Consider the following 57,147-nt stretch of genomic DNA (forward strand, 5'->3'; position numbering starts at 1 on the left):
CCGGCTCGCACACTCCGCTCTGGCGCTCGAAACCCAGCGACTGCAGATCTGCCCGCAGCACCGCCAGCGGCAGCTCCATCAGGGAGCCAGTGAGATACCAGGAGGCAAACGGCACTATCTCCCCGCGCCCCAGCCCGATAAAGAGATCCTGATACTCCTCGGCAAGCTCGTTTTCGTGGTGGCTACTGGCCGCCAGCTGCACCAGCCCCAGCCCTCTGGCAAAGGGGCCCGGCATAGCCTGCAACCCTTGCAGCCAGGCGAGCTGTTCACCACGGGGGGCGGCGCGCCAGAGGCTTGCCAGCAGGGCGTAGAGATCGGCGCTGCTCTGTTCCAGTTCGGTCATGGTCAGTTCGCCAGCCTTTTCGTTATGTTGTTCACTCATCACTGGCCCTCACACCTTGAGCTGGGAGACGGGATCCGCCGCCAGCACAGCAAACACATCCTTGACCCGACAGTCCTCACACATCAGCAGCCGCTGGGCGGCCTCGTTCTGGAAGTGGGAGTGACCGGCCAGTTTTTGCTGGATGCGGCGGATCATCGAGGCGGGCGCAAACGGCTTGCCGCAACGAATGCAGCAGGCGGCCTCTTCGGCTTTCAGGCTCTGCACGGCGCGGCGCGCCTCGGGCACGGGTTGCAGGCGGGGCACCAGTACGATGGCCTGCTCGGGGCACGCCTTTTCGCACATGCCGCACTGGATGCAATCCTGCTCGATAAAGTTGAGACCCGGAGTGTGCCCCACCGCATGCAGGGCACGGCTCGGGCAGACCGCCACGCAACCCATGCAGAGGGTGCAGTCAGACTCTTTGAGTTCCACACTGCCGTAAGGGGCACCGTGGGGCACCGCCAGCGGCTCACGGCTCCCTTCGTTGGCCTGCCAGAGGGCGTCGAAGGCGGCAAACAGGTTTTCCCGTTTGTCCCCTTTGAGCGGCTTGTCCAGCAGGGCAAGGGCTGTCTGGCCGGAAACAGGCTCACCAGCATCTGCGTCAAACAGAGCAATGCGATCGGCAGCAAGCCCAGCGCCCGCCAAGAGCACGGCGGCGCTCGCCAGTTCCCGCTCAACCAGTGCACGGACGCTGGCGGGGGCATCGTCACCCAGCGCAATGCGCACCGCGCTAGCGCCATAGGCAAGGGCGGCGAACCAGCTCTCGATGCCTAAACTCGCGCTCTCCTCCACCCAGACCGGCAGCCAGTTGGCGGGCAGACGGGTGAGTTCGGCTTCCACCCATTCGCGCTCGCTTTCACCGGCGATCAGCAGCTGGGGCGCGTCGCCCCCCGCCTCGCGGTAGTGCTTGAGCAGGCGCAGCAGGTAGTCGCCGCTGGTGTTGGCATCGGGCTGATGATAGGCAATCGCCCCGGTCGGACAGGCAGAGGCACAGCTGCCAAAGCCCTGACAGAGATGGGGATCGATCTGAATGCGACCATTGATGGGCTTGAGGGCATCGGTCGGGCAGACATCGAGACAGCGGCTGCAACCGGGCACGCCGCGGGCGGTAAAGGCGCAGGCTTCGGGGTCGAGGCGAAAATAGCGCGGCTTGTCGAAAATACCGGTCAGTGCACAGAGCTCGGCGAGCCGTTCAGCCAGCCCATCGTCATCAGCCAGATGCAGATAACCGACCGGCGGGCGTTCCAGCGCAAAGAGCGGGACGCGGCCCAGATCGGCCACCAGATCGAAGCGTGGTTCGCGTGACTGTTCACTGACAGCAGCCACTTGGTGTGGAAAGCCTTGTTGTGGGAAGCAAAGCCCCGCCAGATTAACCCGCTCCCCCTGCCCATTGAGGCCGGTGAGCTGGAACTGGCCGAGATACCCTGTCAGGCTCGGTTCGCGCAGGGTCAGGGCTGCGAGGGATGCGGTGGCATCGAAAATGGTTTCGAGATCTGCCGCCTCGGCATCAAAAACGGATTCGGTCACCAGCAGGGTGGGTTTAACCCCGGCGGGCAGCAGGCTGGCGGCGCGGCGAATCCGATCCTCCGGGCCAACCAGCAGCAGGCGACCCTGACTCTGGTAAGAGACAGTGGCCGGGATCAGGTTGTCGGTCTTGACCGTATGCTGCAGGGCATAGGCGCGCGCGTTATGCGCGGCCGCCCCCGCCTCGCGGGCTAGATTTGGGGCCAGATTTGGCAATGTTTGTTCAGTGCTCACATACGCTCCTGTGCGCACCACCTCATGGGATGGGCGCTTGTTGGTAAGCCGAGAGAGCAAGAGGCGAGCCAACTCCCCCGGAAAAAAAGTGACTGACAGGGAGTCAGGATCCTGAGGGTTCCATTCCCCCACCTTTGGTTGGGACATTTTGTCCACCAGAGGAAACCAAAATGTCCCGATCGTCGGTGTGGGTTTGAGAATGGTTATCAGCCAGCTCGTCGGCGGCAGGTGCGCTGACAACCGCCACCGGTTCAGCAGACCCGCTGGCCGGGTTGGCCGATTCGCTCTCCGGGGCGATCACCTGATCCACCAGCCAGTTGCGCAGCCCGGCGGTCAGGGCTGCAGGCAGCAATTCGGGCTGGCTGAAATCCTGGGTGTAGTCGTCGAGCCCATCCGGCTTATGGCTGCGAAACATGGCCCGCAGCGCCTCCTTGTCGGGGAGTTTGGCCTTGCCAGGCTGAGCCGTTTTCAGCTGCGGTTCGCCACTCTCGGCCCCCTCAATGGCAAGGGGTTCACAGCTCCCCTTGTCAGTGCTGACTACGGGGCTATCAAGCGCAGTATCTGGAGTTTTAGCTTCATCACTGCCTTCGATGGGGGCAGCAACAGCCTCGGGGCTAACCTCTTCCCTCGGCTGCAATGCCTGATGCTTGCGCGCCTCACTCTTGCGCGACGACCAGCGCTTGAGGAACTCACTCATGGGCGCGATTTCCGCTGTCACTGCCACGCTCACGGCCATCGGGGCCAGTGGCTTTAACGGCGCCACAGCTGGCTTGATCTACCGTATCGACACCCAACTGATCCTGCGCCCGCCCCTTGCCCTTCTTGCCCTTGCGACGGGCCTCCAGCAGCTCGCCGTGGCGGCCGATAAAGGCCTCCACCCAGGCTTGCAGCGCCTCGGGCAGCGGGCAGGAGAGCACCTGCCGCTCGCCATCCATATAGGCGGCGGCCACGGTCTGGCTCAAGGTCAGGCCATCGGCCACAAAGCCATTGTCCACGCGGCTTCCGGTCACAAAGAGGCGGGGCGAGCCGGAGCTCAGATTGAAGCGATAATCCCCTCGCTCATCGCGAAACAGGGTAAGGGCCAAGGCACCGGCAGCCTCAGGCTCGGCGGGATGGAGCGCCGCAATCTCGAAACGGCGGCTCTGCCAGCGGCCAACCTGGCTGTCGATGGCCTTTAACTCCAGTTGCAGCCAGCGCTGCGGGGGCAAGGTATTGGTTGTCTCTTGCACTGTCACGGCTCCCATCAGAAGGTCTCTGCCGGGCCGCCCTCCCCCGTGATCCACCCTGTTCGGGGCGGATCACGGCAGGAGATTTATGGCGGCCACGACCATCAATGGGATAAGACTTAGCAAGAGTGGGGCCAAGGCCGGTTTGATGGCTGATGGGGGCTTTGATACGGGTTGGCGTGTCGTGCGGAGTATGGGTTGGCGCGGGCGTAGGTTGGCGCTAAGCGCAGCGAAGCCCAACATGCGAGATGAAACTTTAAGGGCTCAGCAAAAAATGTTCTTTCGCCGGGTTGAAACCCTACTCAACTGACCCCAGTTAGTTATGGCCGTGACTACCCGCGGCAAACAGGTAATTCAGGCGTCCCTCATATCTGAGAGTTTGAGATATGACGAGACGCAAGAGAACAAATCCCAAATTAAATGAAAGTAAGCATTCAAAATCTAAGTCTGAGAAAAATAATCACGGAAAAAATGACGGCAGAAACAATGTTTCATGGCCGCAAATCGTGAAATATGAACTCAAACGATGGGCTGTCCGTGAGGTCATTAGCTATCTCTGGCAGCAAATCAGAGACTCTTTATGAATGCTTAGGCTTTGCAGCCTGGCCGGTTACGAAGTCTCAACCAGAGGAGCGTTTATTGAATAAACAGTGACGCAAATGCTCAAATGCGCGAGCACACCGAACTGAAAATGAACAAGTGATTAACTACTTCAATTCAATGCAGTATCACGCTTGGTAACTAACGTCATGACAAATGTAATGTCGAATAATTGGTTAATAGCTGAGTTCTGATATCTGTTTAACTGGAGGAGACGCCAAATCTTCCAGTTGAGGTTAAGTCGACTGAAGCAGCGGTGGACTTATACGTAGGGTAGATTTTTACCAAAGAGACATGAGACTGGGATGGTAAATGGAACTAGTGGTCACCGACCGCTCTGGTAATCGAACTCCACTGAATCTCGATGAACTACATCGAGTTATGGATTTGATTATTCTAGACCTAGGGATTCCAAGTCCTTGGGGACTACAACATCAACATCCTGCGAAACCGCTGGGATGGTGGTTAGCCTATTTCCGAATTGTCAGTCTTGAAGGGAAGTTACGCCATGAAACGATACATGAGCCGCCTTTTCTCTTTGGTTTAGCAAAACTGCTTGAGGTATCGTCTGGGCAGGTTCGGCCACCTTAAAACATATTTGGATACTCACCTTTTTTGTATGTCACTTAGCTCTTCTTTTTCCCACCTCGTTCAAAAATAATCTGGAACAAAACTTGCTGTATCCCTCCCCTTAGATCCCGGCAACCGGTCGCGAGGGGCCCATGACACCGACCTTTATCAAAAGCAATGCTGCCGCCCAGCTCACCATGGCCGTCGAGGTGATGGATGAACAGGGCACAATGAACACCCGCCAAATCGCCTGTGAGCGACCACTGACTGTCTACCTCAACTGGAAGGAGATAGTAACCCTGATGACGCTGGGGGCCCGCCCCGAGGCGCTGGTGCTGGGTTATCTGAAAAATCAGGGCTTTATCGAGGATATCTCGGCCATCGAGTCGGTGATCGTCGACTGGGAGAGCGAGGCCGCCGCCGTGGTGAGCAGCCAGCAGGCCGCCGATCTCGACAAGTCGCTGGAGAAGAAGACGGTCACCTCCGGCTGCGGTCAGGGCACCATGTATGGCAGCGTGATGAAGAAGCTCGAAGGGGTGGTCTTGCCGGCGCCCGAGCTTAAACAGAGCACCCTCTACGCCCTGCTCAAGGCGCTGTCGGCCCATAACGAAACCTACAAGATGGCCGGTGCCGTCCATGGCTGCGCCATCTGTCGCGGCAGTGAAATCCTCTCCTTTGTCGAAGATGTGGGACGCCACAATGCGGTGGATACCCTGGCGGGCGAGCTCTGGATGCGCGGCGAGAGTGGCCACGACAAGATCTTCTACACCACCGGGCGGCTCACCTCGGAGATGGTGATCAAGGTGGCGCAGATGGGCATTCCGGTGCTGCTGTCGCGCTCCGGCGTCACCCAGATGGGGCTGGATCTGGCCCGCCAGCTCGGTATCACCATGATTGCCCGCGCCAAGGGGCGCCATTTCGAGGTATTCAGCGGTCACGACCATATGGTGCTGGACGAGAAGCCGCCGGTGCTGGCGCCCGGTTCAGCCAGTCGAGGGATGCGGGACTAGGCAATGAACGAATTTATGAGTGCCGAACAGATCGCTCTGTATCTCGACCACGCCACCACAGGGGTCAGGAACAAGTCATGAACGAGTTTATGAACGTCAAGCAGGTGGCGGAATACCTCGATCTCAACGAGAAGAAGGTCTACCAGCTCGCCAACGAGGCGCGCATCCCCGCCACCAAGGCGACCGGCAAGTGGCTGTTTCCCCGCTCCCTGCTCGACCGCTGGCTGCTCGGCAGTTGCCACGAGGGAGTGATGAACGACCGGCTGCTGCTGGCAGGCTCGGACGACGTGCTGCTCCACTACGCCAGCAGCCGCTTGGCCCAGCAGCTCGGCACCCAGGCACTGGTGGGCTACACCCCGTGCGGCACCCGACAGGGGCTGGCGATGCTGGCGCGCGGCCATGTGGATCTCTGCGCCATCCACTGGGGGCAGGCCGAGGAGGCGCACCTGCGCCACCCGGCGCTGGTGCAGCAGTATCAGGGCCACCGGCAATGGGTGATCGTTCATGGATTCAGGCGGGTGCAGGGGCTGGTGCTGCGGCAAGGGCTGCAACCCAAGGAGGCGAAAGAGGCGCTCGACTGGCGCTGGGCCATGCGTCAGGAAGGCGCTGGCAGCCAGCGCGCCCTGCAGGAGTGGCTGCAAACCCAGGGGGAGTTGCTGACCCGGCTGGAGCGCACCCTCGAGGTCAATAGCGAGCGGGAGCTGGCTGCCGCCATCAGCCGCGGCGATGCGGATGTCGGGCCCGGCGCCCAGAGCACCGCCACCGAGTTTGGCCTCGGCTTTATGCCGCTGTCGCAGGAGTGCTTCGATCTGGTGATGCCGCAGGGGGTCTTCTTTCGCACCCTGCTGCAACAGCTGATCGGCTGGCTGCAATCCCCCGAGGGGCGCGAGCTGGCGGCACGCCTCGGCGGCTATGACCTGACCCAAAGCGGCAAGCTGGTGTGGAGTCCGCAGTAAATAACCACTCACCCACCGACAAAACAGCCCGTCAACCATGTTGACGGGCTGTTTTTATCACGGGCCTTTTTATAACAGCATCAATCGCTTGTCTCACGCCCCTCGGCATTGAGGGCGATGCGCCACCCTTCCAGTTTCGCAGGCTCGCTACCGCTGGGCAGCAGGGCGTGGCTGCACAGCCGCACGGTAAAGCAGCTCCCCTGCCCCGGGGTGGAGTCCACCAAGAGCTCCCCGCCCCAGCGGCTGATGATGCGGTGGCTCAGGGCCAGCCCCAGCCCGGTGCCGGTGGCGCGGGTGGTGAAGAAGGGGTCGAAGATCTTGTCGATAATGGCCGCCTCGATGCCGCTGCCGTTGTCGATGACCCGCACCTCGGCCCCGCGCAACTGACCCAGTTCATCGACCCAGTCGCGGCTCTCGACCCGGATCTCCCCCTGCTCTCCCAGCGCGTGGCTGGCGTTGACCAAGAGGTTTATCAGCACCTGCAGCAGCTGCTGACGATCCGCCTCGATGGGCTGCTGGGCCCTGAGATCGGCCACCAGCTCCACCTGCTGCTGACGCAGGGCGGAGCGCACCAGCGTCAGGCTCTCCTCGATGATGGGATTGAGGTGCTGCCACACAGGTGCGGTCTCGTAATCGCCGGGGCGCGAATATTGCAGCAGGCTGCGGGTGATGGCGCGAATGCGCTCGATCTGTGCCAGCACCAGCGCCAGCTCCTCGCTGACCGGCTCGGCCGCCTCCCCCAGCTCCAGCTTCATCAGCTCCACATTGCCGAGGATCACCGCCAAGGGGTTGTTGATCTCGTGGGCCACCCCGGCAGAGAGCTCGCCGAGGGCCGCCAGCTTCTCGCTGATCAGCAGCTGCTGGCGCGCCTCGGTCAGCATATGAATATGATCTTCCAGCTCGGCAGTCTTGAGCTCGAGACTTTGGGTGCGCTCGGCCACCTTCTGCTCCAGCTCATCGGCACTGCGAGCCATCTGCTGCTGATGCGCTTCTTGCCTGTCCAGCATGGCGTCGAACTGGCGACCGAGCTGGGCCAGCTCGTGGTCAGGGTCGAGGGCCAGCGGGCCGATGCGAGCCGACTCCCCGGCCTGCACCTGCCGCACCACCTTGTGCATCCGCTCGATGGGGGAGAAGAGATCCCGCGCGCCGCGATAGACCAGCAGGCCGGAGAGCAGCAACAGCAGCACTACGCCGGAGCCCAGCTCCACCAGATTGGTGAGGTAGGTGCGGATGATGGGCCACTCGAGAAAGCCCACATAGAGCATGCCGAGCCGCTCGCCCCTGGCTCCCAAGAGCGGCTCGTAGCCCGAGACATACCAGGCGTCGTGGACGAAGGCGCGGTCAACCCACATCTCCCCCCGTCCCAGCACCTGATCGCGCACTGGCGGCGAGACCCGGGTGCCCACCGCCCGACCCACCTGACGGCTACTGCTGACCGGTACGTTGGTGCTCACCCGCAGATCGTCGAGAAACAGGGTGACGGTGCCAACGCTGCCATCCGGCAGGGTGTTTTTGGCAAACACCTGCCCCTTGAGCTCATCCACCAGCCGGGTGCTGCCGTTGACAAGCTCGCCCCCCTCCAGCACGGCCCAAAGGGAGCCGTCGCGGCCCATCACCGGCGTCAGTGAGAGGCTGATCAGCCCCCTGTTCTCCACCACCCTGGTGCCATCCCGCTGCCACAGCACGGCCCGCTTGGCCAGTTGCGGGGAGAGGGCGAGCATCTCCTGCTGCGACCAGACCACAAAGTGGCTGACGCTGCGTCCGGCCGTGAGGGCGGCGCGCTCCTGCGCCGTCAGCTGATCAAGCTCGGGGCCACGGCGCAAGCGTAGAAAATCGAGACCATAGTTGGCCGCCAGCGGCATCACCCAGTCATGCAGCTGATCCGGCGATTCCCGCAGCCGCAGCTGAAAAGCCCAGGCATCGCGCAGATGCTCGAGATGCTCGGTCTGGCGCTGCTGCTGCACCGTGATGGCGTGATGGGCCACCCCGAGATCGCTGCGCACCGTGGTGAGCAGGTTCTGCCAGCTGTAGGTGAGGGTCCAATAGAGGGTGAGCGCGATCATGCCCACCAGGGTGAGCATGATGGGTACCGAGGTGAGCAGCAGCAGGCGCCAGCGCACCTTGGTGCGCACGCAACGGGGCAACAGGGCGCGCATGCAGCGGGAGAGCAGGGTCAGTTTCATCGCCACCCCATCCGATCAGCCTTCCTCATTCGATGGCCCACTCCTTGAATTTGCGATCCAGCGTCTTGCGCGCCACCCCGAGCACCCGGGAGGCAGCCGACTTGTTGCCATCATGGCTGGCCACCACTTGCAGGATGTGGGCTTTTTCTACCTCCGCCAGCGGCCACGCCAGCGGGTAGCCCTCCTCGCTCGCGCCCTGTTCGGCAGGCTTGCTGCTCTGCCAGTAATCCGCCGGGGGCTTGCCCAGCAGCAGGCAGCGCTCGATGAGGTTGCGCAGCTCCCGCACGTTGCCGGGCCAGGGATAGGCCTGCATCGCCACCACATCCTCGTGGGTCCAGCTCAAGGAGCCCATCCCCATCTCGGCGGTGAGCTGGCGGGTAAAGTGGTGCACCAGCGCGGGGATATCGTCGATCCGCTCCCGCAGCGGGGCGACCGGCAGCGCCACCACGTTGAGGCGATAGAAGAGATCTTCGCGAAAGCGGCCCGCCTCCACCTCGGCCTTGAGGTTGCGGTTGGTGGCGGCGACGATGCGCACATCCACCGCCAATTCGCGCTCGGCCCCCACCGGGCGGATGGCCTTCTGCTCCAGCGCTCGCAGCAGGGAGGCCTGCATGGCGAGCGGCATCTCACCGATCTCGTCGAGAAACAGGGTGCCCTGATGGGCGACCCGAAACAGGCCGTCGCGCCCCTTGCGGGCGCCGGTAAAGGCCCCCTGCACGTGGCCAAACAGCTCGCTTTCCAGCAGCTCCGGCGCGATGGAGGCGCAGTTGAGGGGCACAAAGGCCCCCATCCGGCCGGAGAGTTGATGCAGGGCGCGGGCCACCAGCTCCTTGCCGGTGCCGGACTCCCCCTCCACCAATACGGCGGCATTGGAGGGGGCTACTCTGGCGATGAGCGTCTTGAGCTCGCGGGTCTTGGCACTGTCGCCAATCAGGGTGGGTGGGAACAGCTTGCTCACCTCCCGGCGCAGCAGCAGGTTCTCCCGCTCCATCTGACGGCGCTCGATGACTCTGTCCACCGCCTGCACCATCTGATCGAGGTTGAAGGGCTTGAGGATAAAGTCGCTGGCGCCGAGGCGCAGCGCCTTGAGGGCGGTCTCCATATCGCCAAAACCGGTCATGAAGATGATGTCGCTGCGGCGGGTGGCCGGGTCGATGGCCTCGTGCCACTCGATGCCGGAGCGCCCCGGCAGCCGGATGTCGGCGATGATAAGGTCAAAGTGAAGGCGGCAGCGCAGGGCTTCCGCCTCCTCCACGCTGGCGGCAGTCTCAATCTGGGCAAAACGCTTGGCCAGCGCCTTGGCCAGAAAGCTGCGCATGCCGGGCTCATCGTCAACGATAAGCAGGGAGAGGGCAGACCAGCGGCTGGGAGGGAGTGTCATGGAAAAAAGTACCTCGGATGCACGTACGGTCGGTGAATGTCCCGATAACCGGAACCTTAGTGGGACATTTTGTCCTTACCGTATCAAAAGCACCAACACCAATTATTAAAAGCGATAACAAGCTCACCTAATTGATTCTAATAAGCTTATGTTTTTAAACGGCAAACCGTGAATGCAGCGGCAAAGGAACAGTTTGGCACCCTGCTTGCTTACTCTTGCCCTCTCCTCAGCCACCCTGAAAAAAGTTGCATCACGATGACGATAAAAACCAGCCTCAAACGTTTTGCCCTCTCCCTCGCTACCAGCCTGCTGATCGCCGGTGCGGCCCACGCCGAAGCGGATACTAATGCCACAAAAGCGCCGATCCGCCTCGCCACCACCACCAGCACCGAGCAGTCCGGTCTGCTGGGCTGGTTGCTGCCCCAGTTCACCAAGGAGACCGGTTATCCGGTGCAGGTGATGGCGGCCGGTACCGGCCAGAGCCTGAAGATGGGCGAGAACGGCGACGCGGATCTGGTGATGACCCACGCCCCCTCTGCCGAGAAGAAGTTCGTCGATGCGGGCTTTGGCATCGAGCCGGTGCACCTGATGTACAACGACTTTGTTATCGTCGGCCCGGCGAAAGACCCGGCGGGTCTGGCCAAGCTGCACGACGCGGCCAAGGGGCTGCAAGCCATCAAGGAGCAGGGCCAGACCTTTATCTCCCGCGGTGACGAGTCCGGTACCCACATCAAGGAGAAGACCCTGTGGCAAGCCGCTGACGTCAAACCCGAGTTTGCCGGTTACAAATCCATCGGCCAGGGGATGGGCCCGACCCTGACCATGGCCTCGGAGCTGGGTGCCTACACCCTGACCGACCGCGGCACCTGGCTCGCCTACCAGAGCAAGCTGGATCTCGCCGTACTGCTGGAGGGTGACAAGCGCCTGTTCAACCCCTATCAGGTGATCCTGGTCAACCCCAAGCGCTACACGGATCTCAACACCGAAGGGGCCCGCACCCTCAAGAACTGGCTGATCTCCGAGCATGGCCAGAAGCTGATCGGCGACTTCAAGGTGGCGGGTCAGGCGCTGTTTGTAGCGGATGCCAACGGGAAATAATGGCAACCCTGACCCCTGCGATGAGGTTGATGGCCCTCCCCCGGTTCGCTGAGGGAGTCGCCTGATGCAGACTCTGATCGACACGACCGTATTGACGGCCCTCGCCCTGCACGATGAGAGAGAGGCGTCATGCCTACCTTGATCGATACCACGCTGGCTGCCCTCGCCCTGCTGTTCAGTGGTGACACTGAACTGTGGCAGGTGGTGGGGGTCTCCTTCTCCGTCTCCTGCATCGCCCTGCTGCTGGTGCTGCTGCCCGCCTTGCTGCTGGGCTTTGCCCTGGCCTATCTGCCGCTGCCCGGCCGCTGGCTCTGGCTCTCCTGCATCAATACCCTGCAATCGGTGCCGACCGTGGTGATTGGCCTCTTGCTCTACATGCTGCTGTCGCGGGCTGGCCCCTTTGGCGACTGGAAGCTGCTCTTTACCCAGCAGGCGATGGTGGTGGGGCAGATGCTGATCGCCTTCCCGGTGATCGCCACCATGGCTCACGCGGCGTTTGTCCAGAGTGACCGGCGCGCCTGGGAGACCGCCCTGACCCTGGGGGTCTCCTGGCCCAAGGCGCTGATCGGCCTGATGCACGAGTGCCGCTTTGGCCTGCTGGCCGCCATCATCGGCGCCTTCAGCCGCATCGTCACCGAGGTGGGCTGCTCCATGATGGTGGGGGGCAATATCCTGCACTTCACCCGCAATATCCCCACCGCCATCGCGCTGGAGACCCAGAAAGGGGCCTTCACCCAGGGGGTGGCCCTCGGCATAGTGCTGCTCACCCTCGCCCTGTTGCTCAACCTGCTGCTGACCGCCTGTCGCGGCCACAGCTATCTGAAGAACTGACCATGCCCCCACTGTGTATCAACAGGAGTACCCCATGGCCCTGACCGCCCACCAGCTAACGATGCGCTTTGGCGAGCGCCAGCTGTTCGAGATTGACCGGCTCGCCATCGCACCGGGGGATGCCATCTGGCTGCACGGAGCCAACGGGGTGGGCAAGACCACCTTGCTCAAGATCCTGGCGGGGCTGCTGGCCCCCACCCGCGGCCACACCAATCTGCCGGGGCGCTGGCAACAACGGCTCAACCGGCTGCTCAAGCGGGATCTGGGGCCGGGCAGGGTTACCTATCTGCACCAGACCCCCTATCTGTTCGATCGCACGGTGCACGACAACGTGGCTTGGGCGCTCGATAAACAGCTCGGCAGCGAGATCCGGGTGTTCGAGGCGCTGCGCCGGGTCGAGCTGGAGGGGCTGGCACGGGAGCACATCAGCATTCTCTCGGGTGGCGAACGGCAACGGCTGGCGATGGCACGCGCCTGGGCGCTGCAACCTGCCTTTCTGCTGATGGATGAGCCCACCGCCAATCTCGACACACATTCGGTTGCCCTGATGGCCGCATTGGCGCAAGATCTGCGGGAACATGGCAGCGGCCTGGTCGTCATCAGCCACCAGAGCAACGCATTGACCTCCCTGTGCGAGCGGCAATGGACCCTCGCCCGTGGCCAGCTGCAAGAGACGACCCCTTTAAAAATCATCGAGCGACATGACTTCAAAAAGCGACAGCCACTCTGATCCCGTTGCCGTATCAGCAGTGATCCTGGCAGGAGGCCGCGCCACCCGCATGGGGGGCGAAGACAAGGGATGGGTAGCACTGGCGGGACGCCCTCTTATCGACCATGTTTTGGCGCGCCTGCGCCCCCAGGTGGATGAGGTGCTGATCAACGCCAACCGCAGTCAGGCCCGCTATCAGGCGCTGGCCCCGGTCATCAGCGATGACAACAACGACTATCTCGGCCCGCTGGCGGGCATGCAGGCAGGTCTTGCCGCCGCCCGTCATGACTGGGTGCTGTTTGTCCCCTGCGACGGCCCCGCCCTGCCGCTGGATCTGATGAGCCGCTTTCGCGCCGCCCTGACCCCACAGACCGAGCTGGTAGTGGCCCACGACGGCGACTGGTTGCAACCCGTGGTCGCCCTGCTGCACAAATCCCTGCTCCCCTCCCTCACCGCCGCACTGGCAGAGGGAGAGCGCAAAATCGATATCTGGTTTGCCCGCCACAACATGGTGGTGGTGAGCTTTGCCGATCAGCCGGATGCCTTTATCAATCTCAACAGCCCTGCCGAGCTGGCCGCCTACGAGGCCCGTCTGCTTGCCCCGGCTATCGACCCCCAACAAGGAGTCACCTCATGACCCCGGCCCCCACTCTTCCCCTGCTCGGCTTCGCCGCCTGGAGCGGCACCGGCAAGACCACCTTGCTGGAGCAGTTGATCCCCCTGCTGGTGGATCGTGGCCTGCGCATCGGGGTGCTCAAACATGCCCACCACGACTTTGATATCGACCAGCCGGGCAAAGACAGCTATCGCCTGCGCAAGGCGGGTGCCCAGCAGATGATGGTTGCCTCCCGCCGTCGTCATGCTCGCATTACTGAAACAACGCACGGCGAAACGGAACTGGCCGAAGCCGATTTTCGCCAGCTGCTGGCCAGCTTCGATCAGACAGAGCTCGATTTGCTCTTGGTCGAGGGGTTCAAGCACGAACACTTCCCGAAAATCGAGCTGCACCGCGCCGAGATTGGCAAGCCGCTGCTCTTCCCCGAAGACAGCGACATCATAGCGCTGGCCAGCGATCAGCCCCCACAGAGTGGCGAACAACAGCAGACAAGCCTGCCCCGACTCGATATCAACGATCTGGCGGCTATCGCCGACTTCGTCTGCCGCTGGCTTGACGGCTGCCAGAGCAAGGAGCCGGAGGCGGGCAAGGGCTTTCTCTCGGTCGAGGCGGCCCGCAATGCCATTCTGGCGGCCCTCACCCCGAGCACGGCCTGCAGCGACAAACCGCTGGCCCAGTGCCACGGCGCCGTGCTGGCCGCCGATCTGATAAGCCCCATCAATGTGCCGCCCCACGCCAACTCGGCGATGGACGGCATTGGCCTGCGCAGCGACGATCTCGCCACCGGTCGCTGGCAACTGGTGGGTGAAGTGCTGGCGGGCCAGCAGCGCCATGAGCCGGTGCTGGCCGGTCAGGCGGTGCAGATCATGACCGGCGCCCCGCTCCCCCCCGGTGTCGATACCGTGGTGATGCGGGAAGAGACCCATATTGAGGGTGAGTGGGTCACGGTCACCGCCCCCGTTCGCGCAGGGCAGAACGTGCGTCAGGCCGGTGAAGATCTGGCCAAAGGTGCGGTCGCCATCCCGGCTGGTACCCGACTCGCAGCCCCCCAGCTGGGGCTGGCGGCATCACTCGGTCAAGCCAGTCTCACGGTGCGCACCCCGCTGAAAGTGGCGCTGTTCAGTACTGGCGACGAGGTGCAGGCGCCGGGCGAGCAGCTCGCCCCCGGCCACATCTTCGACAGCAATCGCTTCACCCTGATGGCCCTTATCCGCGCCGCCGGTTGCGAGGTGATGGACCTTGACATCATTCCCGATGACAAGACCATTCTGCGCCAGCAGCTGGAGCAGGCCGCCGCCAGCGCCGATCTGGTGCTGAGCTCCGGCGGGGTCTCGGTAGGCAACGCCGACTTTATCAAGCTGGTGCTGGCAGAGCTCGGCCAGCTCGATTTCTGGCGCATCCAGATGCGGCCGGGTCGCCCGCTCGCCTTTGGCAAGCTGGGGCAGACCCCCTTCTTCGGCCTGCCGGGGAATCCGGTGGCTGCCATGGTCTGCTTCCTGCAATTTGTCGAGCCAGCCATCGCCCGCTTGCAAGGCAAGCGGTGGCAGCCGCTGCGCCTCTCGGCACTGGCAGACGAGAAGATGAAGAGCCGCCCGGGGCGCACCGAGTTTCTGCGCGGTATCTTCCATCAGGACCGTAACGGCCAGCTGCGGGTACGCACCACGGGGCCACAGGGCTCGGGTATTCTGAGCTCTATGGCCGATGCCAACTGCCTGATTGAAATCGTACCGGATCAACCCGGGATCGCCGTTGGCGAGCGGGTCTGGATCCACCCCCTGCAGGGACGACTGGCCTAAATCCCGACGGGGCGTCGGCCGGATGCACGGCACCCCGTCACCCACCTGACAGGAGGCAGACCGTGCGTCTTGATGCCCCCCTCTCCCGACTCGATCTGCTGGTCTATGGCCGCTACCGAATCGTCCATGGCCTGCGCATTGCGCTCGCTTTTATGCTCACCTTTCTGCTGACCCGCGAGCTGAAACTGCCGGAGAGCACCTGGCCGCTGATAACCTTGGTGGTGGTGATGGGCCCCATCTCGTTCTGGGGCAATGTACTCTCCCGTGCCCTGCAGCGGGTGGTGGGCACCATCTTCGGCGCCAGTTGCGGGGTCGTGGCGCTCTATCTCGAGATCTACTCGCTACCGCTTACCCTGATCTGGTGCGGCTGCATAATGTTCCTCTGCGGCTATCTGGCCCTCGGCAAGCGCCCCTATGTGGGGCTGCTGATCGGTATCACCCTGGGGGTTACCATGGGGGCCATGCCGGGGGATATAGAGACGGCGCTGTGGCGCAGTGCCGACGTGATACTGGGCTCCCTGCTGGCGCTGCTCTTTTGCAGCATCTATCCCCAGCGGGCCTACAGCCACTGGCGGCTGCAACTGCACCAGATCCTGCAGCAGTCGGGGCGGCTCTATCACACTCACCTCTCCCCCAATGTGCTGGAGCGCCCGCGCCTCAAGCACAATCTCTCCCAGCTGTTGGCACAGACCGGCAAACTGCGGGCCCTGCTGGCACCGGCGGCCAAGGAGACGCGCCACAGCGTCGCCCTGTTTGATGCGGTGCAGGTCACCATGCGCAACACCCTCTGCACTCTTGAGATGCTGGCCAACACCTACTGGAACGATCGGGAGAGCCACTTCCTAATGCAGAGCACGGCTGCGCTGCAAGCCTGCCATCTGGCCACCGAGGAGGCGATCAACCAGCTTGCCCTGATGATGCAAACCGGTGACGGGCGTGGCGCGGATGCCGCCATCGCCCGCCTGCACGAGGTAGCAACCCAGGTATCGCTGCCGCCCAACGCAGAGGCAGCCATCAATGGTTACCTCTGGCTCAACGTCCAGCTGACCGAGCAGCTCACCCACCTGCGCCGCCTGCTGGGGCTGATCCTCACCCCGCCCCATCGCAAGCAGCCGGACTAGACCCAATGCAAAACGCCCCGCAGTTGCGGGGCGTTTTGCTGTCTGACTGGCCATTTGGGCCATGAAGGCAGCAAATCTTAACTGGCATTGGCCAGCGGCTGCTCGGTGGTGAGGTAGAGGGAGAAATCCTGAATACCCGCCTGCTGGGCGGCAAAACAGTCGGGGTCTATCGCGGTGTCCAGATTCTCCGCCATCATCTCCAACGCCTGCGGCACAGGGATGGCGCCGCGATAGGGGCGCTTGGCGGTGATGGCATCGAAGATGTCGGCTGTGGTGATGATGCGCGTCTCAAGGGTAATCTCGTTCCCTTTCAGCCCCTTTGGGTAGCCCTTGCCATCGAGCCGCTCATGGTGGGCGCCCGCCACTTGTGCCAGTTCCTCGAAGGCGCCGATACGGCTCAGGATCTCCTCGGTGTAGGCGGCATGCATCTGCACCGCCGCCCACTCCTGCGCATCGAGCTTGCCCGGCTTGTCGAGAATGGCGTTGCTCACCCCGAGCTTGCCCACATCATGGAGCAGGGCACCCCGCTTGAGCCAGCGTCGACGCGGCTCGGACAACCCCATCTGGGTGGCAAGAATGTCGGTATAGAGCGCCACCCTGCCGCTGTGACCCGCGGTGTAGGGACTTTTGGAGTCCACCACCTGCCCGAAGGCCGCCGCGATTTCGTCCAGATAATCCTCATCCAGCGCCACCTCCCCCTGCCCGGCCGGGTGGACCAGCACCCACTCGGTCAGTCGGGGATCGGCCAGCCCTTGCCAGAACTCCTCGTCGGCCAGCGCTTCAAATTCGCGAACCAGCGCCGGATCAAACCAGCTGCCGCTGCGCTCGCGCAGCTCCTTGAGCGCCGCATCTGGGCCTGCGGCTGCGTGAAACACATCCACCACCTGACAGAGCAGGGCAATGCGGGAGAAGAGCGGGATCGCCTCGCCAGCCAGTTGCAGGGGCCGACCTTTGCCATTCCAGTGTTCATCGAGGGAGAGAATGCCATCAGCCACCTCGTCACTGAAACGCAACTGGCGAGCGATATCCGCCCCCCGATGACAGCGGGTCTGGATCAGTTCGTTGGCAATCTGGTCGCCGTTGCGAAAGATATGAAACAGGCTGCGAAAACGTCCCAGCAGATCCGCCTGCAAGCCGGTGTGGCCCAGCACAAAGTTGACTACCTCGGAGAGGGAGCCATCCACCAGTTTGAAATCGCGTTTGAAGTGAAGATCGTCGGTAAGATAGAGCTCGCAGATGCGGGCGGCATTGCTGCTGCACCCAAGATCCTTAAGCAGGAGTGTGTAGTAGAGATCATGGCGCAGCCGGGCGTCCAGTCCCAGCCGCTCCCCCAGACGGGAACCTATCCAGCAGCAGCGAATGCAGTGTCCTCTTGGTTGCCCCTCGGTCATATCGAGCGCATGACTGAGGGAACCAATCAACTCCGCCAATCGCAATCCATTCACCGTCATAGTCTACTCCCTTAGACATCATGGCGATTTTGCCAGCAGATTAGGTATACCCCATCTGAAGCTGGATCGATCTGGATTCAGTTGAATTTAGGCAGCAGCCTTGCCCTGATTCGCCCGCTCTTCCAGCTCCGGACGGCTCAGAGTAGAGACAAAGCGGCCATCGAAGTAGATATCCATCAACTCGCCACGCTTCTCGCCACGCATCATGCTGCGGCGGCCATCCAGATAGTGCACCTCCATCTGGGCGGTATGCTCGTCCGGGTAGCTGATCTCCACCTCGCGCACCCCTTGTGGCAGCATAGCCAACGGCACCGTCTTGAGGGCCGGATCCAGATGCTGGTTCACCTTGATTACCGGATCGGCTTTCATGTCCACCACTGCCGGAGATTTGCCGGTGATGGGGTTTTTGCCAGACCAGAACTCGATGGTATTGAACACAAACAGGTCAGCGGTCGCGGCCAGACCGTAGACAGGGGAGAGCAGCATAAAGACCCCGGCACGAGCGTAGCGATTATCCACCACGCTCAGGTTGCCCTTGGTGACCATGCCGGAAAGCCCCATCTGCCCCATACAGCCGCCCAGACCCATGCTCGCGACCATAACCAGCAGGGCCATTGCCCGCCCCTTCTGTTGTAATGCCATCGTGTTCTGTTCCTGCTCTGAAATAAATGAGGCGGCAAGCCTAATCAAGGGGCCAGAAGAGGACAATTCACAATGGCGGGACGATACAGGAGGGGTTCAGATTGGGGCACTGACTGCTCAAATATGAGTCAATGCCCCGGCATGACAGGAAGTCAGGGGGTTCAAATGGCCAGATCAGAGACGGTGCTGGAGACGTTGTTCGCCTCCCGGCGGATGTCGCTCATCACCTCATTCACCTCGCCCACCTGCTGCTTGCCCAGCTCAGCGCTGCTGGCGACGTCGGACATCTCGGAGGTGACCTTGGCGGTCAGCTCCCGGTTGTTCTGTACCACCTTGGCGATCTCGTCGGTAGAGAGGGAAGTTCGGGCCGCCAGCTGGCGAACCTCGTCGGCCACCACCGCAAACCCACGACCCTGATCCCCGGCCCGGGCTGCTTCGATGGCCGCGTTGAGGGCCAGCAGATTGGTCTGGTCGGCGATGCTGCTGATAGTGGAGACGATCGCCTCGATACTGCGCGACTGCTCGTTGAGCTGATTGATAAGGCCGATGCTGTGAGTCAGCTGGCTGGCAATCAGGCTGGATGTATCGACCACCGAGGATAGCAGACCCGCGCCACGCTCGGCGCAGTTCAGGGTCTCCCGGGCCGCATCGTGGGCCAACATGGCCGCTTCCCGCACCGCATCGCTCTTGTTGATCCGCTCGGTGATGTCGCTAGCGAACTTGATCACCTTCACCACCTTGCGATGCTCATCAAGGATCGGGTTGTAGGTCGCCTCCAGCCACACCTTGCTACCGTGACTGTTCTGACGACAGAAGAGACCGGACTTGAACTGACCACGGCCCAGCTCATCCCAGAAGTGAGGCTGGTCTCGATAGAACTGAGCGTCGCAGAAGATACGGTGATGCTTGCCCTGCACCTGAGCCAGGGTATAGCCCATGGTATGGAGGAAATTGCCATTGGCAGCAATCACCTCCCCGCCGGGGGTGAACTCGATGACCGCCAGCGACCGATCCAGCGCCGTCACCACCGCCTGCTGGCTGAGCAGTTGCAGGTGGTGCTCGGTAATATCGGCCGCGATCTTGATCACCTTGGTCACCACGCCCCGCAACTTGACCGGAAAATAGGTCGCTTCCAGCCAGATCGCCTCGCCCCGTTTGTTGAAGCGCTGGAACACCCCGGTACGGGAGCGCCCCTGCTTCAGGTCCGCCCAAAACTGCTGATAGTCGCTGCTCTGGGCATAGAGCTTGTCGCAAAAGATACGGTGATGCTGGCCGATAACCTCGGGCGCACTGAAGCCCACCACGTTGAGAAAGAGATCATTGGCGGCCAGCACAGTGCCATCCGGCGTAAAGGTGATGGTCGCCACGCTGCCGTGCACTGCGTCAAAAAATCCCTGCTGTTCCAGAAGTTGATCCTGGCACTGCTGCAACTCGGCTTTCAGTTTGCTATTGAACATCGAAACGTATCCTCCAGACTGGCACCCACCATAGCCAAACCACGCAGTGGATCAATAAGATAATGGTGGCGTGCTCCATCAGCATAGTTGGCGGCGTTGCCGCGATCCCATCTGACGCCATATTTATTGCTGTAAATCAAATTCACCGACCAAACGCCACTCATGCAGAGCTGAAACCCTTATTCCACCGCCGGTTGCCACTCCAGATAGGCCGGATTGGCGACAAAGCCGATCCGCTCATAGAGAGGGCGCCCCTGCTCGCTGGCATGGAGCCACACCTTGCCCAGCTGACGCGATCTGGCGAAGGCCGTTATGGCATCGAGCAGCGCCGTGGCGATCCCCTGCTGGCGCCATTGTGGCCGCGTATACATGTTGAGCAGGTACCCCTCCACTCCCGCCAGATTGCCGGGATAGGGCGGCCGTTCAAATAATGCCAGCGTCCCTGCCGCCACGATCTGTTTGCCGCCCTCCTGCGTATCGGCCTCAGCCAGCCAGGATAAAGCACTCTCTTCACTCATCGCCCGGGTAAAGTAGTCAAGGGTGGCCTGCCACAAGGCCGGGTCTGCCTGCGGCGTCACCAGCTCACCGACCTCACAAAACAGCTCCATGCGCAGCGCCACCAGTGCGGGAATATCTGCGGTCCTTGCCTGACGAATAATCATTGGCTGCTCCTTTTCTCTCATGGGAAATTTCGCCGGACGTCATTATGACAAAGAGCGCCTTGTGGCGCTCTTTGTCATTGGGAAAATCACTGATAAATCAATGGTTGCGACGTGTCAGCCAGTGATCCAGGCTCAGCACACCGCCGCCCCAGATGGTCAGGGTCAGCAGCATCCAGCCCCACAGCTGGTGATCGTAAAAGCCACCCGCCCAGAGGGTCGGGTAGGAGATCACCGCCATGATATTGAAGCCAAACAGCAGCAAGGCGGCCGGGCGAGTAAAAAGCCCCGCCAGCAGGAAGAGCGGCAACAGCAGCTCGGTCGCCGTACCCAGATAAGCAGCCCACAACCAGGGCAGCAGGGGCACCTGATACTCGGATTCAAACAGATAGAGGGTGGAATCCCACGCCGTCAGCTTGAGCCAGCCTGAAGTGATAAAAACCGAGGCGACCCACAGCCGCGCCAGCAACAGCACACCTGCGCTGCTCCAGCGCGGCAAATCACCACTTGAGCTGGCCAGCGCCAGCCATTTGTTTGCCATCATGGCATTATCTCCATATCCACCAGCAGACCAAGGGTTATCAGGCGAGTGAGATGTTCACTGGCCGCAGGGTCGGCCGCAAGCAGATCGACCAGCGCCGTACCAGCGAGACATCCCTGTAGCAGCGCCCACTCACCAGCCGTCAGGGGCAAGGGGGCAACCCGGCAATCCGGCTGTTTCTTCAATGCCAACCAGACGGGGGCATCAAGCACCTCCACCGCTTCTCCACCGTGCAGCGCCATCTGCCACAGGGCCAGCACCGGATAATCGCTGGCAACCAGCAGCAGATCAGTGGCTGGCAAGAGTCGCAGCCGCTCCCATTGTTGCGGCGATAATGCGGCCAGACGCTCGGCTGGCCAGCAGCGTGATTCCAGCGGCAGCAGACTGGCACGCTCAAGCTGCCATTCGAACTGAGCCAGCGCCTCCAGCCAGGGCAGTCCGGTTGTAGTTGGCAAGCGGGCCAGCCATTGGCCAAATCCGACGCCATAGTGCATGACGCTCCCTTCCCTGAGCGGCTCGGCCAATACGAAGCCACGGGCCGCCGCTGCAAAAAAGTCATCCCCGACCATAGCCTTAACGGCGGGATAACTGATCGCCAGCACCTCTCCAAGGCTCAGGATGAAGTGGTTGCGATAGACCTGCAGCACAGACTCGGCAGAAAAGAGCCGGGAGCTGATGTGAGGGGAAATGGCGTCAGGCGCCCCCAGCAGACCCTCGGCAAAGTGCTGTTGCAACTGTGCCAGTTCAGCCATGGGCCACCTCCCGTGGTGCACTCATGGCGCACGCCTCATCCAGAATGGCGCTGGCCTGCGCCGCCTCTGCCAGCAAGACCGGCAGCGGCGGGATCTCGAGATCCCACTCAATCAGGGTGGGAATGGCCTGCTTGCGGCAGATCTGGCGATAGAGTTCCCAGACCGGCTCCACCACAGGGGCGCTGTGGGTATCGATATAGAGGGAACCTTCCGACAGCAGCTTCTCGGTATAACCGGCCAGATGGATCTCCCCGACGGTGGCGAGATCGATCGCCGCCAGATACTCATCGCAAGAGAAACCGTGATTGAAGGCACTGACATAGAGATTGTTGAGGTCGAGCAGGATGCCGCACCCGCTGCGCTGCTGCAGCTCGGCCAGAAATTCCCACTCGCTCATCTCTCCGGCCAGTTGCAGATAAGAGGAGGGATTTTCAATCAGCATGCGGCAACCCAGAGTCTGTTGTACCTGCTGGATCTTGTCGCTCATGTTGCGCAGGGAGGCTCGGGTATAGGGCACCGGCAGCAGATCGTTGAAGTAACGCCCGCCAATGCTGCCCCAGCTGAGATGTTCGGAGATCCGTACCGGTTTGATCGCCGCGGCCAGTGTCGACAACTGCTGCAGATGGTGCGGATCGAGCGGGTCGGCAGAACCAAGGGACATGCCAACGCCGTGAAGACTGACGGGGTAGTGTTGCGCCAGTTCGGCGAGCACCTGAAAACCCTGGCTGTGCCGTTCGAAGTAATTTTCACTATGCACCTCCAGCCAACCGGCTGCCGGCAGGGTTTGCCGGATCTCGTCGTAATGGGGAGTGCGTAATCCGATACCAATCAAAGGGTTCATCGCAAGACTCGCTTTCGCCAACCAGAGAAGATGCAGGGGGCGACCCATTGGCCATCCCCTGCCCGATGTCTCTTACTTGGGTTGCAGCGAACCGCCGACCAGCTTCTCGCACAGCCCTTTGGGCATCACCACAAAGGCATCACCCTGAGCATCTTCCTTGGCAGTACCGGCGCAGGAGCTGCTCTTGGTCGCACAGTCATTTTTGCTGGCCTTGACCACGCCGTAGCACTTCTCCTTTTCATCAGCAGCCATTGCTGGTGCCGCGATAAATTGGGCGCCCAGCGCCAGCAGACCGGTCATGGCGGAGGCGATAGCAGTGCTTTTTTTAACATTCATGTTCATGTTCCTTTTGATGTCGTTGGATGTTGCTGATATCCCCGATTTGTCGCAACCGGGTACCTGCAATAGAACCGGCAAACGGGATATTCCCTTTCAAAAAAAACACAAAAAGAGTTAAAAAACCCAAATACAAACACTCAATTAATTGATTTTAAACAGCTATTTCATCATTGAAAATTTCTCGACGACCACCCATTAATGAACGAGGAAAGTGCCATATGGTGCTTTCATCCCGTTAATCTTCTTCACAGCTTCCATCAAAAAAGATGCGTCAGACATAAAAAAACCCCGCCAACAGGCAGGGCTGGATGCAACTTTAAAGAAACAATAAATAAACAATCGGAGTGGTGTTGGGAGCCAGGAGTTGCGGCAAGCAGATAGAAAAAGAGACAGCTTTGGCTGTCTCTTTTTGCACATGGTGCGAATGGGGTTTAGTAGAAGATCCGCTCGCCACGCTCGCTCATTTTGAGCCACACCGGTTTGGTGCTGGTTTTATTCCAGATCCGGTGCAGATAGCTGTAGAAGCGGGCACGATCGCTGCGAAACAGCATCACGGGGAAAGCCAGAATGCCCACCAGCAATACATAAATGCGACGAAGAATAATCTGAGTCAGGGAAAAGGGATGAAACATGATGTAACTCCTTACTGGTAAGACCACTGAGCAAAGATTACCCCACTCCATGTAGGATTACTACATCACCAACGCATTTTTTTATAAAAAAATGGTGAAAAACGGGAAATACTGAAAACGGGTTACGTCATTAACCAACAGTTAACAAACTTGCGAAAATCGTGCGCTTTGCCACAGTTATCAGGGGAAAAACATGCAGTAGGGAGACACGCATGAAACTGCCGGAAGTGGCACTGCTGGTGCTGATGGTTGCCCTGACACGGGCACAACTGGAGGAGTGGCAACTGAATCGGGAGGATGCCATCGTGCTGGCAGAACGGGGCGTGCCCACCGTCAGCCTGTGGCAATGCGGCACACTGAAGCAACGGATTGCGGATCTCAACCAGCACAGTGCCGAGGTGCAGTTTCAATATCGGGGGCAAAACATGGCGGATGTGAGCCACTATCTCGAGCGCGAGTGGAAACAGGCTGGCTGCGAACAGTTACTGGTACAGCAAGGATACTGACCAAGGCTCAGACTCGAAGAGTGATGATTGAGATAAACAGAGAGAATATGGAGGCACGTTCCGGAGTCGAACCGGACTAAACGGATTTGCAATCCGCTGCATAACCGCTTTGCTAACGCGCCATGCTGACAAGACTGATTGTCTTGAAAGTGAGTTCCATCGTTGGTGTGATGGAAAATTGGAGCGGGAAACGAGACTCGAACTCGCGACCCCGACCTTGGCAAGGTCGTGCTCTACCAACTGAGCTATTCCCGCGTTACTGCTTTCGTGCCAGTTGCCTGACAACGAGGCGCATTATACGTACCACGAGCGCCAGCACAACCCCTTTTTCGCAATTAAAACCCTGATGCAGACTGTTTGCTCAGGGTTTAAACGCCTTGCTGCATTTTTCTCCAGCCAGCTGTGACCCACCAAGCGAATTTGGGATAAAGTCGTTGAAATGATTACGCTTTCGTTCGAGACTTGAGCGGCTTAATAACCGGATTCTCAATTGAAAATCACAAGATGAAATGGATCTTCACGCTTCGTGGGCTCAGGCCGCAGTTAATGCTGGCTTTTTTCATGTTGGGCATGGTGCCCTTTTTGGTCATCACCCTCTTCTTCCTATACAGCCACGGCAAGGATCTCACCACCCAGACCTCCAACCATCTGGTCTCCGTCCGTAATATCAAGAAGAGTCAGCTCGAGGATTACTTCAACAACCTCAAAGAGCAGATCATCAACTTCTCCCAGCAGGATTTCGCCGGCAACAGTATCGGCCGTTTCTATGGCTTTACCGGCGCCTTCGAGAAGCTGGGCACCACACCGCAGGAGGCCCGCAGCCGTGCTCAGGCCCGCTATCTGCCCGGCTCCTGGGATCAACTGCGCAAACCGGACAGCCAAGTAGAGATCGAACCCTCCATCACGGCGCTTATCCTCGCCGACGAGATGTATGGCCGGGTACACCAGCGTTTTCATCGCGGCTATGCCGACATGGTGCGCAAGTCCAACTACAGCGACATCTTTCTGGTGGACCTCAACGGTGATGTGGTCTATTCGGTCACCAAGCACCCTAACTTTGCCACCAATCTGCTCTCCGGACCTTATCAGGGCAGTGGCTTGGGCCAGACCTTTGCCAAGATCAAACGCCGCCTTGATGGCGGCCAGAAGCCGCAGCAGATCTTCGAATTCACCGATTTTGGCCGCAACGAGCTGACCGGGCAGGTGGTCGCCTACATGGCGGCCCCCGTGATGCAATACGACTATGTGCGCGGGGTGGTGATTTTCGAGCTGCTGCCGGACAAGCTCAACCAGATCATGGCGGAGCGGGAGGGGCTGGGCGAGACCGGCGAGACCATCCTGATCGGCCCTGACAAGCGGATGCGCGCCGATGCCTGGCTGGCACCGGAGTTCAGCGTCGAGAACAGCTTCAGCCCTAACTTCCGGCCGCTGCAAACCCCCCTCATCACCAAGACGCTCTCCGGCGAGCAGGGGGTCGGGCTGTTCCACTCCTATCAGGATGACGAGGTGCTGGCCGCCTACACCCAGGTGAAGGTGTTCGATACCGAGTGGGCCTTTATTGCCGAGATCTCCACCAGGGAAGCCTATGCCCCGATCCGCCAGCTGGAAACCCTGGTGATTGTGCTGGGTGCGGGTTCGGTACTGCTGCTGATCCTCTTCTCCCGCTGGCTCTCCCACTCAATCACGGCGCCACTGCGCTCCCTGACCGAAGCGGCCGAGCAGGTGGCCGACGGCGCGCTGGATCACCCCATCGCCATCGAGCGCACCGGTGATGATATCGACCGGCTGGCCGAGGCGTTTCGCCATATGCAGCGCTCGGTGAAGGACAAGATCGAACTGATCGAACAGCAGACCCAGGAGCTGCAACAGCAGGTCAAGCTGACCCACAAGCAGAACCTCAGCCTGCAGCAGGCGGACAAGCTCAAGGATGAACTGCTGGCCAACACCTCCCACGAGCTGCGCACCCCCATTCACGGTATCAAGGGGATGGCGGAATCGATGCTCGCCAGTCAGCAGGATTTGACCGAAGGGCAGCAAAAGCAGCTCGGCCTCATCATCAAGAGCGCCGACGGTCTGGCCCGTCTGGTAGATGATCTGCTGGACTACCATCAGATGCGCTACGGCCAGCTGGAGATCCACTCACAACCCGTCTCATCAAAAGGGGTTATCCGGCTGGTGCTGGATCTCTGCCAGCATCTGGTGCAGGCCAAACCCCTCACTTTGGTGGATATCAGCCCGGCCGAACTGCCGCCGGTGCTGGCCGACGAGCAGCGGCTCGAGCAGGTGCTCTACAACCTGGTGGGCAACGCCATCAAGTACACGCCGCAGGGCAAGGTGGTGCTCAGCGCCATCGTCGAGAACAACTTCCTGCGCATCAAGGTCACCGACACCGGCATCGGCATCGCCCCCGATCATCTGGAACATATCTTCGAGCCACTGGTGCAGATGAGCCCGGAGGTAAGCAAGCAGGGGGCCGGCCTTGGCCTCTCCATCACCCGCCAGCTGGTGCACCTGATGGGGGGCGAGCTGTTCGTCGAGAGTGAGCCGAGCGTTGGCTCTACCTTCGCCTTTACCCTGCCCCTTGCCACCGGCAAAGCGGCCAATCTGACCCTCGACAGCCGCCAGATCGAGCATCAGCTGGTGCGCCAGCAACCGCTGATCCTGCCGGACTGGGAGAGCGACGATCTGCCCCCTCCCCCCGAGGATGCTCCGCTCATTCTGGTGGTGGATGACGAGCCCATCAACCTGCACATCCTGCGCCATCTGCTGCAGCCCTGCGGCTACCGCATCCTGCCCAGCAGTGACGGCCACGATGCGCTGGCCAAGCTGGCCGAGGAGCCGGTGGACCTCATCCTGCTCGATGTGATGATGCCGACCCTCTCCGGTTTTGACGTCTGCCGCCGCCTGCGCCAGCAGCACCCGAAAGATATGCTGCCGGTGCTGCTGCTCACCGCCCTTAACCAACCCAAGGATATCGAGGAGGGCTTTGGTGCCGGAGCCAACGACTATCTGGTCAAACCCTTCTGCAAGGAGGAGCTGTTTGCCCGGGTCAAGGCACTGCTGGAAGCCAAGGCCGGACGCGCCTCGCTGGTAGAGAACCGGCTATTGAAGCAGGAGATCGAACATCGCCTCACCCTGCAGGATCGGCTGCATCAGGATCAGCAGCGGCTGCTGGCCCTGCTCGGCGAAGGGGCCGACCCCATGATCTTTATCGACGAGCAGGGCACAGTGCTGTTTGCCTCCAGGGTGTTGGCACGCCTGCTGGGGCAGGAGCCGGAAGCCATGGAGGGGCAGCCCCTCAATGAGTGGCTCGCCACCCCGCTGCAACAGCAGTGGCCCGACCTTGCCAGCGAGCGGGAACACAATCTGGAGTTTCTGGTGGCCGGGCAAAAAGATGTGCTCAACGCCCGTGCCCTGCCCATCGCGCTCGGAGGACAGGCCGCTTTCGCCCTCACTCTGAGTACCGAGCTGCGTCAGGATGAGAACCGGGTAATGGCGCTGGAGAACGCCCTCAAGAACCTCTCGCGGCAAGCCATCATCGAAGATGAACAGCTGCTGGGCGAGTTGAGCCGCCTGGGTGGCGAGTTCCGTTCGCTGGCCGACGACCTTATTCGCCAGCAGGATGACGAGCCGCTGCGCCGTGCGCTGGTAGAGACCATGCAGCTCACCCTGGATGCCTGGCAGCAGGGGACCGGCAAGGGCAAAATCGTGCTGGCGGAGAAGAGCAAGCTGTGGCGGGTCTATATGGACAGATCCAGCCCGCAGACCCGCACCCTCGACAAATACCTGAGTCTGGACACCCTGCCCAAGTCGCCACGCTGGAAGACGGTCGTGGCCACCACCGAGTATGTGCTGGGCCACTGCCCGCTCAATGACCACCAGCGCCAGCAGTTGCAGCACAGCGCCCAGACCCTGCGTCAACTCGCCAACCGCAAGCTGTGACACGGCGCCCTAAACGGGCGCCGGATCACAATTGGCAATCTGGTTTCTTTTTATGCAAAAAAAGCCCCGCACAACCCCGAAACCGAGAGCAGATCCAATTCACAAATTTGTCATACACGCCATTTTCACAGCCACTTTTTACGCGAAAGCAAATAACGCAAAGTTATGATTTTAAACAGATAAAAATCGATTTTGACGAGATTGACGTAGCACCGTCAATTTTTACGAAAACAACGAAATCAATAGTTGTTGTTTTCCTGTTAATTCTGGTTTGCTTAGGGCGTTGGAAAACAGAACGACAAAGGTTAGACACCTGACCAACACAGAGGGCCGATTTCATCAGCATGCGAAACCGGTGCTCACACAAAACAAGGCGAACCCTCGGGAATGCCAAAAAATAAGAAAGGAAAACATATGCTTGCCAAAGTATCCAAAATCTCTACCGCTGTAATGCTGGGAACCATGATGCTTGCCGGTGCCGCCGGTAACGCCATGGCCGCAGAAAACAAAACCGTGCTGACCATGGTCGCACAGCAGGAAACCGCCTGGGTCAAGAACTTCAACCCCTTCCTGCAAGCGGGCTTGCTGCACACCACCCGTCACTTCATCTATGAGCCGCTGGTGATCTTCAACGATATGCAAGGGGGTAAACCCGTCTATCGTCTGGCCACCAACTATGCGTTCAGCGATGACCTGAAATCCGTCACCTTCGATCTGCGTGACGGCGTGAAGTGGTCTGACGGCGAAGCCTTTGATGCCGATGACATCATCTTCTCTTTCAATCTGGTCAAGGCCAACAAGGCGCTGGATGAGCGCTCAATCTGGACCCAGATCAAGAGCGTCGAGAAGCTGGCCCCCAACAAGGTCAAATTCGACCTGACCGAGGTCAACACCAACGTGGTGAATGATCTGGTGCTGGTACCTATCGTGCCGGAGCATCAGTGGAAATCGGTGAAAGATCCGGTTGCCTTCACCAACGACAAGCCGGTTGGTACCGGTCCCTTCACCGAAGTGGACAACTTCTCCGCCCAGCTCTATACCCAGTGCCGCAACCCACACTACTGGGATAACGCCAACCTCGCTATCGACTGTCTGCGTATGCCGCAGATGGCCACCAACGATCAGGTGCTGGCTGCTGTCATGAAGGGTGACATCGACTGGTTCGGCTCCTTCGTTCCGGATATCGAGCGCCTCTACGTCGGCAACGATCCGAAGAACAACAAATACTGGTTCCCGGCCTCTGGTACCGTGGCGTTCAACGTCAACTTCCAGACCAAGAACCCGGGCAACCATGAAGCCTTCAACGACATCACTTTCCGCCGCGCCTTCTCCATGGCGATGGACCGCCAGTCCATGGTGGATATCGCGGGCTACGGCTACCCCACCGTCAACGAATACCCGTCAGGTCTGGGCAAAGCCTTTGACTCCTGGAACAACCCGGAAGTGGACAAGAAGTACGGCAAGTACAACAAGTTCGATCTGGAAGGGGCCAAGGCCCTGCTGAAAGAGGCAGGCTACAAGGATTGTGACGGCGACAAGTTCCTCGACACCCCGAGCTGCAAAAAGATCGAGTTCAAGGTACTGGTACCGAACGGCTGGACCGACTGGGTCAACACAGTACAGATCGGTGTAGAAGGGCTGCAGGCGCTGGGCCTGAACGCCAAGACCGCCACCCCAGAAGCGACCGTCTGGACCGAGAACCTGATCACCGGTGACTTCGACGTCGCCCTGCAGGGTTACTTTGCCGGTGCCAACCCGCACAAGTACTTCGAGACCGCGTTCCACTCCCGCAACATGGGTGACCGTGGCAACCGCTTCGCCGCGCCCCGTTACAAGGACCCCGAGCTCGACAAGCTGATCGATGACTTCACCCAGACCGCCGATGCGGCCAAGCAGAAGGAGATCATGTTCGCCATCCAGGATCGTGTTGGTGCCAACCAGACCATCATTCCGGTCTTCAACAACCCGACCTGGTACGAGTACAGCACCAAGCGCTTCAACGGCTGGTTCAGTGCTGATAACCCGGTAGCCAAACCTCAGCTCCACCCGGACACCCCTGAGCGTCTGCTGCACGTGTTGTCCCTCAAGCCAAACAGCTAAACAATCCCGGCCCCCTGCGGGGGGCCATCTTCCCCGTTAATCCCCTTCTTGCCCGACTTTGCCGGGGTTGGGGTAGCTATACCCGACGCGGGGCAGACTTGCAGTAAAAGGTACTATCATGGGATTCATACTGAGACGCTTTTCCTTCTACCTGGTTGCCTTTCTGGTAGCCGCCACCATCAACTTCCTGTTACCCCGTGCCATGCCAGGGGATCCTGTCTCCGTGATGTTTGCCCGCGCTGGCGCCATGATGGAACCCGCCGCCCTGGAAGCGCTCAAAGCCACCTTCGGCTTTGTCGACGGCCCCATCGGTACCCAGTTTCTTACCTATGTGAAGAGTGTCTTCACCTGGGATCTCGGCACCTCGGTGCGCTTCTACCCACAGCAGGTCTCTGACGTGCTGGGCCGTGCTATCGGCTGGACCCTGTTTCTGGTCGGCACCTCCACCATCCTGAGCTTCTCCCTCGGTTCCATCGTCGGCATCTTCGCCGCCTGGTATCGCGGCGGCCGGATGGACAGCATTCTCTCCCCGCTCACCCTGGTGATGCAGGCTATTCCGCCGGTGGTGGTCTCCCTGCTCGCCCTGTTCCTGTTCGGGGTCAGCCTCGAGTGGCTGCCAATCGGCTACGCCTACAGCCCGGAGATCAAGGCTGACTGGGGCTGGGAGCACATCAAGAGTATCATGACCCACGCCATCATGCCGGTGCTGACCCTGGCCGTGGTGCAGGTGGGGGGCTTTCTCATCACCATGCGCAACAACATGATCAACCTGCTGGGCGAGGATTACATCACCATGGCCAAGGCCAAGGGGCTCTCCAGCAACCGGGTGATCTTCAACTACGGCGCCCGCAACGCCATTCTGCCCAGCGTCACCGCCCTCTCCATGGCGCTCGGCTTCGTCATCGGTGGCTCCCTCATCACCGAAGTGATCTTCAACTATCCCGGCCTGGGCCTGACCCTCTATCAGGGCATTCTGGCCCGCGACTACCCGCTCATTCAGGGGCAGCTGCTCATCATGACCATCACCATGCTCAGCTTCAACTTCCTGGCCGACGTGCTCTACGTCTTCCTGGATCCCCGTCTGCGTACAGGAGGCAAATAAGATGCGTATGCCGACCATTCTCAAAATCCTGCTGGGCAACAAGAAGGCTGCCTGTGGCCTCGCCATCGTGGTTGCCTTCGTACTGATGGCCATCTTTGCCCCCATTCTGGCCAGCAACGAGCCGACCAAACGGGTGGCTCGCCCGCACCAGCCGCCCAGTGCCGAGTTCGTGATGGGTTCAACCCGCATGGGCCACGATATCTGGGCCCAGTTCACCAACGGTGCCCGTATCTCGCTGCTGGTAGGCTTCAGCGCAGGCCTGCTGGTCTGCACCCTAGCCGTCGCCATCGGCATCACCGCCGGTTACTTCGGCGGTCTGGTGGATGAGTGCCTCACCTTCCTGATGAACGTGGTGCTGGTGATCCCCAACCTCCCCTTGCTACTGGTGCTGGCGAGCTTTATCGGGGAGGCGTCGCCGGCGGTGATTGCCGTGATAATAGGGTTGACCTCGTGGGCCTATGGCGCGCGGGTCATCCGCGCCCAGACCCTGGCGCTGCGCGAAAAAGAGTTCGTCATCGCCGCCGAAGTGCTGGGCGAGCCGGCCTGGCGCATCATTCTGGTGGAGATCCTGCCCAACCTCATCTCTATCATCGGGGTGAGCTTCATCGGCTCCATCATCTACGCCATCGTCACCGAAGCGACCCTGGAGTTCCTCGGTCTCGGCGACCCGACCGTGGTGAGCTGGGGCATCATGCTCTACAACGCCCAGACCTCCAGTGCCATTCTGGTCGGCGCCTGGTGGGAGATCCTGGCCCCCTGCTTCGCCATCGCCACTCTGGGTGCCGGTCTGGCCCTGCTCAACTTCGCCATCGATGAGATTGCCAACCCGCAGCTGCGCTCCCACAAAGGGCTCAACCGCTGGAAGAAACTTGCCACCCCGGTCGCAACACCACTCTCTGCCGCACAGGAGAAGACAGCATGAACAAGCATCCCCTGCTGTCAGTACGCAATCTTTGCGTCGACTACATCACCGAAAATGGCGACGTGCGCGCCGTCAACTCGGTGAGCTTCGATATCAGACAGGGCGAGATCTTCGGTCTCGCCGGTGAGTCGGGCTGCGGCAAGTCCACCGTCGCCTTCTCGGTGGCCCGGCTGCACAAGCCGCCCGCCTACATCAGCGGTGGCGAGATCCTGTTCAAGGGGGAGAACATCCTCCATTACAACGACGAGCGGCTGCGCTCCTATCGCTGGCAACAGGTGTCGGTGGTGTTCCAGTCCGCCATGAACGCCCTGAACCCTGTACTGCGGATGGAGGAGCAGTTCTGCGACGTGCTGCTGGCCCACAACCCCGGCATGACCCGTTACGAGGCGATCAAGCGCGCACAGGAGCTGCTCACCATCGTCGATATCCACCCGAGCCGGCTCAAGGACTACCCGCACCAGTTTTCCGGCGGCATGCGCCAGCGGCTGGTGATTGCCATCGCCATGGCGCTCAACCCCGAGCTGCTCATCATGGATGAGCCAACCACGGCGCTCGATGTGGTGGTACAGCGGGAGATCCTGCAGAAGGTCTATGCCCTGAAAGAGAAGTTCAACTTCTCCATTCTGTTCATCACCCACGACCTCTCCCTGATGGTGGAGTTCTGCGATCGCATCGGCATCATGTATGCCGGTGAGCTGGTCGAAGTGGCTCCCTCCAAGGCGATCCTGACCGCACCGCTGCACCCCTATACCAGAGGGCTGGGCAACTCCTTCCCGCCCCTGCACGGGCCGAAGAAGGTGCTGGAAGGGATCCCGGGCACCCCGCTCAACCTGCTGGAGGTGCCGGTCGGCTGCCGCTTTCAGGCCCGCTGCGGCAAGGTGCACGATCGCTGCCGTCAGGAGTACACCAGATTGGCCGAGATCCGCCCCGGGCAACAGACCGCCTGCCACCTCTATGAGGAGCAGGGACTGCAACAAGATTCCGTGATCTATCTGGACAAGGCCGCTGGCTGTTAAGGATGTCTGTCATGCAAATCGCCAAAACCGATGCACCCATCATCGAAGTCCAGCACCTCTACAAGGACTTCCCCATCAACTCCAATGCCATCAAGAGTGGCAAGATGCGGGCACTCTCCGACATCACCTTCAACCTGCACCGGGGCCGCGCCCTGGCGGTGGTCGGGGAGTCGGGCTCCGGCAAGAGCACCATCGCCAAGATCATCGCCAAGATGTACAAGCTCAGTGCCGGGCGCATCCTCTATCGCGGCCACGATCTGGAGGAGTTCAACAAGGGCACCGCCCTGCTGGACTATCGCCAGAGCGTGCAGATGGTGTGGCAAGATCCGTTCGGTTCGCTCAACCCGACCCACACCATCTATCACCACATCGCCCGTCCCCTGCTGCTGCACAGCAAGGTGATCGACAAAAAAGAGCTGCCCGACATGGTCTACGCCCTGTTGGAGAAGGTGGGGCTCACCCCCGCAAAAGCAACGGCGGCCAAGTATCCGCACCAGCTCTCCGGCGGCCAGCGCCAGCGGGTCAACATCGCCCGCAATCTGGCAGTGGAGGCGGAGGTTGTGCTGGCGGACGAGCCGACTTCCATGCTCGATGTCTCCATTCGCATCGGCATCCTCAACCTGATGGAGCAGATGAAGAATGAGCTCGGCGTCTCCATGCTCTACATCACCCACGACATCGCCACCGCCCGCTATGTGGCGGAAGATCTGGCGGTGATGTATGTGGGGCACATGGTGGAGTGGGGCGAGGTGGATGAGATCCTGCATCACCCGCAGCACCCCTACACCCAGCTGCTCATCTCGGCGGTGCCCGACCCGGAGAAGAGCATCCACGCCGAGCTGGAAGGAGGCCGCAAGGGGGAGATCCCGCTCTGGACGCCGGAGTCCTGCGGTTGCCCCTTTGCCGGGCGCTGCAATCAGGCAATGCCCCGCTGCAAGGAGGCGCTGCCCCCCATCACCAAGCTTGCCGACAACCACTTCGTGCGTTGCTACCTCTACGAGTGAGGGTGAGCCTTAGACCGGCCGGACAACCCTGTCCGGCCATGCCTCGATACGGGGCGGCCACAGCCCCGTGATGTGCCTCACCGCCCGGCGGTGAACCACAGGAGTAATACCTTGATGGAACTCTTGATCAATCAGGTGGGCTACGAGTACGACGGACACAAGGTCGCCCTGTTGCAAACCTCCCCCGCCCCTGATCTCGGCGGCTATGTCAGGCTGCAACGCCTCGATGATGGCCAGATCCTGTTTGAAACCCCGCTGCAACCGGCTGGCAGCGTCCCAGGCTGGCAAGGGCGCGCTTACTGGCGCGCCGACTTCTCCGCCTTCAAGGAGCCCGGCCACTATCGGCTGGAGGCGATCACTGCCCAAGGCATAGTCCGCTCGACCCGTTTTGCCATCGGCCAGGATCTGCTGGCCAGCCGCTGCCTCTCCGATGTCATTCACTACTTCAAGGGGCAGCGCGCCAGCGGCACCTTCGATCGGGCCGACCGCAACGCCCGCCTGTTTGGCACCGACCAGCACAAAGATGTTCACGGCGGCTGGTTCGATGCCAGCGGCGACATGAGCAAGTACCTGAGCCACCTCTCCTACGCCAACTACCTCAACCCCCAGCAGACCCCCATGGTGGTGTGGGCTCTGCTCAAGTGCCGGGAACTGCTGGCCCCGCGCCGCGATATCGATGGGGTGAACCTCTGCAAGCGGCTCAATGACGAGGCGCTGCACGGCGCCGATTTCCTCTGCCGGATGCAGGATGAGTCGGGCTTCTTCTACATGACCCTGTTCGACAAGTGGAGCAAGGACCCGGAGCAGCGCGAGCTATGCGCCTATGCCACCCAGCAGGGGCTCAAGTCCGCCAACTGGCAGGCAGGTTTTCGCCAAGGGGGCGGCATGGCCATCGCCGCGCTGGCCCGCGCCGCCCGCGAGAGCGTCAGCGGCGACTTCGATGCCAGCCGCTACGCCGAGGCCGCCAAACGCGGCTACCTGCATCTGCGTGAACACAACCTCTCCTATCTGGATGACGGGGTCGAGAACATCATCGACGACTACTGCGCCCTGCTGGCAGCGGTAGAGCTGACCGGCACCTTCGGCGCCGAGTGGCTGAATGAGGCGAGAGCTCGCGCCAGCAAGCTCTGTGCCCGCCAGCGCTCCCATCCTGAGCTGGGTCACTACTGGTCGGCCAACGAGGATGGCTCGCGCCCCTACTACCACGCCGCTGAGGCGGGTCTGCCGGTACTGGCGCTGCTGGAATATCTGGGCGTAGAGCCGGATCAGGAATACAAGGCCAGGGTACAGACCGTGGTGGAGCAGGCGCTGGCCGCCGAGCTGGCGCTCTGCGCCCGCGCGGGCAACCCCTTCTCCCTCGCCCGCCAATATGTCAAAGGGGTGGATGAAGCGCCGCGCGTCAGCTTCTTTATGCCCCACAACAACGAATCCGGTTACTGGTGGCAGGGGGAGAACGCCCGCCTGGCCTCGCTGGCGGCCATGGCCTTTGCTGGCGCCCGCCACTTCCCCCGCCAGAGCCAGCCGCTGCTCACTTATGGCCAGCGCCAACTCGACTGGATCCTCGGGCAGAATCCCTTCAACGCCTGCATGCTGGCGGGCCACGGCATCAACAACCCCGCCTATACCGCCGGGTATCCCAATGCGCAGGGGGGCATCTGCAACGGCATCACCGCCGGGTTCGATGACGAAAACGACGTAGCTTTTATTCCGGAGGAGTACAAGGATCGGCTGGATCAGAACTGGCGCTGGGGCGAGCAGTGGATCCCCCACGCTGCCTGGTTTGCTTTGGCTATCAGCTGGCAAAATGCGCAGGGAAATGGAGGTCGCCATGATTGAGTTCTGGGTCGGCGTCGATGGCGGGGGCACCCACACCCGCGCCCGCATTCGGGATCGGGCGGGCAAGCTGCTCGGAGAGGGGCGCGCGGCCGGCTCCAATCTGGAGCTGGGCATCCCCCATGCCCACGCCAATGTGCTGGCCGCCATCGCCAGTGCCCGCCTTGCCGCCGGGCTCGGCATCGAGAGTGAACAGCAGATGGGGATCGGGCTGGCGCTTGCCTCCGCCGAGCTGGCCGACTGCTATCACGCCCTGCTCGAGATGCCCTTCCCCTTTGCCAGCGTCAGGCTCACCTCCGATGCCTTCGGTGCCTGCCTCGGCGCCTTTGGCGGCCGTGAGGGGGCCATCCTCATCGCAGGTACCGGCTCGGTGGGGCTGGTCTATCAGGAGGGGCAGATCCGCACCTGCTCCGGCCACGGCTTCCCCATTTCAGACATAGGCAGCGGCGCCTGGCTGGGCTTACGTGCCATCCAGCAATCCCTGCTCTGCCACGACGGCATTCTGCCCCCCAGCACCCTCGCCATCCGCCTGATGGACCGCTTCAAGCGGGATCAGGCCGAGGTGGTTCGCTGGGCCGCCCGCGCCATTCCGGCGGACTATGGCCACTTTGCCCCCTGGGTATTCGATGCCGCCAGCGATGGCGACGAGCTCGCCAATCAGCTGCTGGACGAAACCTGCGAACAGCTGCGGATCCTGCTGGAGGGGATGACCCAGCTCGGTGCCAGACAGATCGCCCTGCTGGGGGGGATTGGCACCCGCCTAGCTCCCCGTCTCGGCCAGCTCAACCTGATCCCCCCCCAGGCAGATGCGCTCGATGGCGCCATCCTGTTTGCCCAATCAGAGGATTTTCCATGTCTACACCCCTGATCCACACCCAGGTCGCCCGACGTGACGGCGAGGATGTCTGGTTCACCTTCACCCTCTCCCGCATGCCGGATACCAAGTGGAAGCTGCACTTCTGTCTGGCTCGCCATATCGACCCCGACTCCTTGCAAGGGGGCGAGCTGGAGCGCCAGAGCGGCAGCTACAAGGTGATTGTCCCGAACGCTGGCAGCTGCGAGCTGCGCTTTTGCTGCCGCCAGACGCCCATCAAGAAGCTCTCCGACATGCCGCAGGGCTTTTTCCTCAGCTTGCCGGAGGCGACCACGGGTGCCCAGCTGCTGCCGGTGACGCTGGCGGCTCAGGATCTCGGACTGGAAAACCCGCCGGTAACCCGCCCAGATCTGCCGGATGTCGAGTCCCTGCCCGGCATAGTGCCGCAACCGGCCCATCTGGTGCTGCTGGAGGGGAACTTCCGGCTGGCCGAGCGGGCTCATGTCAGCGCCCCCCGCGATGTGCCGAAATTGCTGGCCCACTTCAACGAGCTGACGTCGCTGGCACTGGAGCAGGATCACGACGCTGAAATCCGGCTGACCGAGGACAAACTGGCCCCCGAAGCCTATCAACTCACCATCACGCCGCAGGAGGTGGTGATTGCCGCCGCCGACGAAGCGGGTTGGCGTCATGGGCTGGTGACGCTAGCCCAGTGGTATCTGCAACATGGCGAGAGCCTGCCCTGCGTCACGCTGGAGGATGCCCCGCGCTTTGGCTTTCGCGGCATTTTTCTCGACTGCGCCCGCCACTTCCACACTCCGGCAACCATCAAGCGCCTGCTCAAGCTGATGAGCCTCTACAAGTTCAACCGCTTCCACTGGCATCTGACCGATGACGAGGGGTGGCGACTCGAGATCAAGGCCTTCCCGGCATTGACCGACGTGGGTGCCTGGCGCGGCCACAATCTGGCGATCGACCCCCAGCTCAGCGGCGGCGCCGAACCCTATGGCGGCTACTACACCCAGAGCGAGGTGAAGGAGCTGGTGAGCTATGCCAGTGAGCTCGGCATCACCGTCATTCCCGAGATCGACATTCCGGGCCACTGCCACGCAGCCATCAAGGCGCTGCCCGAGTTGCTAATCGAAACGGCGGATCACTCCCGCTACCGCTCGGTTCAGCATTTCGATGACAACGTGCTCAACCCCGCCCTGCCCGGCACCTACCGCTTTCTGGAGGCGGTGCTGGACGAGGTATGCGAGCTCTTTCCCGGCCCGCAGATCCACATGGGGGGTGACGAGGTGCCGACCGGGGTCTGGACCGACAGCCCCGCCTGCCAGCAGCTGATGGTCGAGCAGGGCTACGCCGACTGCCGCGAGCTGCAGGGCCATCTGCTGCGCCACTGCCAGCGCTATCTGGCCGCCAGAGGCAAACAGATGATCGGCTGGGAGGAGATCCTGCACGGCGACAAGGTGAGCCGCAGAGCGGCCATCTGTGCCTGGACCAGCTTTCAGGCGGGGCTGGACGCAGCCGCAGCCGGTTATCCTGTGGTGATGGCGCCCGCCCAGTTCCTCTATCTGGATCTGGCCTGGAGCGCCGATATTCATGAACCCGGCCTCTACTGGGCGGGGACCCTCAATCTGGAGCAGATCTACGCGTGTGACCCTGCCCCAGCCGATTTCCATGCCAACGATAACATCCTCGGGGTGCTGAGCCCCTTGTGGTCAGAATTGATCACCAGCCGTGATCGTCTCGACTACATGTTGTTCCCGCGTATGCTGGCCACGGCCGAGGTGGCCTGGAGCGATCCCGCCCACAAGGGCTGGGAGCACTTCGCCGCCCGCCTGTCGGGTCAGCTGCAGATCCTCGATCAGTTGCAGGTGCGCTACCGGATGCCACAGAGGTAATGTTGTCTCTACTTTGGCGGCCAATCGGCCGCCTTTTTTACGATTAGCCAACAAAACATCAACTTCCCCCTACCATTCATCTGCCATTATTGGCAAAATCCAGCCCCCAATGAAGCTGGTCTGCCTCCTGCTGGCGCGAGCCTGCGGCCACCTCCAGATCTGCCACAATAACAACGACAACATTATCAACAAGAACATCGGAGCGTATTCCTATGGCCCGCAGAGATGTCCATACCCTGGATAGCGAAGTGGAGTTTCCTGCCGACGTACAACTGGTCTCCACCACTGACCTGCGCGGGGTGATCACTTATGCCAATCCGGCTTTTTGCACCATCGCCGGCTATAGAGCTGACGAGCTGGTCGGTCACAACCACAATCTGGTACGCCACCCTGACATGCCCAAGGCCGCCTTCGCCGATCTCTGGGCCCGCCTCAAGGAGGGCAAACCCTGGCGCGGCATCGTCAAAAATCGCTGCAAGGATGGTCGTTACTACTGGGTAGATGCCTACGTCACCCCCATCTACGAAGGCAACAGGATCAGCGGCTACCAGTCGGTACGCTGCAAGCCCGAGCCCCAATTCAAGCGCATCGCCGCTCAGACCTACCAAGCCCTGCTCAAGGCCGAGCGCGGCAACAGCAGCAACCTTCCCTCTCTTGCCAGAGTGCGCACCCCGGCCATTACCCTGTTGCTGCTCGGCATGATGGGCTGGGCCTTCGCCAGCCAAGGGGCCATGACCGTCCTGCTGATGCTGCTGCCCCTGTTGCTTCTTGGCGGAGCCTACTGGCGCGAGCTCTTTGCCCTGCCCCACTATCTGCAGCAACTGGGCCGTGAATATGACAGTCTGACCCGGTTGGTCTACTCCGGTGACAACCCCGGCGCCATTGCCGATTTTCATATCAAGATGCTGCAGGCCCGCATCCGAACCGTTTTGGGGCGGATCAACGATGCCACGGCACCTCTGCAAACCCTGGCCATCAATTTGAAGCAGGCCTCTCATCAGGCCTGTCTCGATATCAACGAGCAAGATGCCCAGACCCAGCAGATGGCTACGGCTATGACTCAGATGGCCAGCACGGCCCACGAGATCGCCCGCAACATTCAGGACTCCAACGGTCAGGTCAACGAAGCGCGCAATCGTTGTGAACAAACCAACCAGCAGTTGAACCAGACCGAGCAACAGATCGAACAGCTCGCCAAACAGGCAGAGCTGGCGTTCAACTCGGCGGTAGAGCTCGCCAGCGAATCCGAACGGATTGGCAGTGTGATGGGCGAGATCCAGGGCATCGCCGAGCAGACTAACCTGCTGGCCCTCAACGCTGCCATCGAAGCCGCTCGCGCCGGGGAGCAGGGCCGTGGTTTTGCAGTGGTGGCCGACGAGGTGCGTACTCTATCGACCCGCACCCACAAGGCGACCGAGCAGATCCAGGGCAGCATCAAGCAGATCCAGCACACGCTGGGACGCTGGAAGGGGATGATGCAGGAGAACCTGCAACAGACCCGCGCATGTGCCGAGATGACCCGCCAGGGCGCTAGCAGCCTCCATACCGTGCTGGCAGAGATAGAGCTGGTCACCGAACACTCCACCCAGATCGCCGCCGCTGCAGAGCAGCAACAAGCGGTCGTGGAAGAGATCAGCCGCAGCATCCACCAGATCTCCGAGTACTCCCACGCCAACAGTCAGAAGATGCTGGATGTCGATCACTCAAGTCAGGCTCTGCTGGAACAGGCCAAGCAACTGAAGGGGCTTAGCCAGACCTTCGGCTGAATCATTGCCAGCCCCATGACAGAAGCGCCACAATGGCGCTTCTGTTGTTTTTGACGAATCGGGTCTATGAGCATTGAACCAAGTCCATCCCCATTGAACAAAACGGCCCGTATCGAAGCTATCATCGCCCTGATCCCGGCAGGCCGGGTAGTCAGCTATGGTCAGGTGGCCGATCTGGCGGGGCTGCCCGGACGGGCAAGACTGGTAGGCAAGGTGCTGCGGGAAACCGACAAGGTACTGCCGTGGCATCGGGTGCTGGGCGCTGCGGGCACTATCTCGTTACCGAAAGGATCGCCAGGCTTTGCCGAACAGACGGGACGCCTGCAGCAGGAGGGGGTCGTGGTGATCGGGGGGCGGGTCAGAATGAAGGAGTGGCAATGGCAGCCCGATCTGGCCGAGCTGCTTTTTCTACTGCCGTTTTGAGGGGGTCACAGCCGGATCACTCCAGCGGCGCCAGGATCTCGTCGCTGCGCACCTGCACCGGTATGGTCTCGTCCGCGCGCTGCAGCAGCACCAGCAGGCTCTGCCGGTCCACTTCCAGCACATAGGCCGCCCCTTCCCGGGTCATGCAGCTCATGCCCGGCCGGATCTCGTTTATCTCCATCTCAACCTCCTTGTCTACTTCGCGATTGATGACAGCTGCACTCCTTGCAGCTGTCTCAGTATACCGCTATCCATAAGCAAAGAGGCCCCTTGTCGGGGCCTCTTTTCATCAGGCTTTTTTAGCCTTTGGCAAACTCTCTTGCCAGGTACCGTTGTCGTAGTGAGCGGTCCAACCGGTCGCCTTGCCGTTGACCTCGCTCATCACGTACTGCTCCTTGGTCTTGCGACTGAAGCGTACGATGGCGGGGTTGCCGTCCGGATCGGTGAGCGGGGCACCGGCCAGATACTTGTGCTTGGCGGAGATGCGATCCTTGAAGCGCTTGAGCTCTTCCACCAGCGGCGCGCGGGTCTCGCGGGATTTGGGGAAGTTGCTGGCCGCCAGGAACAGACCGGCAGCCCCGTCACGCAGCACGAAGTGGGCATCGGACTGGGTGCACTTGAGCTCCGGCAGCGGCACCGGATCCTCCTTCGGCGGCGCGATGTCGCCGTTTTTCAGGATCTTGCGGGTGTTCTTGCAGGTCTCGTTGGTGCAGCCCATGTACTTGCCGAAACGGCCGTTCTTGAGCTGCATCTCGGCTCCGCAACGGTCGCACTCGATGCTCGGCCCTTCGTAGCCCTTGAGCTTGAACTGGCCCTTCTCGATCTCGTAGCCATCGCAGTCCGGGTTGCGACCACAGACGTGCAGCTTGCGGCTGTCGTCGATGATATAGGCATCCATCGCTGTACCACAGACGCCGCAGCGGTGCTTGGCGCGCAGCGCTTCGGTTTCCGCCTCTTCACCGTCAGTGGCGGAGACAAACTCGTCGGCAGAGACCAGGTTGATGGTCTTCTTGCAGCGCTCTTTCGGCGGCAAAGCATAGCCGGAGCAGCCGAGGAACACACCGGTAGTCGCGGTACGAATCCCCATCTTGCGGCCGCAATCCGGGCAGTCGATGTCGGTCATCACCATCTGGTTGGCACGCATGCCGCCCTCTTCGGGCGCCTTGTCAGCCTTCTCCAGCTCCTGAGTAAACTCGGCGTAGAAGGCGTCCAGCACCTTCTTCCACTCCAGGCTCCCTTCGGCGATGCCATCGAGCTTGTCTTCCATCTTGGCGGTGAACTCGTAGTTCATCAGCTCGACGAAGTTCTCCACCAGACGATCGGTGACGATCTCGCCCATCTTCTCGGCGAAGAAACGGCGGCTTTCGACCCGCACATATCCGCGATCGACGATGGTGGAGATGATGGAGGCGTAGGTTGACGGACGGCCGATGCCGCGTTTTTCCAGCTCGCGCACCAGCGCAGCTTCAGTGAAACGGGCAGGCGGTTTGGTGAAGTGCTGGCGCGGATCCAGCTTGACCAATTTCAGCACCTCGCCAACGGTCACCGCCGGCAGCTGACTATCTTCGCCCTTGCGACCCATCGGCGGTAGTGCCTTGGTCCAACCGGCGAAGCGCAGGGTACGGCCACGGGCCTTGAGCTCGAACTCACCCGCCTTGACGGTCAGGGTGGAGGAGTCGTACTGGGCCGGGGTCATCTGGCAAGCAACGAACTGACGCCAGATGAGATCGTACAGACGCATGGCATCCGGCTCCATCCCTTCCAGCATCTCGGCAGTCACCTGTACGTTGGAGGGACGGATCGCCTCGTGCGCTTCCTGAGCATTGGCCTTGGCGCCATACAAATTTGGCTCGGCTGGCAGATAGGCAGCGCCATACTGCTCGCCGATATATTCACGCACCGCCTCAACCGCCTCTTTGCTGAGGTTGGTGGAGTCGGTACGCATATAGGTGATGTAACCCGCTTCATAGAGACGCTGGGCCATCATCATGGTCTTCTTGACCCCGAAGCTCAGACGGGTAGAAGCCGCCTGCTGCAGGGTGGAGGTGATAAACGGCGCGGACGGTTTGGAACCGGTCGGCTTGTCTTCCCGGTTAACGACCTTGTAGTCGACCCCTTCCAGGGCTGCGACAGCGGCAAAGGTCTCGGCCTGGGTCACTGGCTTGAAGTCAGCCCCGTTGCGGCTGACCACTTCCATCCGCAGATCGCTCTTGTCGGCAGTCAGCAGGTCGGCATTGAGATCCCAGAACTCAACCGGAACGAACGCCTTGATTTCGCGCTCTTTATCGACGATGAGACGCACCGCAACGGACTGTACCCGACCGGCGGAGAGGCCACGAGCCAGCTTTTTCCACAGCAGCGGGGAGACCATGTAACCCACCACGCGGTCGAGGAAACGACGGGCCTGCTGGGCATTGACGCGGTCAATATTCAGCTCGGACGGCTGGGCGAACGCCTCCTTGATGGCGCTCTTGGTGATCTCGTTGAACACCACGCGCTTGTAGCGGCTGTCGTCGCCACCGATGATCTCGCGCAGGTGCCAGGCGATCGCCTCTCCTTCTCTATCCAAGTCGGTTGCGAGATAGATGGTGTCGGCTTTCTCGGCCAGACTTTGCAACTCGCTGACCACCTTCTCCTTGCCGGGCAAAATCTGGTAGTTGGCCTGCCAGCCAGCGGTCGGATTGATACCCATCCGGGCAAACAGGGCCTTGCGATCCTTGGCAGCCTTCTCGGATTCGCTCAACTTGATGCCGCGAATGACAGGTTTCTTGGGCTCGGTGCTGGCGCTGCCGCTGGTGGGCAGATCGCGAACATGACCCACGCTGGATTTCACCACGTAGTCCTTGCCCAGATATTTGTTGATCGTCTTGGCCTTGGCCGGAGACTCCACTATGACCAGTGATTTGCCCATGCTGTAACTATTATCCTCATTGCACCCGACGGGGTTGGTGTGCGGTTTTGTGGGGCTGTATAAGAGATTTGGCGCGAAAAAGCAATCTTGTGAGCAAATTTGCCTGACCAGCCCGAACCACACGGCTTCTTTTATTGCTTCTTTATTTATTAATGCGAAGGCAGCAGGCCGGACGCAACCGCTTTTTCAATTTTCTGCCATACCGCCCCTCTTTTTATATCTGAAACGACATAAAAACGTCTGCTGGTTACCGACTTGTTACAAAAACATAAAATCTCTTTATAATGGCCCAACCCCGACGCATTGCGCGCGGAAGGAACCGCTACCCATCATAAAAATCGAAAGGATGTACTCAATGAAGCACTTCGAGGTCAATTTCGACGGTCTGGTCGGCCCGACTCATAACTATGCCGGCCTCTCCTACGGCAACGTTGCCTCCCAGAGCAATGCCCAGGAGGCTTCCAATCCGAAAGAGGCCGCCAAGCAGGGGCTGCGCAAGATGAAGGCGCTGACCGAGCTTGGCATGACCCAGGGGGTGCTGGCGCCACAAGAGCGTCCCGATCTCGCCACCCTGCGCCGCCTCGGCTTCACTGGCAACGATGCCCGGGTGCTGGAGCAGGCCGCCAAGCAGGCTCCTGCCGTACTGGCTGCCTGCTATTCAGCCTCCAGCATGTGGACCGCCAATGCCGCCACCGTCTCTCCCAGTGCCGATACCCAGGATGGCCGCATTCACTTCACCCCCGCCAACCTGACCAACAAGTTTCACCGCTCTCTGGAGCCGGACGTTACAGGTCGCATCCTGCGCGCCGTGTTCAACAATGATCGCCACTTCAGCCACCACCTCCATCTGCCGGAGAATGACCACTTCGGCGATGAGGGGGCAGCCAACCACACCCGCCTCTGCCGCGCCTATGGCGAGGCGGGGGTCGAGCTGTTTGTCTATGGCCGCAGCGCCTTTGACTACTCCCGCCCGGCGCCGAAGCGCTATCCGGCCCGCCAGACCCTGGAGGCAAGCCAGGCCATCGCCCGCCTGCATGGCCTTGGCGAGGAGAGCGTAGTGTTTATTCAGCAAAACCCGGAGGTGATCGATCAGGGGGTATTCCATAACGATGTGATCGCAGTGGGCAACCAGAACGTGCTCTTCTTCCACCAGCAAGCGTTCCTCAACACCGAAGCGGTACTGACCGAGATCCGCGGCAAGTTTGGCGAAGGAGATTTGCACTTTATCGAAGTGCCGACCGCAGAGGTATCCGTGCTGGATGCGGTGAAATCCTACCTGTTCAACACCCAGATCCTCACCATGCCGAGCGGCGAGATGGCCATTATCGCCCCCACCGAGTGCCGCGATAATCCGGCAGTGTCGGCCTATCTTGGCAAGCTGCTGACGCAGGAGACTCCGATCAAGGCGGTCCACTATATGGATGTGAAACAGAGCATGCGTAATGGTGGCGGCCCGGCCTGTCTGCGACTGCGGGTTGCCATGAACGATCAGGAACTCGCCGCGGTCAATCCGGCCTGCCTTATCAACGACAGCCAGTTTGTTCGCCTCAATGGCTGGGTCGATCGCCACTACCGTGACCGGCTGACCCTCGATGACCTGCGGGATCCGGCACTGGTGCAGGAGTCCCGCAGCGCACTGGACGAGCTGACCCAGATCCTGAAACTGGGTTCGGTCTACCCGTTCCAGCGCTAGATGTGATGCCCGGGAAGACCGCCGACACTGGCGGTCTTCTGCTATCTGCCTGTCTTCAGCGCGATCGCCAACTTGCACGGATGCTGTTTTGTGCAGAAAAGCAGCGCACAACTTGCTGATAAGCTTGAATTTTGAGCTGGATGTATCAAAAAATCGACGAACAGTCATTTTTTACTGCCAGATGCCTCATCAAGGGGTTCACAAAGCCTCTGGATCTGATAGTATGCGCCTCGCACTTGGGGAGGGGTTCCCGAGCGGCCAAAGGGATCAGACTGTAAATCTGACGGCTCTGCCTTCGAAGGTTCGAATCCTTCTCCCTCCACCATTCAAGTGCAAAAGTAGTGACAATCAGGAAATACCCCGTGGAGGGGTTCCCGAGCGGCCAAAGGGATCAGACTGTAAATCTGACGGCTCTGCCTTCGAAGGTTCGAATCCTTCTCCCTCCACCATTTCCCTGATTGCAATGGCTGAATACAATTTGCTTTGCCCCTGTGGAGGGGTTCCCGAGCGGCCAAAGGGATCAGACTGTAAATCTGACGGCTCTGCCTTCGAAGGTTCGAATCCTTCTCCCTCCACCATCATTCAAGAAAACCCGGCCTCGCGCTGGGTTTTCGCTTTCTGCTATCCCCCTCACACTTTTCCGACCTTGTCAGATCTGACAGTTGCAATTGCATCCCATCTTGCTCATCGTGGCATCATCGACATCAGAGTGTTCAAATCATGTTTGAAGTCTGGGACGAGCATGGTCACGCCACCGGTCTGACACTGCAGGCGCTCAAAGTCAGAATCAGCAACGACTATCAGGGCGATCTGATGGTGCGCTACAGCAACAAGCTGGGACTCCCCACGACCCTCTTTCTGACCATTCATCAGGGCGTTGCCTATCAACGCTTCAAAGCGGGCTCGCCAAAACTGGATTGGGAATGGCTGGCCAGCGCAGGCAATGGCCACAGCCCCCGTAATTTTATGAGCGAACAGTTTCCCGATTTTCAACTCGCACTAGATAATTGAACATCAGCAACTATCGCTAACCCACCACCACAGATTACCTAAAAACTGATTTTCCATTCGCATGATATTCCTGCCAAATTGCATGATGACGTGGGGGCGAGTACAATCTCGCACCCCGAATATCCAGCGCATCTTCTGTAGATAGGCCCGGATATGCCGTCATCGGGTCGTGCTGCATTGAGCCTCTTCTCTGAGAGCTTCTTGCACCGCAACTCAACCACTACGATGCCATCAGGTGGCATCGTCCTGATTTGCAATCAGATATAAAGAGTCCGCCATGTTTAAACCAGAATTGCTCTCCCCCGCAGGTTCCCTCAAGAACATGCGTTATGCCTATGCCTATGGCGCTGATGCCGTCTATGCCGGTCAGCCCCGCTACAGCCTGCGGGTGCGTAACAACGAATTCGATCACGAAAACCTGCAGCTGGGCATCAACGAAGCCCATGCGCTGGGCAAGCAGTTCTATGTGGTGGCCAACATCCAGCCCCACAACTCCAAGCTCAAGACCTTTATCCGCGACATGCGCCCCGTGGTGGAGATGAAGCCGGATGCGCTGATCATGTCCGACCCCGGTCTTATCATGATGATGCGTGAAGCCTTCCCGGATATGCCCATTCACCTCTCGGTGCAGGCCAACGCGGTCAACTGGGCCACGGTGAAGTTCTGGCATCAGATGGGCCTGACCCGCGCCATCCTCTCCCGCGAGCTGTCGCTGGACGAGATCGAAGAGATCCGCATGCAGGTACCGGAGATGGAGCTGGAAGTGTTCGTTCACGGCGCGCTGTGCATGGCCTACTCCGGCCGCTGCCTGCTCTCCGGCTATATCAACAAGCGTGACCCCAACCAGGGCACCTGCACCAACTCCTGCCGCTGGGAGTACAAGGTACACGAGGGTAAAGAAGATGACGTGGGCCAGATCGTCCACCGTCAGGAGCCCATAGCCGTGCGTCCGGACAACACGCTAGGCCTTGGCAAGCCGACCGATGCCTTGGTGCTGCTGGAAGAGTCCAACCGCCCGGGCGAGTACATGAGTGCGTTCGAAGACGAACACGGCACCTACATCATGAACTCCAAGGACTTGCGTGCCGTCGAGCACGTCGAGCGACTGACCAAGATGGGCGTTCATTCCCTGAAAATCGAAGGGCGCACCAAGTCTTTCTATTACTGCGCCCGTACCGCTCAGGTTTACCGCAAGGCCATCGACGATGCGGTAGCGGGTCGTCCGTTCGACCGCAGCCTGATGGGCACCCTCGAAAATCTGGCCCACCGCGGCTACACCGAGGGCTTCCTGCGCCGTCACAACCACAGCGAATACCAGAACTACGACTACGGCTACTCCGTCTCCGACACCCAGCAGTTTGTCGGCGAAATCACCGGACGCAAAGGTGACATGGTCGAGGTCGAAGTGAAGAACAAGTTCCTGGTGGGCAACAATCTGGAGCTGATGACCCCGCAGGGCAACGTCCGTTTCAATCTGGAGCAGATGGAGAACCGCAAGGGCGAGCTTATCGATACCGCGCCGGGCAACGGTCACGTGGTCTATGTGCCGGTCCCGAAAGATCTGGATGTGAACTACGGCATTTTGCTGCGCAATCTGGGCGACAGCCAGGATACCCGCAACCCGCACACGGCGGCCTGAAATGGCGCTGCTCATCACCGACAAGTGCATCAACTGTGACATGTGCGATCCCGAGTGCCCCAACCAAGCTATCAGCCTGGGTGAGGAGATCTACGAGATCGACCACAGTCGCTGCACCGAGTGCGTCGGTCACTATGAGAAGCCGACCTGCATCAGTGTCTGCCCTATCGACTGCATCATCTGGGATCCCGCTCATGTGGAAACCGAAGATCAGCTGATGGAGAAGTTTGTGCGGATGCACAGACCGTAAAACGAAAAAAGGCCGAGCAATCGGCCTTTTTTGATCCTGCTGTCCCGTCCTGAATATGGTTTACACCTTTCCCCCCAATAAATGGAGAACCCGATGGGACAAGGTGTGAAACGGACACAGCGCGATTACTCGCTGACTTTTAAACTGGCACTGGTCGAGCAGATTGAAAAAGGCGAGCTCACCTACAAACAGGCTCAGGTGCGTTATGGCATTCAGGGCCGCTCCACCGTTCTGGTATGGTTGCGTAAACATGGTCGGCAAGATTGGAGCCAGGGGGCTTCTGTTCGTGCCGGCAGGAGCATCACCATGCCTGACCCCGACAACCAGACGCCCGAACAGCGCATCAAGGAACTCGAGCAACAGCTGGCGCTGATGAGCCAGAAGGCCCAGTTCTTTGAGGCCGTCGTCGATGTGCTGAAGAATGACTACGGCGTCTCCATCGTAAAAAAGCGACCCGGCAAGTCCTCTCGCAGCGGCAAGTCGAGAGGCTGACCATTGTCAGGGCTTGCCTGTTTCTAGGGATAAGCCGGCAGGCTTACTACAAGCGCAATCGGGTCGCCGACGAGCGCCATGCACAAGGATTGCAGGTGGTGCGCTTCGTGCGTCAGGTTCGACTGCGACAACCTCGGGTCGGCACCCGCAAGCTACATTATCTGCTGCAGGGTCAGGATGATGGCGGGCTCAAGGTCGGGCGGGACAGGCTGTTTCGGATATTGGCCGAGCACCGCTTGCTGGTGCAGCCTAAGCGGGCGTATCACAAGACCACCCACAGTTTTCACCGTTTCTACCGCCATCCCAACTTGCTCAAGGCGGGGCCAGAGCAGGTCACACCGGTGGCCCCGGAGCAGGTCTGGGTCGCTGATATCACCTATCTGCCAGCCAGGAGCGGGCCACTGTACCTGAGCCTGGTGACGGATGCGTACTCACGCAAGATAGTGGGCCATCACGTGCACGAAGGAATGCATGCCGAATCGGTTGAGATGGCGTTCAAGAAAGCGCTGAAGCAACGACGTGGCAGCGGGGAGCTAATCCATCACTCAGACCGCGGCGTGCAGTATTGCTCGGGGCTGTATCGGTCATTACATGAACGGTACGGGGTGAAATGCTCGATGACGGATGGGTATGACTGTTACCAGAATGCGTTGGCGGAGCGGGTGAACGGGATTTGGAAAGGAGAGTTATTGTTGCAAAGCCCGCAGGATTTGACGCAAGCGCGGGAAATGGTGCGTGAAGCAGTGGATATTTACAACGCGGAGCGGCCGCATCATGCGTTGAAATACAGAACCCCCGATGCAGTACATAGGGGGTTCTGAGTAGAGAAATGCTAGTTGAAAATGTGTAAACCTATTTCAGGACTAGACATGCGTTCAGCGGCAGGCCATCACTTGCCGACCAGCCGGATCAGTTTGTCCAGCTCACGCTGGGCCTCCAGCATCCGGGTCTGGGACTCCTCCAGCCTGGCCTGCCGCTTGGCAATCTTCTCCGGTTTGCCACTGACTCTCGCCTCCTGCAGCTCGAGCAGGCGCTCCTCCACCTCGCCGCGCAGTTTGTTAACCCGCTCTTTCTGCTCCTTGAGCAGACCTTCATCAGTACAGTTGGCCTTGATATTGCGCGCTGCCTGTTCCAGCCCGGCAATCTGCCCGGCATTGTTGTGTGCTTTGGCAAACACCAGCTGGTCGTTGACGGCCTGCAGACGGGCCTTGCAACCGACCGCCTCACTACCAAAGGCCTGACCCGCCAATAGCAGCAAGCCGGCTCCCAATACTTTCCACATCTCGATTCATCCGGTCTTGTTTGCGAGCTGACCATAAAAACCTCGATCGGCAGCAGGGTCAAGCAAGCGGGAAAAAGGTGCGACAGAAGTTGTGCAACATCACGCAATTGGCACCCTGTTGGTTCTACAATGGCGCTCTTTCCAATCGGGAGTCTGTTATGAATCAACAAATTGTGGTCATTGCCAACGGTGCCCCCTACGGCAGTGAATCCCTGTTCAACGCCCTACGCCTCGCTATCGCCCTCAACGAACAGGGTGGTGCCAGCCTCAAGCTGTTCCTGATGTCCGATGCGGTGAGCGCGGCGCTGGCCGGTCAGGCACCGGCCGAGGGATACAACCTGCGCCAGATGCTGGAGATCCTGCTGGCCCAGGGCGTCACCATTCGCCTGTGCAAGACCTGCACCGATGCCCGTGGCATCACAGCCCTGCCGCTGATCGAGGGCATTGAGGTCGGCACCCTGCCGATGCTGGCCCAATGGACCCTGGCTGCCGACAAGGTGCTGACCTTCTGATCTCCCCCTCCGGATCTCTTGCCCCTTTAGCCTTCACCTGACCCTCCATAGCCCCCGCCACGCGGGGGCATTGCGCGCGCCCCAGCCTCACTGACTACACTATCAATTGCCACACCTGCTTGTTTGTCCCACCTCACGGACAGCGTAACGCCCAGTAATAAACCGAGGACGACGATGAATCCGACCGAACAGACCCTGCTTGAGCAGATGAGGATCACCGACTTTGAAATTGCCCATCGCAAGGAGTTATTGCTGCTCAATGAACAGGATGTGGCGCGGCTGGCAAGTTATTGCAGCAAGATAGAACCACGTATCGACGCCCTGGTGGATCGCTTCTACCAGCAGCAGACGGCCATCACCGAAATCGCCCTGTTGATCGGGGATGCCGATACCCTCATACGGTTGCGCACCGCGCAACGTCGCTATGTGCTCGATCTCTTCAGCGGCCATTACGATCTGGAGTACGTCAACAACCGGCTTCGGATCGGGCTGGTTCACAAGCGGATCGGGGTCGAACCCAAGCTCTATCTGGCCGCCATCAACACCCTCAAAGCCCTGCTGATCGAGGATATGTTCGAGCAGATCCGCGATGAACCGGAGCGCCTCGTCATGCTGGCCGCCCTGGACAAACTCTTTCTGTTCGACATCACTCTGGTCTTCGAAACCTACATTCGCAGTCTGGTGTCGGAAATAGAGTCATCCAGAGAGAAGTCGGAGAACTATGCCAAGAGTCTGGAGCAGAAAGTACGCGAGCGTACCAAACAACTGGAGGAGCTGAACCGCACCGATGCCCTGACCGGATTGCTCAACGTTCGCCACCTCAACGAGCTGTTGCTGCTGAGCCTGCGCACCTGTCAGCGCCGTGCCGAACCCATGGCCATCGCCTATCTCGATATCGACAACTTCAAGCAAATCAACGATACCGAAGGTCACCAGCGCGGAGACGAGATCCTGCGCATCGTCGGCCACTGCATCCGTCAGGTCTTTCGCGCCGAAGACAGCTGCTTTCGTTATGGTGGAGATGAGTTCTGCCTGATCCTGCCCAACTGCAACGAGAGTCAGGCGCGGGATATCTATCTCAAACGATTGATCAACACCGTCAAGGAGCAGTTGGGCGATCTCACCCTCAGTATCGGCATAGTGCAGACCGGGCCGGAGCACTACGACGACGGGCTAAACCTGATCCGCCTCGCCGACGAGAGGATGTACGCAGCCAAGAAGGCGCTCAAAGAGAAGACTCCGGGTAGCACGCACTGAACATTCAGCATCACAGATCCCCGCATTAACTGGGTCAGCTCCGCTCAACCACAGACGTGGCCACAGCGGAACGCTGTACTCTGGCACCCCACTCATAAAGCGCAAAAATCGCCACACAAAGCAGCGCCATCAGCACATAGAGCAACTGCCCGCTCCACTGCTCGAGGAGCCAGCCTCCCAGCAGGGCGCCGGCAGCCCCTCCCAACCCGGCCAGTGCGCTGGCACCAAAGTAGCTCCCCTTGAGGTGGGTGGGGGCCATCTGGTCGATCAGCACGTTGAGCAGGGGGAAGAGGATGGTCTCGCCAATGCTGAGCAACAGCACGGCGCCAAACCAGTGGCTGCGCACCATCGGGTCCCCCAGCGCGAAGAGCAGCTGGGCCGCCAAAAAGAGCGCCATGCCGATATGAAGCCGCACCCGCACCGGCCAGCGTGACAACAACCGCAGCAGCGGAAACTGCAGCAGCACCACGGTCAGGGCATTGGTCGCCACCAGCAGGGCAACCAGCTCGGCCACCTGCGGCATACCGGCCCGGGTCAGGTATTGCACCAGCGGCGAGTGAAACTGGGAGTAGACCAGCACCATCAGGAGATTGGCCATCACCAGTAGCAGGAAGGCGCGATCCGCCAGCAACACCTTGATGGCATCCCGCAGTCCGGGGCCAGCAGCACCCGGCTTGCCTGTGCTGCCAGCCCGGCGAAATCCCCAGCCAAATGCCAGCGCCAGCAGCAAATAGCTCACCACCAGAAACAGGAAGGTCTCCTGCTGGGCGTTGATCCCGAGGGTCACCCCGAGCAGCGGCCCCAACGCGGCCCCCAGGTTGAGCAGAAAATAGCGCAGGTGCAGTGCCAGCTCCCTCGCCTTGGCCGAGGCCAGACTGTCGGCCATCAACGCCTTACCGGGGGCATCGATGAGCCCCGACGAGAGGCCGCTACCCATCACCCCGACCCCAAGCCAGAACACCGCATGGGAGAAGCCGAGCAGGCCGAAACAGAGCATCGCCACCAGACAACCGGCCAGCAGTATGCTGCGCCGCCCGAAGCGATCAGAGAGCCAGCCGCCGTAAAAACTGACCAGGGTAGAGAGGGCCATCGAGCCACCCAGCAACAGGCCGATGAAGGTGGCCGAAAGGTCATACTCCCGATAGAGCAGAATGGAGAGGAAGGGCCACACCATGTAGTAGCTGGTACGCACCATGAAGGTGCCCAGAATGACGATCCAGACCAGCGGGGTAAATTGCCTGAAGGTGCTCCATGACATCGCTATGCTCCATGCCCCGCAGCTCTTACCACAAGATCCTGTCATAAACGGGGAAAGCATTCAGTTGTAACAGAGGGCCTCAATAGAAACAACCCTCGCTCACCGACAAGGTGCAACCGGATGCAAAAAGGCCAGCCGATGGGCATCGGCTGGCCTTTTTATCGCGGGATTTCCCTCGGGCTAGCGCCAGGGGCTCTGCTGCCACAGACGCCCCAGTCCGGCTTCCAGCGCCTGAGCGCCCTGCTGCCCCAGCTTCTGGGTCAGGCTTTTTGGCTTGCGATAGCTGATGCCGATCACCTTGTGGTGGCTGGCCTGCGCCAGCAGATAGTCATCACTGGTGCAGAGGGTATCCACCAATCCCAGCCCCTTGGCCTGACTCGCCAGCCAGTGCTCGCCGGTCGTGACCTGATCGATATCGAGTTGCGGGCGGTGTTCGGCCACAAAGGCCTTGAAGCGCTCGTGGATCGCCGCCAGCTCCTCGCGAAACTTCTCGCGCCCCAGATCGTCGTTCTCGCCGAACATGGTGATAGTGCGCTTGTACTGACCGGCGGAGTGCATCTCGAATTCGATATCGTGCTTTTTCAACAACTTGTTGAAGTTCGGCATCTGGGCGATCACCCCGATGGAGCCGACGATGGCAAAGGGGGCAGCCAGGATCTTGTCCGCCACGCAGGCCATCATGTAGCCGCCGCTCGCCGCCACCTTGTCGATAGCCACGGTGAGCTTGATGTCACGATCGCGCAGTCGCTGCAACTGGGAAGCGGCCAAGCCGTAGCCATGCACCACGCCGCCACCGGATTCGAGCCGCAGCAGTACCTCGTCGCCGGGCTGGGCGACGCCGATCACCGCGCTCACCTCCTCGCGCAGGGAGGCCACCTCTTTGGCATCCATGCTACCGTTGAAATCGAGCACAAACAGGCGACTGCGCTCATCACCCGCCTTGGCGCGCTTTTTCTGCTCCTCTTTCTGCTGCTTTTCCAGCACCTTGCGCTCGGCCTTGCTTACGAGCGCGCTCTTGAGGGCAAATTGCCCCTGCTCCAGCTCGCTCGAGAGATCGGTCACCACCAGCTCCCCCTTGCGCGCTTTCGGCTGGCGAGTGCTCACAATCATCAGGATGATGGCGCCGATGGCCAGCAGGAAGGTCACTGTCTTGGCCAAAAACAGGCCATATTCGGTCAGAAATGTCACGATGGACTCCAGAATGGATCGGTTTTCGTCACATTCTAGGGAGTTTGATGGAGGCGCGCAAAAAATCGCAGCCAGTGCCAGGAAAAACCAACCCGAGCATCACAACCTCTCTATTTTCTTCACATTTTTCTTGCCGCTGGCTGGTCAAACAGGCGCGCGGATCAGTACACTTGGCGCCGATTGCCATGCACTTATGGCCGGAATTTGTTAACAGGAGTTGTCATGCTCGATTATCAGGCGCCCCGCGATCTGCTCAAGGATAAAGTCATTCTGGTCACCGGTGCCGGCGACGGGATCGGCCGCGAAGCCGCCCTCACATACGCCGCTCACGGTGCCACCGTGATCCTGCTCGGCCGCACCAGCGCCAAACTCGAAGCCGTGTATGACCAGATTGAAGCGGCCGGTTATCCGCTGCCCGCCATCGTGCCGGTGGATCTGAAAGGGGCCACCGCCGCCCACTACCGCGGCATGGCCGAAACCTTCGCCCAGCAGTTTGGCCGCCTCGACGGCGTGCTGTTCAACGCCGGTCTGCTTGGCACCCTCTCTCCGTTTGAACACATTCAGGAGAAGGAGTGGGACGAGGTGATGCAGGTCAACGTCAAATCGGAATTCCTGCTGACCCAGGCGCTGCTGCCACTGCTGCGCCAGACTGCCAAGACGCAGGGCGATGCCTCCATCGTCTACACCTCCTCCAGCGTGGGACGCAAGGGGCGCGCCTACTGGGGCACCTATGCCATCTCCAAATTTGCCATCGAGGGGATGATGGAAGTGCTGGCCGACGAGCTTGAGAACACCGGTGTGCGGGTCAATACCCTCAATCCGGGCGGCACCCGCACCAAGATGCGCGCCAGCGCCTTCCCGGCGGAAGATCCCATGAACCTCAAGACTCCGGCCGACCTGATGCCGCTCTACCTCTACCTAATGGGGTCGGACAGCCGCGGCAAAACCGGCCAGACCTTTGTGGCTCAGCCAAAATAAACAAGTTGCGTGGCCCAGCCCAAATAAATCAATAAAATACCCAGAGTGTTGTGCGGCAGGGGTTAAATTGAATAGGGGGCACAGGCACCCTGTTCGAACCACTGACCATCCTATCTCCAATCAGGTTGAACTATGTTTCGTCCCAAGAGCACGTTTGAGCAATGGCGGATCTTTCAGGCGGTGGTCGACTGCGGCGGCTACGCCCAGGCGGCCGAGGCGCTGAACAAGAGCCAGTCCTCCCTCAATCATGCGGTTGCAAAGTTGCAGCAGAGTCTGGGGGTGCCCTTGCTGGAGGTGCGCGGCCGCAAGGCGGTGCTGACCCCAGCGGGCGAGATCTTCCTCAAGCGGGCCCGTCAGTTGAGCCAGCAGGTGGAAGAGCTGGAGAATCTGGCCAACAACCTGGAGCGGCAGTGGGAGCCGCAGATCAACCTCTATGTCTCGGCGCTGCAGCCAAGGGCTCGCCTCTATCGGGCGCTAGCCAGCTTCTACCCCCGCAGCCGGGGTTGCCGGGTCAACCTGCACGAACGCATTCACTGCCACTTCAACGCCTTGCAACCGGGGGATCTGATGCTCTCCGAGCACCTGCCCGGCGATCGCACCGGTCTGCTGCTGGACGAGGTGTGCCTGCTGCCTCTCTGCGCCGCCAGCCATCCGCTGGCACAGGAGGAGGGGCCCATCCGCAGCGATGTGCTGACCAGCCACAACCAGATCAGCCTTCATCCCCCCATTCACCGCTCGGTGGACTGGAACGATGCAGATGACACCGGCTGGAAGGCGACCCACTACCACGAAGTGCTCGCCATGCTGAGCCTCGGCCTCGGCTATGCCTGGCTGCCGCGCCATCTGGTAGAGCGGGAGCTGGCGGAAGGTTCGCTCATACAGCTGGATCTGGAGAGCGGCAACGAGCGCCACCTCTACACCTACCTGCTGACCCTCTCCCCCGAATCCCTCGGCCCAGCGACCGAGCTGCTGCTGCGCTGCCTGCGCAACGAATATCAGGGCGAATCATCGCCTCTCCCGCACGCCCAGCCCCGGCACGACAAATAACAGCCAGCCCCCCGTCAGACGTTGGGCACCCGCCAGCTGGCGGCCAGTGCCACCAGTGCCAATCCCAGCGCCACCATAAAGACCCCGTGGAAACTCCACACCTCCGCCACCACACCGGCGATGGCCCCTGCCATGATGGAGCCGGTGCGGATGCTGTTGGCAAACAGGGTGGTCGCCACCCCGGCCCGCCCCGGCATCAGATCCTGAAAATAGGACATGCCGATCCCCGCCACGATACCGATGAAGATGGCGTTGAACAGTTGCAAAGCGATCAGGGCGTATTGATCGGTGAGGGTCACCAGACCTGTGTAAAAGGCCGCGCCAGCCAGCACCGCCAGCAACATCATGGGGCGCTTGCCAAAGCGCGCCGTGTAGTAACCCGCCAGCAGCATGAAGGGGATCTCCAGCGCCGCTGCCGTGCCCATCAGGATACCGGCAAGCTTCTCATCCATCCCGAGCTCGCGAGTGATGTAGAGCGGCATATTGATGAGGTACATGCTGTTGCAGGTCCACATCAGGGTGGAGGCGATAAAGAGTGCCCGCACCGCCGGATCCCGCCAGCTGCTGACCCGCTCGATCTCTTCAGCCAGCTTGGGCAGTGGCAGAGAGGGCAGCCAGCGCCACACCACCAGAGCACAGAGCAGGTAGGCCAGTGCCGAGGCCAGGTACATCAGCTCGAAACCGTAGCCGATGGCCAGCGCGAAGGCGATGGGCGGACCTATGACCCAGGCCAGCGAAAACTGGGC

At 60.6% G+C, this 57,147-nt stretch carries 50 protein-coding genes and 5 tRNA genes (2 of these 55 only partly in view); 32 read left to right on the forward strand and 23 right to left on the reverse strand.

Annotation, left to right across the window (positions count from 1 at the left end; all coding sequences use genetic code 11):
* The 4 genes from AB5Y71_RS06530 to AB5Y71_RS06545 form a co-directional block, all read right to left on the reverse strand.
* A protein-coding gene (locus tag AB5Y71_RS06530) for a molecular chaperone (protein WP_076491393.1) crosses the window boundary here: on the reverse strand, window positions 1-382 show its 5' portion. It extends 236 nt beyond the left edge of the window; 382 of the gene's 618 nt are visible here — the first part of the coding sequence; it begins with the start codon at window positions 380-382; its stop codon lies beyond the left edge, outside the window.
* Between the two features lie 9 nt (window positions 383-391).
* A complete protein-coding gene (locus AB5Y71_RS06535; protein ID WP_368171243.1) occupies window positions 392-2,140 on the reverse strand; it encodes a 4Fe-4S dicluster domain-containing protein in 1,749 nt (582 codons plus the stop codon).
* 103 nt (window positions 2,141-2,243) lie between these two features.
* Window positions 2,244-2,837 carry a DUF3306 domain-containing protein gene (locus AB5Y71_RS06540; protein WP_368171244.1) on the reverse strand — a complete coding sequence of 198 codons (594 nt, stop codon included), beginning with the start codon at window positions 2,835-2,837 and terminating at the stop codon, window positions 2,244-2,246.
* Window positions 2,830-3,384, reverse strand: a complete 555-nt coding sequence (locus AB5Y71_RS06545; RefSeq protein WP_257124555.1) for a DUF3305 domain-containing protein — start codon at window positions 3,382-3,384, stop codon at window positions 2,830-2,832. Before AB5Y71_RS06545 ends, AB5Y71_RS06540 begins: the two co-directional genes overlap by 8 nt.
* Window positions 3,385-4,688: 1,304 nt before the next feature.
* Between AB5Y71_RS06545 and AB5Y71_RS06550 the strand changes: the two genes are divergently transcribed.
* Window positions 4,689-5,546, forward strand: a complete 858-nt coding sequence (locus AB5Y71_RS06550; RefSeq protein ID WP_257124554.1) for a formate dehydrogenase accessory sulfurtransferase FdhD — start codon at window positions 4,689-4,691, stop codon at window positions 5,544-5,546.
* Window positions 5,547-5,635: 89 nt separating this feature from the next.
* Entirely contained in the window at window positions 5,636-6,502 is an 867-nt protein-coding gene (locus tag AB5Y71_RS06555) for a helix-turn-helix transcriptional regulator (protein ID WP_307896826.1), read from the forward strand.
* Window positions 6,503-6,582: 80 nt separating this feature from the next.
* Here AB5Y71_RS06555 and AB5Y71_RS06560 read toward each other — a convergent pair whose 3' ends face one another.
* Both AB5Y71_RS06560 and AB5Y71_RS06565 read right to left on the reverse strand, forming a co-directional pair.
* Window positions 6,583-8,685: a cache domain-containing protein gene (locus AB5Y71_RS06560; protein ID WP_368171245.1), complete on the reverse strand. Its 2,103-nt coding sequence runs from the start codon at window positions 8,683-8,685 to the stop codon at window positions 6,583-6,585.
* A 25-nt stretch (window positions 8,686-8,710) separates the two neighbouring features.
* Entirely contained in the window at window positions 8,711-10,066 is a 1,356-nt protein-coding gene (locus tag AB5Y71_RS06565) for a sigma-54 dependent transcriptional regulator (RefSeq protein ID WP_058055711.1), read from the reverse strand.
* A 255-nt stretch (window positions 10,067-10,321) separates the two neighbouring features.
* Between AB5Y71_RS06565 and AB5Y71_RS06570 the strand changes: the two genes are divergently transcribed.
* The 6 genes from AB5Y71_RS06570 to AB5Y71_RS06595 all read left to right on the forward strand — a co-directional run bounded on the left by AB5Y71_RS06570 (window position 10,322) and on the right by AB5Y71_RS06595 (window position 16,237).
* On the forward strand, window positions 10,322-11,164 hold the full coding sequence (locus AB5Y71_RS06570; RefSeq protein WP_368171246.1) for a substrate-binding domain-containing protein: 843 nt from the start codon (window positions 10,322-10,324) through the stop codon (window positions 11,162-11,164).
* Window positions 11,165-11,293: 129 nt separating this feature from the next.
* Window positions 11,294-11,995 carry an ABC transporter permease gene (locus AB5Y71_RS06575; protein ID WP_019446238.1) on the forward strand — a complete coding sequence of 234 codons (702 nt, stop codon included), beginning with the start codon at window positions 11,294-11,296 and terminating at the stop codon, window positions 11,993-11,995.
* A gap of 34 nt (window positions 11,996-12,029) precedes the next feature.
* Complete coding sequence (locus AB5Y71_RS06580) at window positions 12,030-12,725, forward strand: energy-coupling factor ABC transporter ATP-binding protein (RefSeq protein WP_019446237.1); 696 nt, start codon at window positions 12,030-12,032, stop codon at window positions 12,723-12,725.
* Window positions 12,697-13,341: a molybdenum cofactor guanylyltransferase MobA gene (mobA, locus tag AB5Y71_RS06585; RefSeq protein ID WP_245098841.1), complete on the forward strand. Its 645-nt coding sequence runs from the start codon at window positions 12,697-12,699 to the stop codon at window positions 13,339-13,341. Before AB5Y71_RS06580 ends, mobA begins: the two co-directional genes overlap by 29 nt.
* The gene (locus AB5Y71_RS06590) at window positions 13,338-15,116 is read left to right on the forward strand and encodes a bifunctional molybdopterin-guanine dinucleotide biosynthesis adaptor protein MobB/molybdopterin molybdotransferase MoeA (RefSeq protein ID WP_368171247.1); all 1,779 of its coding nucleotides are present in this window, start codon (window positions 13,338-13,340) and stop codon (window positions 15,114-15,116) included. Before mobA ends, AB5Y71_RS06590 begins: the two co-directional genes overlap by 4 nt.
* 62 nt (window positions 15,117-15,178) lie before the next feature.
* Complete coding sequence (locus AB5Y71_RS06595) at window positions 15,179-16,237, forward strand: FUSC family protein (protein ID WP_042054492.1); 1,059 nt, start codon at window positions 15,179-15,181, stop codon at window positions 16,235-16,237.
* A gap of 77 nt (window positions 16,238-16,314) precedes the next feature.
* Here the strand turns inward: AB5Y71_RS06595 and AB5Y71_RS06600 are convergent, their stop codons facing one another.
* The 9 genes from AB5Y71_RS06600 to AB5Y71_RS06640 form a co-directional block, all read right to left on the reverse strand.
* Complete coding sequence (locus AB5Y71_RS06600) at window positions 16,315-17,688, reverse strand: HD-GYP domain-containing protein (RefSeq protein WP_368171248.1); 1,374 nt, start codon at window positions 17,686-17,688, stop codon at window positions 16,315-16,317.
* Between the two features lie 87 nt (window positions 17,689-17,775).
* Window positions 17,776-18,330, reverse strand: a complete 555-nt coding sequence (locus AB5Y71_RS06605) for a DUF3332 domain-containing protein (protein WP_368171249.1) — start codon at window positions 18,328-18,330, stop codon at window positions 17,776-17,778.
* A gap of 161 nt (window positions 18,331-18,491) precedes the next feature.
* Complete coding sequence (locus AB5Y71_RS06610) at window positions 18,492-19,787, reverse strand: methyl-accepting chemotaxis protein (protein WP_368171250.1); 1,296 nt, start codon at window positions 19,785-19,787, stop codon at window positions 18,492-18,494.
* Window positions 19,788-19,966: 179 nt separating this feature from the next.
* A complete protein-coding gene (locus AB5Y71_RS06615; protein ID WP_201933121.1) occupies window positions 19,967-20,449 on the reverse strand; it encodes a GNAT family N-acetyltransferase in 483 nt (160 codons plus the stop codon).
* Between the two features lie 97 nt (window positions 20,450-20,546).
* On the reverse strand, window positions 20,547-20,990 hold the full coding sequence (locus AB5Y71_RS06620; RefSeq protein WP_139460458.1) for a DoxX family protein: 444 nt from the start codon (window positions 20,988-20,990) through the stop codon (window positions 20,547-20,549).
* Window positions 20,987-21,739 carry a DNA-binding domain-containing protein gene (locus AB5Y71_RS06625; RefSeq protein ID WP_019446718.1) on the reverse strand — a complete coding sequence of 251 codons (753 nt, stop codon included), beginning with the start codon at window positions 21,737-21,739 and terminating at the stop codon, window positions 20,987-20,989. The genes AB5Y71_RS06620 and AB5Y71_RS06625 overlap by 4 nt, the downstream gene beginning before the upstream one ends.
* Window positions 21,732-22,580: a DUF692 domain-containing protein gene (locus AB5Y71_RS06630; RefSeq protein WP_368171251.1), complete on the reverse strand. Its 849-nt coding sequence runs from the start codon at window positions 22,578-22,580 to the stop codon at window positions 21,732-21,734. Before AB5Y71_RS06630 ends, AB5Y71_RS06625 begins: the two co-directional genes overlap by 8 nt.
* Before the next feature lie 72 nt (window positions 22,581-22,652).
* A complete protein-coding gene (locus tag AB5Y71_RS06635) occupies window positions 22,653-22,916 on the reverse strand; it encodes a DUF2282 domain-containing protein (RefSeq protein ID WP_005334862.1) in 264 nt (87 codons plus the stop codon).
* Window positions 22,917-23,350: 434 nt separating this feature from the next.
* Window positions 23,351-23,551 (reverse strand): YbfA family protein, encoded by a 201-nt coding sequence (locus tag AB5Y71_RS06640; RefSeq protein WP_005334863.1) that lies wholly within the window; start codon window positions 23,549-23,551, stop codon window positions 23,351-23,353.
* Between the two features lie 212 nt (window positions 23,552-23,763).
* On the opposite strand from AB5Y71_RS06640, the gene AB5Y71_RS06645 reads away from it, so the two are divergent.
* Window positions 23,764-24,057, forward strand: a complete 294-nt coding sequence (locus tag AB5Y71_RS06645; protein ID WP_005347702.1) for a hypothetical protein — start codon at window positions 23,764-23,766, stop codon at window positions 24,055-24,057.
* Between the two features lie 48 nt (window positions 24,058-24,105).
* Here the strand turns inward: AB5Y71_RS06645 and AB5Y71_RS06650 are convergent.
* Window positions 24,106-24,179 (reverse strand) — tRNA-Cys (locus AB5Y71_RS06650).
* Window positions 24,180-24,236: 57 nt separating this feature from the next.
* A tRNA-Gly gene (locus tag AB5Y71_RS06655) sits at window positions 24,237-24,312 on the reverse strand.
* A 249-nt stretch (window positions 24,313-24,561) separates the two neighbouring features.
* On the opposite strand from AB5Y71_RS06655, the gene AB5Y71_RS06660 reads away from it, so the two are divergent.
* From AB5Y71_RS06660 to AB5Y71_RS06710, 11 genes are all read left to right on the forward strand, one after another.
* The gene (locus tag AB5Y71_RS06660) at window positions 24,562-27,999 is read left to right on the forward strand and encodes an ATP-binding protein (RefSeq protein WP_368171252.1); all 3,438 of its coding nucleotides are present in this window, start codon (window positions 24,562-24,564) and stop codon (window positions 27,997-27,999) included.
* Between the two features lie 414 nt (window positions 28,000-28,413).
* Entirely contained in the window at window positions 28,414-30,099 is a 1,686-nt protein-coding gene (locus tag AB5Y71_RS06665; RefSeq protein WP_368171253.1) for an ABC transporter substrate-binding protein, read from the forward strand.
* 118 nt (window positions 30,100-30,217) lie between these two features.
* A complete protein-coding gene (locus AB5Y71_RS06670) occupies window positions 30,218-31,201 on the forward strand; it encodes an ABC transporter permease (RefSeq protein WP_005334871.1) in 984 nt (327 codons plus the stop codon).
* A 1-nt stretch (window position 31,202) separates the two neighbouring features.
* Window positions 31,203-32,123, forward strand: coding sequence for an ABC transporter permease (locus tag AB5Y71_RS06675; protein WP_201994502.1), 921 nt, complete (start codon window positions 31,203-31,205; stop codon window positions 32,121-32,123).
* A complete protein-coding gene (locus AB5Y71_RS06680; protein ID WP_005334876.1) occupies window positions 32,120-33,139 on the forward strand; it encodes an ABC transporter ATP-binding protein in 1,020 nt (339 codons plus the stop codon). The genes AB5Y71_RS06675 and AB5Y71_RS06680 overlap by 4 nt, the downstream gene beginning before the upstream one ends.
* Before the next feature lie 11 nt (window positions 33,140-33,150).
* Complete coding sequence (locus tag AB5Y71_RS06685) at window positions 33,151-34,143, forward strand: ABC transporter ATP-binding protein (protein ID WP_005353824.1); 993 nt, start codon at window positions 33,151-33,153, stop codon at window positions 34,141-34,143.
* A 114-nt stretch (window positions 34,144-34,257) separates the two neighbouring features.
* Complete coding sequence (locus tag AB5Y71_RS06690; protein ID WP_368171254.1) at window positions 34,258-35,979, forward strand: glycoside hydrolase family 9 protein; 1,722 nt, start codon at window positions 34,258-34,260, stop codon at window positions 35,977-35,979.
* Window positions 35,972-36,844: a BadF/BadG/BcrA/BcrD ATPase family protein gene (locus AB5Y71_RS06695; RefSeq protein ID WP_368171255.1), complete on the forward strand. Its 873-nt coding sequence runs from the start codon at window positions 35,972-35,974 to the stop codon at window positions 36,842-36,844. The genes AB5Y71_RS06690 and AB5Y71_RS06695 overlap by 8 nt, the downstream gene beginning before the upstream one ends.
* The gene (locus tag AB5Y71_RS06700; protein WP_368171256.1) at window positions 36,829-38,694 is read left to right on the forward strand and encodes a beta-N-acetylhexosaminidase; all 1,866 of its coding nucleotides are present in this window, start codon (window positions 36,829-36,831) and stop codon (window positions 38,692-38,694) included. The genes AB5Y71_RS06695 and AB5Y71_RS06700 overlap by 16 nt, the downstream gene beginning before the upstream one ends.
* 212 nt (window positions 38,695-38,906) lie before the next feature.
* Window positions 38,907-40,460 carry a methyl-accepting chemotaxis protein gene (locus AB5Y71_RS06705; protein WP_368171257.1) on the forward strand — a complete coding sequence of 518 codons (1,554 nt, stop codon included), beginning with the start codon at window positions 38,907-38,909 and terminating at the stop codon, window positions 40,458-40,460.
* A gap of 66 nt (window positions 40,461-40,526) precedes the next feature.
* Window positions 40,527-40,883 carry an MGMT family protein gene (locus AB5Y71_RS06710; protein WP_019446729.1) on the forward strand — a complete coding sequence of 119 codons (357 nt, stop codon included), beginning with the start codon at window positions 40,527-40,529 and terminating at the stop codon, window positions 40,881-40,883.
* A 16-nt stretch (window positions 40,884-40,899) separates the two neighbouring features.
* On the opposite strand, the gene AB5Y71_RS06715 is transcribed toward AB5Y71_RS06710, so the two are convergent.
* Together AB5Y71_RS06715 and topA are read right to left on the reverse strand one after the other, a co-directional pair.
* Window positions 40,900-41,064, reverse strand: a complete 165-nt coding sequence (locus tag AB5Y71_RS06715; RefSeq protein WP_005334891.1) for a hypothetical protein — start codon at window positions 41,062-41,064, stop codon at window positions 40,900-40,902.
* A gap of 108 nt (window positions 41,065-41,172) precedes the next feature.
* Window positions 41,173-43,794 (reverse strand): type I DNA topoisomerase, encoded by a 2,622-nt coding sequence (gene topA / locus AB5Y71_RS06720; protein ID WP_005362158.1) that lies wholly within the window; start codon window positions 43,792-43,794, stop codon window positions 41,173-41,175.
* A 355-nt stretch (window positions 43,795-44,149) separates the two neighbouring features.
* Here topA and astB point away from each other — a divergent pair, with 355 nt between their 5' ends.
* From astB to AB5Y71_RS06760, 8 genes are all read left to right on the forward strand, one after another.
* Window positions 44,150-45,487: an N-succinylarginine dihydrolase gene (astB, locus tag AB5Y71_RS06725; RefSeq protein WP_236293415.1), complete on the forward strand. Its 1,338-nt coding sequence runs from the start codon at window positions 44,150-44,152 to the stop codon at window positions 45,485-45,487.
* Window positions 45,488-45,727: 240 nt separating this feature from the next.
* Window positions 45,728-45,812: transfer RNA gene (locus tag AB5Y71_RS06730), tRNA-Tyr, on the forward strand.
* A 39-nt stretch (window positions 45,813-45,851) separates the two neighbouring features.
* Window positions 45,852-45,936: transfer RNA gene (locus AB5Y71_RS06735), tRNA-Tyr, on the forward strand.
* Window positions 45,937-45,980: 44 nt separating this feature from the next.
* Window positions 45,981-46,065, forward strand: a tRNA-Tyr gene (locus AB5Y71_RS06740).
* Between the two features lie 142 nt (window positions 46,066-46,207).
* Entirely contained in the window at window positions 46,208-46,498 is a 291-nt protein-coding gene (locus AB5Y71_RS06745) for a hypothetical protein (RefSeq protein WP_043822382.1), read from the forward strand.
* Between the two features lie 277 nt (window positions 46,499-46,775).
* On the forward strand, window positions 46,776-48,137 hold the full coding sequence (gene yegQ / locus AB5Y71_RS06750) for a tRNA 5-hydroxyuridine modification protein YegQ (RefSeq protein ID WP_005334895.1): 1,362 nt from the start codon (window positions 46,776-46,778) through the stop codon (window positions 48,135-48,137).
* A gap of 1 nt (window position 48,138) precedes the next feature.
* Window positions 48,139-48,387, forward strand: coding sequence for a YfhL family 4Fe-4S dicluster ferredoxin (locus AB5Y71_RS06755; protein WP_368171258.1), 249 nt, complete (start codon window positions 48,139-48,141; stop codon window positions 48,385-48,387).
* Between the two features lie 93 nt (window positions 48,388-48,480).
* A protein-coding gene (locus AB5Y71_RS06760; protein ID WP_368171259.1) for an IS3 family transposase occupies window positions 48,481-49,700 on the forward strand; the annotation gives its coding sequence in 2 pieces (ribosomal slippage) (window positions 48,481-48,829 and window positions 48,829-49,700; 1,221 coding nt in all).
* A gap of 68 nt (window positions 49,701-49,768) precedes the next feature.
* Here AB5Y71_RS06760 and AB5Y71_RS06765 read toward each other — a convergent pair.
* Window positions 49,769-50,161: a DUF1090 domain-containing protein gene (locus AB5Y71_RS06765; protein ID WP_064335735.1), complete on the reverse strand. Its 393-nt coding sequence runs from the start codon at window positions 50,159-50,161 to the stop codon at window positions 49,769-49,771.
* Between the two features lie 158 nt (window positions 50,162-50,319).
* On the opposite strand from AB5Y71_RS06765, the gene AB5Y71_RS06770 reads away from it, so the two are divergent.
* Window positions 50,320-50,673: a DsrE/DsrF/TusD sulfur relay family protein gene (locus tag AB5Y71_RS06770; protein WP_005334901.1), complete on the forward strand. Its 354-nt coding sequence runs from the start codon at window positions 50,320-50,322 to the stop codon at window positions 50,671-50,673.
* 174 nt (window positions 50,674-50,847) lie between these two features.
* Window positions 50,848-51,930 carry a diguanylate cyclase gene (locus tag AB5Y71_RS06775; protein WP_058059187.1) on the forward strand — a complete coding sequence of 361 codons (1,083 nt, stop codon included), beginning with the start codon at window positions 50,848-50,850 and terminating at the stop codon, window positions 51,928-51,930.
* A gap of 34 nt (window positions 51,931-51,964) precedes the next feature.
* Here AB5Y71_RS06775 and AB5Y71_RS06780 read toward each other — a convergent pair whose 3' ends face one another.
* Both AB5Y71_RS06780 and sohB read right to left on the reverse strand, forming a co-directional pair.
* Entirely contained in the window at window positions 51,965-53,188 is a 1,224-nt protein-coding gene (locus AB5Y71_RS06780; protein WP_368171260.1) for an MFS transporter, read from the reverse strand.
* A 180-nt stretch (window positions 53,189-53,368) separates the two neighbouring features.
* Complete coding sequence (gene sohB / locus AB5Y71_RS06785; protein WP_368171261.1) at window positions 53,369-54,376, reverse strand: protease SohB; 1,008 nt, start codon at window positions 54,374-54,376, stop codon at window positions 53,369-53,371.
* A gap of 222 nt (window positions 54,377-54,598) precedes the next feature.
* On the opposite strand from sohB, the gene AB5Y71_RS06790 reads away from it, so the two are divergent.
* Window positions 54,599-55,354 carry a YciK family oxidoreductase gene (locus tag AB5Y71_RS06790; RefSeq protein WP_040069067.1) on the forward strand — a complete coding sequence of 252 codons (756 nt, stop codon included), beginning with the start codon at window positions 54,599-54,601 and terminating at the stop codon, window positions 55,352-55,354.
* Between the two features lie 132 nt (window positions 55,355-55,486).
* Window positions 55,487-56,401 (forward strand): LysR family transcriptional regulator, encoded by a 915-nt coding sequence (locus tag AB5Y71_RS06795; protein WP_216953095.1) that lies wholly within the window; start codon window positions 55,487-55,489, stop codon window positions 56,399-56,401.
* Window positions 56,402-56,415: 14 nt separating this feature from the next.
* Here AB5Y71_RS06795 and AB5Y71_RS06800 read toward each other — a convergent pair whose 3' ends face one another.
* A protein-coding gene (locus AB5Y71_RS06800; protein ID WP_181223005.1) for an MFS transporter crosses the window boundary here: on the reverse strand, window positions 56,416-57,147 show its 3' portion. 441 nt of this gene lie beyond the right edge of the window; only the last 732 of its 1,173 coding nucleotides appear in the window; its start codon lies off the right edge, out of view; the stop codon is at window positions 56,416-56,418.

This window comes from Aeromonas sp. R9-2 (assembly GCF_040908025.1).
Classification (GTDB): Bacteria; Pseudomonadota; Gammaproteobacteria; order Enterobacterales; family Aeromonadaceae; genus Aeromonas; species Aeromonas veronii.

Bases quoted from the DNA above. Each gene is read 5' to 3' on its own strand.
- AB5Y71_RS06660 (WP_368171252.1), top strand. From the start codon at position 24,562: ATGAAATGGATCTTCACGCTTCGTGGGCTCAGGCCGCAGTTAATGCTG.
- AB5Y71_RS06610 (WP_368171250.1), bottom strand. From the start codon at position 19,787: ATGTTCAATAGCAAACTGAAAGCCGAGTTGCAGCAGTGCCAGGATCAA.
- AB5Y71_RS06710 (WP_019446729.1), top strand. From the start codon at position 40,527: ATGAGCATTGAACCAAGTCCATCCCCATTGAACAAAACGGCCCGTATC.
- AB5Y71_RS06755 (WP_368171258.1), top strand. From the start codon at position 48,139: ATGGCGCTGCTCATCACCGACAAGTGCATCAACTGTGACATGTGCGAT.
- yegQ (WP_005334895.1), top strand. From the start codon at position 46,776: ATGTTTAAACCAGAATTGCTCTCCCCCGCAGGTTCCCTCAAGAACATG.
- AB5Y71_RS06675 (WP_201994502.1), top strand. From the start codon at position 31,203: ATGCGTATGCCGACCATTCTCAAAATCCTGCTGGGCAACAAGAAGGCT.
- AB5Y71_RS06615 (WP_201933121.1), bottom strand. From the start codon at position 20,449: ATGATTATTCGTCAGGCAAGGACCGCAGATATTCCCGCACTGGTGGCG.
- AB5Y71_RS06570 (WP_368171246.1), top strand. From the start codon at position 10,322: ATGACGATAAAAACCAGCCTCAAACGTTTTGCCCTCTCCCTCGCTACC.
- AB5Y71_RS06640 (WP_005334863.1), bottom strand. From the start codon at position 23,551: ATGTTTCATCCCTTTTCCCTGACTCAGATTATTCTTCGTCGCATTTAT.
- AB5Y71_RS06555 (WP_307896826.1), top strand. From the start codon at position 5,636: ATGAACGTCAAGCAGGTGGCGGAATACCTCGATCTCAACGAGAAGAAG.
- AB5Y71_RS06605 (WP_368171249.1), bottom strand. From the start codon at position 18,330: ATGGCATTACAACAGAAGGGGCGGGCAATGGCCCTGCTGGTTATGGTC.
- AB5Y71_RS06705 (WP_368171257.1), top strand. From the start codon at position 38,907: ATGGCCCGCAGAGATGTCCATACCCTGGATAGCGAAGTGGAGTTTCCT.
- AB5Y71_RS06775 (WP_058059187.1), top strand. From the start codon at position 50,848: ATGAATCCGACCGAACAGACCCTGCTTGAGCAGATGAGGATCACCGAC.
- AB5Y71_RS06770 (WP_005334901.1), top strand. From the start codon at position 50,320: ATGAATCAACAAATTGTGGTCATTGCCAACGGTGCCCCCTACGGCAGT.
- AB5Y71_RS06645 (WP_005347702.1), top strand. From the start codon at position 23,764: ATGAAACTGCCGGAAGTGGCACTGCTGGTGCTGATGGTTGCCCTGACA.
- AB5Y71_RS06540 (WP_368171244.1), bottom strand. From the start codon at position 2,837: ATGAGTGAGTTCCTCAAGCGCTGGTCGTCGCGCAAGAGTGAGGCGCGC.
- AB5Y71_RS06690 (WP_368171254.1), top strand. From the start codon at position 34,258: ATGGAACTCTTGATCAATCAGGTGGGCTACGAGTACGACGGACACAAG.
- AB5Y71_RS06715 (WP_005334891.1), bottom strand. From the start codon at position 41,064: ATGGAGATAAACGAGATCCGGCCGGGCATGAGCTGCATGACCCGGGAA.
- AB5Y71_RS06620 (WP_139460458.1), bottom strand. From the start codon at position 20,990: ATGATGGCAAACAAATGGCTGGCGCTGGCCAGCTCAAGTGGTGATTTG.
- AB5Y71_RS06680 (WP_005334876.1), top strand. From the start codon at position 32,120: ATGAACAAGCATCCCCTGCTGTCAGTACGCAATCTTTGCGTCGACTAC.
- AB5Y71_RS06780 (WP_368171260.1), bottom strand. From the start codon at position 53,188: ATGTCATGGAGCACCTTCAGGCAATTTACCCCGCTGGTCTGGATCGTC.
- AB5Y71_RS06685 (WP_005353824.1), top strand. From the start codon at position 33,151: ATGCAAATCGCCAAAACCGATGCACCCATCATCGAAGTCCAGCACCTC.
- AB5Y71_RS06575 (WP_019446238.1), top strand. From the start codon at position 11,294: ATGCCTACCTTGATCGATACCACGCTGGCTGCCCTCGCCCTGCTGTTC.
- AB5Y71_RS06790 (WP_040069067.1), top strand. From the start codon at position 54,599: ATGCTCGATTATCAGGCGCCCCGCGATCTGCTCAAGGATAAAGTCATT.
- AB5Y71_RS06545 (WP_257124555.1), bottom strand. From the start codon at position 3,384: ATGGGAGCCGTGACAGTGCAAGAGACAACCAATACCTTGCCCCCGCAG.
- AB5Y71_RS06700 (WP_368171256.1), top strand. From the start codon at position 36,829: ATGTCTACACCCCTGATCCACACCCAGGTCGCCCGACGTGACGGCGAG.
- AB5Y71_RS06590 (WP_368171247.1), top strand. From the start codon at position 13,338: ATGACCCCGGCCCCCACTCTTCCCCTGCTCGGCTTCGCCGCCTGGAGC.
- AB5Y71_RS06695 (WP_368171255.1), top strand. From the start codon at position 35,972: ATGATTGAGTTCTGGGTCGGCGTCGATGGCGGGGGCACCCACACCCGC.
- AB5Y71_RS06560 (WP_368171245.1), bottom strand. From the start codon at position 8,685: ATGAAACTGACCCTGCTCTCCCGCTGCATGCGCGCCCTGTTGCCCCGT.
- AB5Y71_RS06600 (WP_368171248.1), bottom strand. From the start codon at position 17,688: ATGACGGTGAATGGATTGCGATTGGCGGAGTTGATTGGTTCCCTCAGT.
- AB5Y71_RS06765 (WP_064335735.1), bottom strand. From the start codon at position 50,161: ATGTGGAAAGTATTGGGAGCCGGCTTGCTGCTATTGGCGGGTCAGGCC.
- AB5Y71_RS06550 (WP_257124554.1), top strand. From the start codon at position 4,689: ATGACACCGACCTTTATCAAAAGCAATGCTGCCGCCCAGCTCACCATG.
- AB5Y71_RS06625 (WP_019446718.1), bottom strand. From the start codon at position 21,739: ATGGCTGAACTGGCACAGTTGCAACAGCACTTTGCCGAGGGTCTGCTG.
- mobA (WP_245098841.1), top strand. From the start codon at position 12,697: ATGACTTCAAAAAGCGACAGCCACTCTGATCCCGTTGCCGTATCAGCA.
- AB5Y71_RS06630 (WP_368171251.1), bottom strand. From the start codon at position 22,580: ATGAACCCTTTGATTGGTATCGGATTACGCACTCCCCATTACGACGAG.
- AB5Y71_RS06635 (WP_005334862.1), bottom strand. From the start codon at position 22,916: ATGAATGTTAAAAAAAGCACTGCTATCGCCTCCGCCATGACCGGTCTG.
- AB5Y71_RS06795 (WP_216953095.1), top strand. From the start codon at position 55,487: ATGTTTCGTCCCAAGAGCACGTTTGAGCAATGGCGGATCTTTCAGGCG.
- AB5Y71_RS06670 (WP_005334871.1), top strand. From the start codon at position 30,218: ATGGGATTCATACTGAGACGCTTTTCCTTCTACCTGGTTGCCTTTCTG.
- AB5Y71_RS06745 (WP_043822382.1), top strand. From the start codon at position 46,208: ATGTTTGAAGTCTGGGACGAGCATGGTCACGCCACCGGTCTGACACTG.
- AB5Y71_RS06580 (WP_019446237.1), top strand. From the start codon at position 12,030: ATGGCCCTGACCGCCCACCAGCTAACGATGCGCTTTGGCGAGCGCCAG.
- topA (WP_005362158.1), bottom strand. From the start codon at position 43,794: ATGGGCAAATCACTGGTCATAGTGGAGTCTCCGGCCAAGGCCAAGACG.
- astB (WP_236293415.1), top strand. From the start codon at position 44,150: ATGAAGCACTTCGAGGTCAATTTCGACGGTCTGGTCGGCCCGACTCAT.
- AB5Y71_RS06665 (WP_368171253.1), top strand. From the start codon at position 28,414: ATGCTTGCCAAAGTATCCAAAATCTCTACCGCTGTAATGCTGGGAACC.
- AB5Y71_RS06565 (WP_058055711.1), bottom strand. From the start codon at position 10,066: ATGACACTCCCTCCCAGCCGCTGGTCTGCCCTCTCCCTGCTTATCGTT.